General features: G+C 72.9%; 13 protein-coding genes (1 of these 13 cut by a window edge). 6 read left to right on the forward strand and 7 right to left on the reverse strand.

Features of this window, described 5'->3' with window-relative positions; translation table 11 throughout:
- The first annotated feature begins 151 nt into the window (after nucleotides 1-151).
- The 5 genes from QSK37_RS42675 (at nucleotide 152) to QSK37_RS42695 (ending at nucleotide 4,640) form a co-directional block, all read left to right on the forward strand.
- Nucleotides 152-991: a hypothetical protein gene (locus tag QSK37_RS42675; protein ID WP_285633064.1), complete on the forward strand. Its 840-nt coding sequence runs from the start codon at nucleotides 152-154 to the stop codon at nucleotides 989-991.
- A gap of 412 nt (nucleotides 992-1,403) precedes the next feature.
- Nucleotides 1,404-1,979: a hypothetical protein gene (locus QSK37_RS42680; RefSeq protein WP_285633066.1), complete on the forward strand. Its 576-nt coding sequence runs from the start codon at nucleotides 1,404-1,406 to the stop codon at nucleotides 1,977-1,979.
- Nucleotides 1,980-2,039: 60 nt separating this feature from the next.
- On the forward strand, nucleotides 2,040-2,882 hold the full coding sequence (locus tag QSK37_RS42685; RefSeq protein ID WP_285633069.1) for a DUF4097 family beta strand repeat-containing protein: 843 nt from the start codon (nucleotides 2,040-2,042) through the stop codon (nucleotides 2,880-2,882).
- 25 nt (nucleotides 2,883-2,907) lie between these two features.
- Nucleotides 2,908-3,852 (forward strand): ATP-binding cassette domain-containing protein, encoded by a 945-nt coding sequence (locus QSK37_RS42690; RefSeq protein WP_285633072.1) that lies wholly within the window; start codon nucleotides 2,908-2,910, stop codon nucleotides 3,850-3,852.
- Entirely contained in the window at nucleotides 3,849-4,640 is a 792-nt protein-coding gene (locus tag QSK37_RS42695; protein ID WP_285633075.1) for an ABC transporter permease, read from the forward strand. The genes QSK37_RS42690 and QSK37_RS42695 overlap by 4 nt, the downstream gene beginning before the upstream one ends.
- Nucleotides 4,641-4,734: 94 nt before the next feature.
- Here the strand turns inward: QSK37_RS42695 and QSK37_RS42700 are convergent, their stop codons facing one another.
- Nucleotides 4,735-6,792, reverse strand: a complete 2,058-nt coding sequence (locus QSK37_RS42700) for a P-loop NTPase (RefSeq protein ID WP_285633078.1) — start codon at nucleotides 6,790-6,792, stop codon at nucleotides 4,735-4,737.
- A 307-nt stretch (nucleotides 6,793-7,099) separates the two neighbouring features.
- On the opposite strand from QSK37_RS42700, the gene QSK37_RS42705 reads away from it, so the two are divergent.
- The gene (locus QSK37_RS42705) at nucleotides 7,100-9,334 is read left to right on the forward strand and encodes an ATP-binding protein (protein ID WP_285633081.1); all 2,235 of its coding nucleotides are present in this window, start codon (nucleotides 7,100-7,102) and stop codon (nucleotides 9,332-9,334) included.
- 13 nt (nucleotides 9,335-9,347) lie between these two features.
- Here QSK37_RS42705 and QSK37_RS42710 read toward each other — a convergent pair whose 3' ends face one another.
- The 6 genes from QSK37_RS42710 to QSK37_RS42735 all read right to left on the reverse strand — a co-directional run.
- Nucleotides 9,348-10,427, reverse strand: coding sequence for an RICIN domain-containing protein (locus tag QSK37_RS42710; RefSeq protein WP_285633084.1), 1,080 nt, complete (start codon nucleotides 10,425-10,427; stop codon nucleotides 9,348-9,350).
- Nucleotides 10,428-10,520: 93 nt separating this feature from the next.
- Nucleotides 10,521-11,477: a hypothetical protein gene (locus tag QSK37_RS42715; protein ID WP_285633087.1), complete on the reverse strand. Its 957-nt coding sequence runs from the start codon at nucleotides 11,475-11,477 to the stop codon at nucleotides 10,521-10,523.
- A gap of 65 nt (nucleotides 11,478-11,542) precedes the next feature.
- Nucleotides 11,543-14,551: a hypothetical protein gene (locus tag QSK37_RS42720; protein ID WP_285633090.1), complete on the reverse strand. Its 3,009-nt coding sequence runs from the start codon at nucleotides 14,549-14,551 to the stop codon at nucleotides 11,543-11,545.
- A 286-nt stretch (nucleotides 14,552-14,837) separates the two neighbouring features.
- On the reverse strand, nucleotides 14,838-15,497 hold the full coding sequence (locus QSK37_RS42725) for a type VII secretion system-associated protein (RefSeq protein ID WP_285633093.1): 660 nt from the start codon (nucleotides 15,495-15,497) through the stop codon (nucleotides 14,838-14,840).
- Nucleotides 15,494-15,649, reverse strand: a complete 156-nt coding sequence (locus tag QSK37_RS42730; RefSeq protein ID WP_285633096.1) for a hypothetical protein — start codon at nucleotides 15,647-15,649, stop codon at nucleotides 15,494-15,496. The genes QSK37_RS42725 and QSK37_RS42730 overlap by 4 nt, the downstream gene beginning before the upstream one ends.
- Nucleotides 15,650-15,817: 168 nt before the next feature.
- Nucleotides 15,818-57,671: the 3' portion of a scabin-related ADP-ribosyltransferase gene (locus QSK37_RS42735; RefSeq protein ID WP_285633098.1), read on the reverse strand. 34,676 nt of this gene lie beyond the right edge of the window; the window shows 41,854 of its 76,530 coding nt (coding positions 34,677-76,530); its start codon lies off the right edge, out of view; the stop codon is at nucleotides 15,818-15,820.

A 57,671-nucleotide genomic window follows, 5' to 3' on the forward strand; every position in this document is an offset into this window, starting at 1 on the left:
ACGGTCACGCTCCTGTCACTCGGACGGACTTGTCCCAGGACAGGACAGTCTTCAGGCCGCGACCGCCCGGGCGCCAGCCGGGGGCCGGGTGGACGCGCGAACGCGTACGGCATGATGCATCCGGGATGATCGCGTACGGAACGGCACAGGCATGGGTCTGAAGGATCGGGTGGGCGACGTCAGGCGCGCGGCCGGCGCGGGCCTGGACAAGGCGACGAACGTGGGCCGGGAGAAGGCCGCGAGTCTGGACAAAGAGGCGCTCAGCGCCGCCGGACGCGGCGCCGTGGCGACCGCGCGGCAGGCCGACGACTGGGTCCTGAACCAGCTGCAGGCCGTCCGGCCGCCCGCGCTGCCGCTGACCGAGGCGTGGAAGCTGTCCATCGGCGGGATCGTCGCCGCGCACCCGAAGGCGCCCCGGCTGACCGGCCGGCTCCTCGCCCCGCTCGACAGGTTGGGCGCCATCGCGATCGGGCCCGACGAGATCGGGTTCGACGGCGACACGGTCGAGTGGGGCCGGGTCACCGAGGTCCGTACCCGCCCCCTCACGGACCTCGCCGTCGGCGCCGTCTGGGACTTCGCGATCGACGACCTGCGCACCCGCCTGCCACCGGTTCCGGGCCGCAAGTGGGCCGTCACCAAGATCCTCCAGGTCCTGCTCGCCATGACGGTCGACCTCGAGAAGCAGATCGAGGCGGCGGCGGAGGACGACGACGCGCCGCGACTCGTCGCCTGCGAGATCGTGCACCGCGGGCGGATCCAGCGGAACAAGCAGTCGACGACCGGCCTGTTCTCCGCGCTCGCGCTGTGCGCGTTGCCCCAGGTGGGCGAGACGCTGGCGGCCGCCGCCGGTGAGAGGGGCGTCCCGGTCGTGGCCGCCGAGCCGTACGAGCACGTGTCGGCCAACGAGCGCGTACTGAGGATGCGCCGGCGGCGCGAGGTCCTCGCCTCGCAGGCCCACGAGCTGGAGAGCGCCGCCGACGAGGACGACTGACCGGACGCTACACACGACCCGCGCCGCCGAGCCGACGGCCCGGGCCCGGCGGGGTGGTCACCTCGCGGAACGCCGGGCCAGTGAGCAGGGCAGGTACGGGGACTCGGCCCCCGGAACGGAAGCGCGGCCTCGATGACCTTCCACGCCTCGTCGCGGCCGCCCTGCCGAACGAGCTACGGGCGCCGTCCTCGGACACGTCCCCGGGGTCGGGGATCCAGAACTGCGCGTCGCCGTCCGCTGAGCTCGGCGGAGCGCGGTCCATCAGCTCGTCCTCGTCGCCCCCGGGACTCCACTCGCCTGCAGCCGGAGCCGCTGGACTAGAGGGACCTTCCGCTGTGCTTCGGAAGGCATGACGTCACATCCGCAGGCTTCGATGCTTGCGGTGACGTCATGATGATGTCAGTATGGCGTCATGGACCTCACCCCGTACATCACCAACCTTCGCCGGGAGCTCGCGGTCGCCGCCGAAGCCGGAGGCGATGACGTTCGCGCCATGGCCGAACGGCTCGGGACGGCGCTCGAGTCGGCGGCCCGGCTCGCCATGCTCGAGGCTCTCTCGGCCGCCGCGGACGAGATCACCACCGACCTGGCACCGGGTTCGGTCGAGGTTCGCCTGCGTGGACGCGACCCTGACTTCGTCGTGACGCCACCGCCGACCGAAGTGACGTCAGACGAGACGTCACATGGCGCTCTGCGGAACGCGATCGCCGGCGCGATCGAGGTCACGATGGGCGTGCGGCCGCCCGCCTCGTCCGAGCCCGAGGAGAGCGGCGGCACGTCACGCATCACCCTGCGTCTCCCCGAACACCTCAAGCCGCGCATCGACGAGGCCGCGAACCGCATGGGGCTGTCGGTCAACGCCTGGCTCGTCCGCGCCGTGACCGTCGCCCTCGAACTCGGCGACCAGGGCGGCGGCCCGGGCAGCGGTCCGAGCGGCGGCCGAAGCGGCACGCAGCTCGGGCAGCGCTACACCGGCTGGGTTCGCTGACGCGACCCGCCTTCCTCCCATCCCTGAAACACCGGCCGAAGCCACCGAGAGGGCACCGCCATGCCGAAATACGACACTCCCGAGCCCATCACCGCGGTCATCGACATCACGGCGGGCCGGGTGCAGATCAACGCCGGTGACCGCGCCGACACGGTCGTCGACGTACGCCCGAGCGACCCGACCAGGGAGGGCGACGTCACCGCCGCCGAACAGACCCAGGTCGAGTACGCGGGCGGCCAGCTCTCCGTGAGAGGGCCCAAGAACAAGCTTCGCTCGCTCATCGGCCGCCCGCCGTCGCTCGACGTGACGATCGAGCTGCCGGCCGGCTCACGCGTCGACGCCAAGGGCTGGGCGAACTATCGCAGCCAGGGCCGCCTCGGCGACGCCAGCTTCGACACCGCCACCGGCTCCGTCCGCCTCGACCACACCGGCGCGTTGAAGCTGCGCACCGCCGCCGGAGACGTCTCGGTCGCCCGGACGGACGGGTACACCGACGTGAGCACCTCCACCGGCAAGATCTGGATCGGCGAGATCGACGGCGCGGCGGTGGTCAAGACCGCCAACGGCGACATCACCATCGGCGCGGTCACCGCCGACGCGCGGCTGAACACGGCCAACGGCGACATCAACGTCCACCGGGCCCTGGGCTCCGTCAACGCCAAGACCGCGTACGGCAGCGTCCGGGTCGACGAGGTCGTCCACGGCGCGGTCGTGCTGGAGACCAGCTTCGGAGAGCTGGAGCTCGGAGTCCGCGAGGGCACGGCCGCCTGGCTCGACGTCAGCTCGAAGTTCGGCACCGTCCGCAGCGAGCTGGAGGCCGGCGACGGCCCCGGCGAGTCCAACGACACCGTCGAGGTGTACGCGCGCACCGGCTACGGCGACATCGTCATCCGCCGCCCCTGAACCACCACAACCGAAAAGAGGAACCATGACCACCGCCCCAGCGATCATGGCGACCGGGCTGCGCAAGTCGTACGGCGACAACGTCGTGCTCGACGGCGTCGACCTGGAGGTCGCCGAGGGAACGATCTTCTCGCTGCTCGGACCCAACGGCGCCGGCAAGACCACCATGGTGCAGATCCTGTCCACGCTCATCGGCGCCGACGGCGGCGAGGTGCGCGTCGCCGGTCACGATCTGGCCCGCGAGCCCGACGCCGTACGCGCGGCGATCGGCGTCACCGGCCAGTACTCCGCCGTCGACAGGCTCCTCACCGGCGAGGAGAACCTCCTGCTGATGGCGGACCTGCACCACCTGAGGCGCGCGGAGGGCCGCCGCCGCGCCGCCGAGCTGCTCGAACGGTTCGACCTGACCGACGCGGCGGGCAAGACCGCCGCCACCTACTCCGGGGGCATGCAACGCCGGCTCGACCTGGCGATGACCCTGGTCGGCGACCCGCGCATCATCTACCTCGACGAGCCGACCACCGGCCTGGACCCGCGCAGCCGTCGCACCATGTGGCAGATCATCCGTGACCTCGTCGCGGGCGGCGTCACCATCTTCCTCACCACTCAGTATTTGGAAGAGGCCGACGAGCTCGCCGACCGGATCGCCCTGCTCGACCACGGGCGGTTCATCGCCGAGGGCACGGCCGACGAGCTCAAGCGCCGCATCCCCGGCGGCCACATCCGTCTGCGGTTCGCCGACGCCGACGCGCTGCGGTCGGCCACACACGTGCTCGGTGAGGTGTCCACCGACGAGGAGGGGCTCGCCCTTCGCGTGCCGAGCGACGGCGGCGTCCGGTCGATCCGGACCCTGCTCGCCCGGCTCGACGACCAGTCGATCGAGGTCGAGGAGATGTCGGTCCACACCCCCGACCTCGACGACGTCTTCCTGACCCTCACCGGCCAACCCGAGAAGGAGCCCGTTCGATGAGCGCCCTGACCCTCTCCGCGCGTGACTCGGCGACGATGCTGCGCCGCAGCCTCCGGCACATGCTGCGCTACCCGTCGATGACGCTGATGATCGCCGGGATGCCGGTGGTCTTCCTGCTGATATTCGTCTACGTCTTCGGCGGCACGATGGGCAACGGGCTCGGCGGCGCGGCGGGCGGCCGGCACGCGTACGTCAACTACGTGACGCCCGGCATCATCCTGATGACCATCGCGGGCGCCGCCACCGCGACGGCGGTGTCGGTGGCGATGGACATGACCGAGGGGATCGTCGCCCGGTTCCGCACCATGGCGATCTCCCGCGCCTCGGTGCTGACCGGGCACGTCGTCGGCAGCGTGATCCAGAACCTGCTCAGCATGGCGCTCGTCGTGGCCGTCGCGCTGGCGATCGGGTTCCGCCCCACCGCGAGCCCCATGGAGTGGCTCGCCGCGGCCGGCCTGCTCACGCTGCTCGTCCTGGCGCTCACCTGGCTGTCGGTCGGGCTCGGCCTGGTCAGCAAGACCGTCGAGTCCGCGAGCAACGCGCCCATGCCCCTGATGCTCCTGCCGTTCCTCGGCAGCGGGTTCGTGCCCACCGACTCGATGCCGGCCGGGCTGCGCTGGTTCGCCGAGTACCAGCCCTTCACGCCGGTCATCAACGCGCTGCGCGGCCTGCTGCTGGGCTCCCCCATCGGCAACGACGGGATCGTCGCCGTCGCCTGGTGCGTCGGCATCGCGCTGGTCGGCTACCTCTGGTCGAAGAAGCTGTTCAACCGCGACCCGTCACGCTGACGCCCCTCGCGTACGGAGTGAGGCCGGCGCACCGCCGACGCCGACGACGGCGCTCGCGGTGCGCCGACCGCGTCGTCGGTCTTCATCCGCCCGGTCAGGACGCCTCCACGCCGCTCACGCCCAGCAGCTCCCGATGCCACAGCAGCTCACAGACCCGTTCGAGGCCGCGGGTCAGGTGCCGGCGGTAGGTGCTGAACGGCAGGCCCAGCCGGTCCGCGGCGGCCTGCTGCGTCGGAGTGTTCTGCATGAACGTCATCGTGATCGCCCGATACAGCTTCACCTCGCGCGGGTCGGCGGCGAGTTTCTCCACCGCCTCGTGCAGCACTCTGCGCAGCGCCTCGACCGGCTCGCCTCCCGTCTCGGCGACCACCCGGGCCGGGACCAGCGGACTGGCCGCCAGTTCGTCCGGCCGGTTCCACGAGCGCAGCGCGCCACGGACGCCCGCGTCGAACTCGGCCCGCGACAGCACCGCGTACGTGCGCACGGCGCGGTGCCGCGGTGCCCGCCAGGCCGCGGGCGTACGGCGCGGAGTGAGCTGTTCGAGCCAGGTGTCGAGCCGCGTCTCCTGCCAGTTCCGGCAGAACAGCCCGAAGATGCGGTCGCCGACCCCCACCATCAGCGGGTCCTGCTCTCCGAAGAGGGCGAACCGCTGCCAACGCTCCGGGTCCGACACGACCATGCAGGTCCAGGCCACGCCCTCGTCCTGGATCGCCATCGTCACGAGCCGCGCGGCGATGAGGTCCGAGACCGGCGAGGGGAACGCGTCGCGCGCCAGCATGAGCCGCGCGAGCGCGAGGTGTTCGCCCTCGCGCAGCGGGCTCACCCGGCGGACGTACGACCACGCCTCCGCCACGACCGGGTCGACGGCGTTCTCCTCGGCGTCGGGCTCGGTGAGCCGGAGCGTCAGCACGAACCCGGCCGGCTCCCCCGACATCGAACTCCGGTAGACGGAGAACGCCTCGGGCCGCCGTTCGAGCCAGAACTCCACGATGGCGGCGGTCTCGTCGTTGGTGTTCGCGACGGTGATGTCCAGGAGCGCTCTCCGGTCGCCCGCCCGTACGACGTCCTCGCGGAAGTCGTACTCCTCCTGCTCGCCGAACAGGCCCGAGCCGTGCCACAGGAGGTACATCAGCGCCTCCAGCTGGGCGAAGCTCGGCGGGTCCGGCGCGGTCCGTGCCTCACCGACGTAGTGGCGGATGAGCCGGCGGTGCATGTCCTGGTACCGCTCGGGATCACGCCAGGACAGGTCGGCGTCGAGCGCCTCGCGGATGACCTCGTGCGGACGGATGCCCGACGGCACGGACGTCATGAACGACAGGCGCCGCAGCCAGTCGAACAGGGCGCCCGCGTCGACCTCCGGCAGCACGGCGCGCAGCAGTCCCTCGGTGGTGGTCCGCACGTGGGCGCTGACCTCCAGTGCCTGCTGGTGCAGCGGTGAGGGCACCTGACCGACCAGACGTGTGAGCAGCGCGCCGATCAGGTCCGGGGACGGGGTCCACTCGGCGCCCTCGCCACCGGCCCTGTCCCTGGTCAGGTCGTCGCCCGCCGACGCGGCCAGGGACAGGGCCAGCGGGTGGCCTCCGGCGAAGGAGTGCACCGCCGGGTGCCGGGCGGCCGGCACCCCGCGCGCGGTGAGCAGGGCGCTCGCGTCATCACGCGACAGGTCGCCCAGGGTGATCACCTGCAGGACGTCCCGCCAGCCCGGATCCGACAGCCACATGGCCCCCGGCGGTCGCCGGCCCGCGAAGACCACGAGCGAGCCGGCGGGAAGGCGGGGCAGGAACCGGTCCCGCAGCCAGCCTTCGAGCGGCCGGTACGTCTCGAAGTCGTCCACGAACAACGCCGCGGGCTCGTCGGTGAACATCTTGATCGCGTCGGCCTCGAACGCCTCCGGGGACTGCGGCGGCCGGTGCTCGCCGATCTCGACCACGATCCGGCCGGCCACGGCGGCCTCGTAGGCGAACCGCTGCAGCAGGGTCGACTTGCCGACGCCCCCGGGTCCGGTCACGAACTGCACCGCGAAGGAGTCGGCGGCGCGGTCCAGCGCCGCACGGAACAGCGCCAGCTCGGCGGAACGGCCGACAAAGGACCGGTATCGTGCCGACTGGAGCTGCTCACCGAGACTGGCGAACTGCCGGATTTGAGGCTTCATATCGTCGTCGGCCGAGGCGGTCCCGTTCCCCGCGCCGTCCTCCCTCCTTGATCATCCTGTAACGCTAAGGCAACATTGCGTTCGATGTGAGCATTCGAGTGAACAATCGGCTTCGCGTCGCCGCAGCGTGTGAAGTCACAGTCCGCCGGAAACACGACAGAATGATTAGTTTCTGACCTGTCAGGTGAACAGTCAGCCGAGGCACGATGTTGTCGGGTGCCGATCGGTGGCGGCCGACCCTCCCTTTCCCGTTCGGCGCACACGAGACCGACGACGTCATGGCGCCCACACCGTGGAAGGCGAGCCATTGAGCGACCGTGTCATGTTCGGGCTGCTGGGCCCGCTTGAGGCATGGTCCGGCGAGGCCCGGCTCGACCTGGGCCCGCCCAAGCGACGCCTGCTGCTCACCCGCCTCCTGGTCGAGGACGGCCACCCGGTCTCGGCCGACCGCCTGTGTGACGACCTGTGGGAGGGCAGTCCGCCCGCGGGCGCCGTCTCCTCCGTCCACTCCCACATCAGCCGCCTGCGCGCCGTACTGGAGCCGGGCCGTGCGCGGCGGGGGCAGGGCACCGTGCTGGTCAGCGGACCGGCCGGGTACACGCTCAACGCGCCGCCCGAGACCCGCGACTCGACCCGCTTCGAGGAGTCGGTCACCCACGCCCGCGAGCTGCTGTCCCAGGGGCGGCTCGAGGACGCCCGGCACGAGGTCGAGAGCGGCCTGGGCCTGTGGCGGGGCGCCGCCCTGGCCGACGCCGCCAACCACGCCTTCGCCGCCCGTGAGATCTCCCGGCTGGAGGAGATCAGAATGGCCGCCGGTGAGCTGAACGCCACCGTGCTGCTCCAGCAGCGCGAGTACGACCGGGCGGCCCTCATCGCCGAGGAGCTCACCACACGGTCTCCCCTGCGCGAGGCCGCGTGGGCGCTGCTGATGCGCGCCCTCTACCTGGCCGGGCGGCCCGCCGAGGCGCTGCGGCGCTACGAGACGATCCGCACGCTGCTCGCCGACGAGCTCGGCGCCGTGCCGGGCCCCGAGCTGAGCGGCGTCCACGTCGCCGTGCTCCGCCAGGACCTGCCCGCACCGGAGCCCGTACGGCCTCCCGCCCCGCAGGCATCGCCCGGCGCGCGGGCCGCGCCGCCCGCGCGGCCGGCGCGGCCGGCGCGGCCGTCGGTCATCGCCCGCCCGCTCGTCGGCCGGGCCGGGGAAGTGGCCCGTTACGAGGAGCTCCTGGGCGACGCGGCCGAGGGCCGGACCCGCTGGGTGCTGCTGTCCGGAGAGTCCGGCAGCGGGAAGACCCGGCTCGCCGAGGAGTTCGCCTCCCGCGCCGCGGACCTGGCGTTCCGCGTCGTGTGGGTCCGCTGCGGCATCGACACCGCCTCCGATGAGGAGGAAGAGGCCGAGAACGACCGGTTCAATCCGCTCGGGCAACTGCTGTCGGCGCTCTACCCGCAGATCCGCGTGGAGGGCGAGCCGGAGGCGATCGCCCGCGACCTGGCCGAGCGGCTGGCCCGCCAGCCCACCATCTGCCTGATCGAGGACCTGCACCGCGCCGGCCGACGGTTCCGCCGGCTGCTCGGGATGTACGCCACGCTGCTGCGCGACGTGCCGCTGGTCGTGGTCTGCACGACGCAGGACACCGACGATGTCGGCCTGCGCGAGCTGCTCGCACTGCTCGTCCGGCAGAGCCGCGCCACCCTGCTCCCGCTGGGCCCGCTCACCGTCGAGGACGTCCATGAGCTGATGAGGCTCCGCTCCACGCCGTTCGACGAGCTGATGGGCAGCGAGCCGCGGGAGCGCGAGGCGGTGGCACTGCACCGGCGCGGCGAGGGCAATCCGTTCCTCATCACCGAGATCCTCGAACTGCCCGGCGACCAGCGCACCGGGCCCGGCGCGCGGCTCCCCGCCTCCGTCATCCGGGTCCTGCGCGCCCGGATGGACCAGCTCGACCAGCGCGTGCTGAAAATGCTGGAGGCCCTCTCGGTGACCGGAGGCGAGCTCGACCCCGAGCTCCTCGTGGGCATCCGGGCCATCACGCGCGAGGAACTGCTCTCGCTCATCGACGCGGCCGTCATCGCCCGAATGCTGGACTGGGAAGAGGGCGCCGACGGCCGGATGGGCCGTTACCTGATGCCCGAGCTCGCCCGCGAGGTGGTGTTGCACGATCTCACTCCCGCCCGCCGTCAGATGCTGCACGCCGCGGCCGCGCGTGCGCTGGGTGAGCTGCCGCACCGCCACCCCGCGCAGATCTCGCGGCACCTGATGGCCGCCGGTCCGCTCGTCGCCCGCGACGACCTGGTGGCGGCGGCGCTGCGAGCCGGCGAACGCTGCGCGGATGACGAGCAGCACGGCGAGGCGGCGGTCTGGTTCGACCACGCGGCCGCCCTGGCCGACGATCCGGCCGTACAGGCCGAGGCCCGGCGCGCGGCGGAGGCGGCGCGCCGGCGGCTCGCCCAGGCACAGCAGGGCATCGGCCATCCGTGCGACCCCGCCGGCATGCCCGGCGACGACTCCGGGTGGGCGGGCCCCGAGCCCCGGGTGAGCTGATCCGGCGTACGGGTCACTCGCCGCTGGGCCACGACCACTCGTCGCCGCTTCCGCACTTGTGGACCTCGAGCTGCTTGGCGTGCTCGTGGGAGCGGCCGATCGGCCCGAGACACAGCCCGTGGCTCGAGTAGTTGCGGATGCGGTACAGGTGGCCGCGGGTGTGGCTCCGGTACCACAGCTGGTTGTCGCCCTTGGGCCGGCAGTAGTACTCGGTCACCTTGGTGCCCGCCGACACGCCCTTGTAGTAGGGCAGGTCCATGCAGAGGTCGTCCTTGGTGTTGCGGATCAGGAAGAGGGCGGTGCCGCCGGGTCCCTTCATGTCGCGCATCACGCCGAGCGACCAGACCTGGTTGTCGGCGTCGCCGGGGGTGCAGTAGTACTGCATGACCTTGTCGTCGGGTGACCCCTTCCCGTAGCCGGAGATGTCGGCGCACATCTTGCTTCCGGCGTTTCTCAGCAGCACGTTGGAGACGCCCGACCACACGGCCTTCTTCTTGGCGGCCGCCTTCTTGGCGTTCTTGTCGTCCTTGGGCTTGGCCTTCTTCTTCGCCGACGCGGACGGCGTGGGCGTCGGGGTGGGCGTCGGCGACTGGGAGGTGAACGCGCCCGCCGGCGGCTGCGCGTCACCGGGCAGCACGGTGTCGGCCGCGGCGACGGTCGGATGCTTCTTGGGGTGGTGCGAACCGGTGCCGATCAACAGGATCGGCACCGCCAGCACGATCGCGCCGCCGATCGCCACCCCCGCCAGGATCGGCTTCTTCGGCCGGTCCGGCGGCATCCCGTTCCCGTCGCCGTCGCCGTCGGCTCCGGGCGTCGCCACCGCGACGTCGGTCGCCGTGGCGAAGCTCTGGCCGCCCTTGGCCTGCGCGGCGGTCTCGGCCGCCGGCTCCTTCACCTCGGCGGTCGCCCCGGCGCCCGAGGCCGCCTTGGCGCCGGCGTCCTCCTGGTCCTTGCCGGCGGCCTCGCCGCTCTCCGGCTCGGAGTCGGCCGGCGCCAGGTTCCCGGCGCCCTCCATGTCCGTCTCCGGCAGTTCGACCGGCCGGCGGACACCGAGCGACTCCGCGCGGTCGCCAGATCCTGACTTGGAAGCCACGGTCTTCTTTCCTTTTCTAGAGGTCGGTCGCGGGCGCGACCGGCGGTACGGCGTGGGTGCTCAGCGGGGGCCGTCTCCGGGCCGCGGGCCGGATCACCGGTAGGTGCCGGTGGCCCAGACGGGGTGACCGTCGTGGTCGACGATCACCATGTTGTAGTCGGATTGCAGGACCAGCGTCGAGTTGTCGTGACCGAACGATCCCGACGCCCAGACCGCCTTCCGGCCGGCGGCGTAGAGGACCAGATTGCCGTCGGACTGGAATTCGGCGTAGACCCCGCGCTTGTGCGTCCCGCTCGACCAGATGATCTTGTTGCTCTTGTCGCGCAGCACGAGGTCGCCGCCGGACTGCATGGTCAACGCGATGCGGTTCGAACGCACCGTCTTGCCCGGGTAGATGTCGCGCGGCGCGTGGATCCGCAGAGTCGACGGCGCGCTCGCCGACGGCCTCTCGTTGGACCCGGCCTTGGCCAGTGCGTGGACGCCGGCCGAGGGCTTGGGAGAGGGTGAGGCCTTCTTCTTGGCCTTGGCCTTGTCCTTCTTGCTCGCGGTGGGCGTCGGCGTCGGGGTGGGCGTGCTCGTGACGAACGCACCCGGCGGCTGCTGCGCGGCACCGGGCAGCACCGTGTCGGCCGCGGCGGCGGTCGGGTGCTTCTTGGCATGGTGCGAACCCGTTCCGATCAGCAGGATCGGAACCGCCAGCACGACGGCCCCGCCGATCGCCACGGCGGCCAGGACGGGCTTGTTCGGCCGATCGGGCGGCATCGCGTCGCCGGCACCGGCCGTCGGCGGCGGGGCCGCGGCGATGTCCCGCGCCGCCGCGGCTTCGTCGTCCTTCTTCTCCTGGACGGCCTTTTCCTGAACGGCCTTCTCCTGAACGGCGGAGTCCGCGGGAGCGTCGGCGTCATCCGCGGCGGCCGAGGCGGCCTCGCCCTGCTCCGCCTCGGCCGGCGCCGGATCGTCGACGGCGTCCATCTCGGTCTCCGGCAGTTCCACCGGCCGGCGGACGCCGAGCGACTCCGTGCGTTCGCCGGACCCTGGCTCTGCAGACAAGATCATGCTCCTTCGAGATCAGATCGCGGACGGCCGCCTGCGGCTCTCCAGGCGCCGGTGAGATGTCACGCCGCCCCCTCTCCCAGGGGCTCGGCGCAGCGCGCCGGCCAGGCGTCCGCGGAGGCACCGCCGGTCGAGGCCGCCTGCCGGCGCAGGGCCTCGTCGAGCCGTTCGAGCGTCGCCCGGTCGGCGTCGTCCAGCCCGCCGGGCCGCTCGTCCACGGGTCCCCCGCCGGTCACCTCGGTCATCAGGACGACAGGCGCCGGGCCCGCGGACCGTACGTCCAGCACGCGGAAGGCGACGCCGGGCGGGAACACCACCTCGTCGGAGGCCGCACCGGGCGTGGAACCCAGCAGCGGGCGTACCCGGCGGCCGGTGGCGGACCAGATGACATATCCCCCCGCCGCGGCGGACAGCCCGGCGGCGATCCCGATCGGCAGCGCGCTGACCGGTGCCGCCTCCCGCACCACGCTTCCCGGCATGAACCGCTCCAGGCCCCCTTCGGGCAGCCCGCCGCGTACGACGACTCCCCGGTAGGAGGGCAGACGGCACAGGCCCGAGCTCAGGCAGGCGGTGTAGCCGGCGGGCACGCCGCCGTCCCCCTGGCCGAGCTCGTCCTCGCCGCCCGAGAGGTGAATGTGCACCGCGACCAGGTCGGTCCGCGCGGCGTCCACCTGGGCGCCGCGCAACGCGGGCATCCGCGTCATCGCCCGGTTCACCGAGGCGCTGTGCCGTTCCCACACCGGCTGGGCGAGCGTACGGAACTCGGCCCGCTCCGCCTCGGTGCTGCGGCGGACCGCCTTCACCGGGGGCCGGGGCCGGGGCTGCGTTCCCTGAGCCGGGGCAGGCGGCACGACCGGCTTGACCGGCGCCGCCGCGGGCGTCTCGGCGGGCCGGGGCGGCTCCGGCGGGGCGGCCGGGGGCCTGGCGGCCGCGGACTCCGTGGTGATCCTGGGCGCAGCGGATTCCGTCGGCTCCGTGACCTCCATGGGCTCAGCCGGGCGCGCGGGCTCCGCCGGTTTCGCGGGAATCGCGGGTGTCGCGGATGTCGCGGGTGTCGCGGGAGTCGCCGGAGTCGCCGGAGTCGCCGGAGTCGCCGGAGTCGCCGGAGTCGCGGGTTCGGCGGGAGTCGCCGGAGTCAGGGACTGAGGCGTGACCGGGGTCAGCGGGATCGGGTCCAGCCTCGGCGGGAGCGGCTGGACGCCGCGGGGAGTCGGCGGCGTGCCCGGAGGGCGACCGGGACCCTCGGTGGCGGCGGGCGCGGAGTCCGCCGGGTCGCGCCGGGGCGCGGGCTCGGCGCTCTCCCCCGGCGTGGCCGCGTCGCCGGACGCGGGCGTCGCGGGACCGCCGTTCGACGGCGTCACCGGCCCGTCGTTCGTCACCGGAGCGCCGGGCCCGTACGCGGTCGGACCGCCGGTCGCCGGAACCGCCGGACCGCTGTTCATCCGCGGAGCGTCCGGCCGGGGCGGGCCGCCGTTCGCGGGCGGACCGGCCGGCATGGACTCGGTGGCACGGGCGGGTTCGGCGAATCCGGTTCTCGTCTCCGACGAGCGCGGGGCCGGCGCGACGGCGGGTTCCTGCGGACGCCGGGAGCGTGGGATGGCGACGGTCTGCACCGCCGACATCGCGGGCTCCGGCGGCGCCTCGGCCGGCGGGGGCTCCGCCAGCGAGACACCGTGGTCGATCGCCAGCCGCAGCAGGCGGAAGTCCTCGCCCGCGGGCTGGTGCGACGGCAGGTCCCGGTGGATGGTGACGAAGTCGCGGACCCCGGTCCCGATCTCGGACAGCAGACGGGACAGGTCGGTGAAGAGCGCGTCGTCGGCCGGCGCGCCGCGCAGGTTCACCTCGATGGCCAGTTGCCCGGACGACACCGGCCGTTCGGCGATGTCGGCCTGCTCACCGCGCGGCCCGACCGACAGGCCGGCCCTCGTCACGCAGACCTGCCAGTGGTCCGAGAGCGGCACGGGCGCCGGGTCCGTACGGCGGATGCCGGACATCGGGGACCGCCAGCGGACCAGCCGGGGCTCGACGGCGCGGCCGTCCGCGTCGTACGGCCGGCACGCGACCGCCTCGACGAACGGCGCCCAGGTCGGCTCGGCGTCCGCACCGATCAGGACGGGCCGTACGTCGGGTTCGGCGTCGGTGCCGACGACCAGCGGGAGGCCGGTCAGCACCTCGACCTCGGCGCCCAGCATCTCGGCGGTGTCCTGGCCGACGCTCAGCAGGTCCAGCGGACCGCAGGGGGCGAGCCGGACCGTCGCCCGGGTGGGGTCCGGCAGCGCGGCCAGCAGGGCCGCGATGTCCTCGGCCGGGACCTCCGGCTCGTCGCTGGACTCGGGGGCGTCGACGAGGACGGTGGGGTGGTCGCCGTCGACCGGCACGGCGTAGCAGAGGTGGCCGGCGCGGGTGGCGGGCGCCTTCGCCGACCGCACCAGGATCCCGGCCGGAACCTGCTCGACGACGTGACCGGCGGCGGTACGGCCGGGCAGCCGCGCGAGTTCGGGCTGCCAGAGCGGCGCGGGGCTGCGCGGGCCGAGCGACGTCGGCTTCGCGCCGGGCGTGAACGACCGCCAGCCGCGGTCGGGCCCGTCGGCCCCGAGCGCGAACAGCGAGCCCCCGGGCACGATGATCACGCCCGCGTCCGGGGCGATCACGTTGATCCCCCAGGCGTCGGCGATGCGCTGTGCCATGGCGGGCCGGCCGGAGCGCGACGCGCCCGCGCCCGACAGCGCGAGGCGGACGGTCCGCACGCCCCGGTCGCGCAGGGAGTCCAGGACGGCGCCGAGCCGGGTCCAGAGCTCGGCGTCCGCGCCGTCCGCGCCGACCACGACGGTGAACACCTTTTGCCCGTCGTCGCCGCCGCTGAGGAAGCGGGCGAGCTCGGCCACGCCCTCCGGCCGCGGTGACGCGTCCGCGGAAGAGCGCAGCAGGATGAGGTCGTCGTACTCGTCGACCACGACCGCGGGCCGGTCCTTGGCACGGCCGGCGCGGCCGGCGCGGCCCTTCCTGGGCGAGACGGCCGGGTGCTGCCGGTCTCGGTCCCGGCGGGTGGACGCCCTTCTCCAGCGGGTCACGATCACCTCCGGTGACGGCTTCGGTCGTGGCGGGGAAGGTGGCCGGTCACCGGTGCACCTCCTCCACGTGACCGCTGCACGGCGGTCCGAGGTCAACCTCTCGCCCCGTACGGAGGCGGCTACGGCGAAAGGCGGCCCTCAGTAAGACATACGAACCCGACAGTGTTCGGGTTCAAGACCGATCTACTCCGTTTTCGCCCGGATGTCACCGGCCTTGCCCGATTCTGCCCGGATCTTTTCTCATCCGCCGCAGAGGTGTCCCTCAACCGTGCCCGGTTGCCCGAAGTCACCCGCCGACGGCGGAGGGGCGGAGCGAGGTGACGCCGTCCAGTGCGTCACGGAGCACGGTGGTGTCCACGGTCATGCTCACCGGGGCCGAGGGGTTGAGGTAGATGACGTGGCCGGAGGGTACCCGGTCGGCCAGGTCCCGCACGCTCATCAGCTCGTACGCCAGCCGGCCCGCGGCGTGCAGGTAGCCCGGCGAGGTGAAGACGGGGACCACGGGAGTGGTGCCGTCCGGGGCGGTGGCCGACAGCAGGTCGCCCTGCGGCGTGACGAAGACCGCCGCCTCCGGCAGCGCCGCCAGCGCCTCGGTCACGGCCTCGCCGGGACCGTAGCCCGTGGCGGCGAGCTGCACCGCCGCGTCGACCTCATCGGCCGGCTCCGGCCAGCCGAGCGCCGACGGCGACGGCCGGTACTCCTCGTTGTCGCGCCACTCGACGATCTCGCCCTCCGGGCTGGACCGCCACTGCCCGACCAGCGCCCATGACGGCGGGGCGCCCTCTCCGGTCCAGGTGGGGTCGACCATGCCCAGCCAGTGGTCGGGAGCGAGCCGGGCGGCCTCCCGGATCGAGTCCGGGATGGGGGGCATCGCCCTGTCCGCGCCTTCGACCGGCTCGTCCCCATCGTCGATCGGCTCGCGGGCGTCGCCCTGATCGGCAGTCACTGTGCCCTCAATTCATGTCCGGCCGGCTCGGCGGCGGATCGACGCGGGCGGGTGTAACGTTCCAAACCTGCCGCCGCATCGACGCGCGATTCAGCAACAACCATCTTTGTTTCGTATCCAGAACCACTTTTGTCAAATATGACGACGCTCATCTATGGCGATGATACCGACTCCATCGGATGAGCCGGTGACCTCCGCTTTCGCTCAGATGATCACCCAGAAGCTACCAATGGGAGCATTGACCGTCGAGCCCGCGTCAGCCGAATTTTCTCGATCGTCATTGTTATTTCACATGCCGCTAACGCCCGGCTCCGGATACTTCATCCGTTGTCGGTCTCGGCGCCGACGCCCGGCCCACCGGAGATCCAGGTGGTTTCGTCCCCGTCCAGGCCCGGATGCGTCTGCAACACCGGCAGGTGCACGCGGCGGCGGGTCAGCTCGCCGACACGGGAGACGAAGGCGAGGGCGGCTCGGCGGTCCGTGACCGCGCCGACCTGCCGCGGCCACACCACGATGTCGGAGAACCCGTCCAGCCACGCACCGACCAGACCGGCGAACTCCTCACCCTCCATCGGCCGGCCGCCCGCGCCGTGCGCGGCCGCGACGGGCCGCCCCGGCCGGCCGTCGGAGAACCAGTGGAAGACGGCGGCACCGGACCCGGCGGGCAGCGGGCGGGCGACCGGCACGACTCCGCCCTCGGCGCCGGCGTGCCAAGCCGGGTACGACGTCGGCGAACCCCCGCCGGGCGGCACCGTATTCGCCGGATATGACGCCAGGCCCTGGAACCGCCCGTCCCGGTCGCGGACCTGACGCAGCACGATGTCGTCGTGCCAGCCCGGGTGTTCGGCGTCGTGGCGGCGGGGCCGGCCGAACAGGTCGGGCAGCGACTCCTCCAGGCCGCCGGCCAGCCGGTACCCACCCGTGGGGTTCTCCTCCAGCGGGAGCATCCCGTACAGGCCGCGCGGCGCGCGCACCCGCAGGGTGCCGTGGTGTCCGCGCATGACGAGGTCGAGGGTGAACCGGTAGTGCCGGTACCGGCGCGTGGCCTCCTTGTTCCTCTCGTCGGTGCCGCCCAGCTCGCCGGACAGCTCCTCCGAGTGTTCGCGGCCGTACTCGAACCCGCCGATCCCCAGCGACCGGGCGGTGCCCATCTCGCCGCCGGCCTCGGGACCGAGGGAGAGGTCGAACCCGCCGGAGTGCTCGGAGGTGTCCTTGTCCGCCTCCGACTCCTGTGTGTAGTTCCGGCCCTTGAAGTTCGTGCCGTCGACCGGGCCGATGACCTCGGCCGCGACGATCTCCGCACCGACGATCGTCTTCCGGCCGCCGACCGGAACCTCGTACACGTCGCGCAGCACGTCCTTGATATCCGGCCGGATGGTGTTCCGCGCGGTGAAGTGCAGGTACCGCAGCCCCGCCCAGGTGGTGAAGTCGAGTCCCGGGACCCGCCAGGCGCCCGGGGCGTTCAGGTCCTTCGGACGGCCGTACGGGGAGGAGGGCAGCCCGGCCCACCGCTCCACCGCGTCCGCGAACGGCACTCCCCATGGGTGCAGGTTCTCGATGAGCGTGTCGACCGCCGCCTGGTCGCGCCCGTCCCAGAGCGGACGGCCGTCCCAGACCGGGTTCCTCCCGAGGACGGGCTCGAGTCCACCGGGAGGCGCGTCGAGGAGCGCGATGTGGTCCGGCACCAGCAGGCGGACGCGACCCGTCACGCCGCCGGGGCCCGGTTCGTCGACGTGGTGCCGGAGGAAGATCCCGTGGGCGTACCAGAGCCGGCCGGGCCACCGGGCGTGCGTGAGCCGGCCCAGGCCCACGAAGGCGAGCCGCATGCCACGGGCCGGTACGTTGAGGACCTCCGGCAGCTCACCGCTCAGCCCGAGCTCGATCCGGAACGCCAGCCGGTGCCGGTACTCCTGAGACCCCTCCCGCGTGCCGGCGCGATAGATCTCCAGCGTCTTCTCGGACTTCTCGGCGCCCCGCGCGGAGGACCGGTGGAACTCCCCGCTCGCCTCGATCCCTCCGTGGTCGCCCTCGTGTCCTTCCTTCCCGGCGCGGGTCCGCAGGTTGGCGCCGGCCCCGTACCCGAAGCCCGACGACTTCGTCCTGGTCTTCTTCTCCTGCCCCTCGTCCCGCAGTGTCAGCTTCACCTCGGGCCGCGGCAGTTGCTCGTCGGCGACGGCGACACTGGCGGTGACCCGGACGAACACGTAGCGGACGGCGCCGAACGCGCGCGGCAGCGGGATCCAGCGGACCACCCCCGAACCGGTGAGCGCGACGAACTGGTTGCGCAACGCGTCGGAGGAGTATGCCGCCTCCAGTTCCCGCTTCAGCAGGTTCGGGCGGTCCTGCGGCGGTCCCGGACGCAGCACCCCCTCGTCGCGCAGCCACGCCTCGATCCGGGGCAGCACGTTCTCGGCGTCCATCGTCTCCGGATACGACATCTCCGGCAGCAGGGCGGGCGGCACGTGCCGCGTCGGGGGCCGTGGGACGGGCGGCGTCGCCCCGGGCGCGGTCAGCCCGAGGTCGAAGATCCGCCGCTCGGGGATGACGACGTCGAGCGCGTCCGTCGCGTGCAGGTAACGCGACCGCCAGCTGATCGACTTGCCCTTCCAGCGGATCAGGGTCACCTCGAAGACCGGATCCATCCGGTAGGTGTGGGTTCGCCCGCCGTAGGTGGCCCGGGTGATGTCCACCGGGCCCTTCTCCCGTGCGCGCTCGCGCTTCCACTCCCAGCGCGCCTCGGCATGCCCGGTGAGCTGGATCCGCCCGCCCCGCCCGGTGTTCTCCGCGCTCTCCGGCGAGTGGTCGCTCCACCCTCCGTCCTCCGGGCTCAGCGAATGGGGGTCCTCGGCCTCGCCGCCCAGACGGAACTGCGGTCCGGCGGAGAACGTCGGCCCGGCCTCCCACTTGTGCTTGGTCTCGTCCTTGTAGGCGGCGTTGCCCTGGGCGTACTGCTCGATCTCGGTGTCGTCGCCGGAGTAGAGGTGGCGTGGCCGGTAACCGCGCAACCGGATGCGCAACGCCTGTTTGCGGCCGTCCTTGCCGCGCGGCAGAGCGACGTACCGCCCGGTCCGGCTCGTCAGGGACGCGAAGTGGGCGGTGAGCCCGCTCGGACGAGTCGCGTTCTTGATCGCCTCCGGCCATGCGCCGGAGTCGTCCAGCCAGGCGTCGGTGAGGTCGTTCGCCTCGGCGTACATGCGCGCGGCCAGCCGCCACAGCTCGGGCAGGACGAAGAACGCCGGGTACAGGCCCGAGACCCCGCGCGTGAGGCCGGCGTCCGGACGCCGCGGCCACCGCCAGGACTCGGAGGTCCGCCGTGCCCCCGCGATCTGCTCCGGCGTGGGCGGTATCGCGAGCCGGTGCTCCTCGGGGAGGACGATCCGGGCGGTGACGTCCCCGCGCTCGTCGATCCACCAGACGTCGGCCTGCCCGCCGGGCGACCGCACCGACAACCCGTAGATCACGTTGTACGGGTGCTCGTGCACCTGGCCGGTCGTCTCCGTACGGCGGTAGGACTTGACGCCCCCGGTGAGCTGGCGCTTGGGAGAGTAGGAGTACCCGCCGTGCACGCCGGCGGCGCCGAGCGCGAACCGCAGCCAGTTGAACGCCGTGACCCGTGCCCCGATCCCGGCCCCCAGCCGGATTCCCAGCTCGGTCGCCCGGTGCCCGTTCGACGACGCGGCCGCCAGCGCCCGCAGGTTGACGGTCAGGGAGTAGGGGGCGCCGGCGCGGTTCAGCCGCTCCATCAGGTACGCGCGGGCGGCCAGCCGGTACTCCCGGCCGCCGACCCGGATGGTGCGTTCGATCCCGGCCATCGTGGTCGACAGGTCCGCCTCCAGGGCGGGCCTGCTGTACCAGGCGGCCAGTTGGAGGTCCGCCTCCGACCAGTCGGCCTTCGCACCCTTCGAGACGGCGTTGTGTCTCCGCAGCATGACCGCCCGGAGCTGTTCGTGCACGAGTTCCGCACCGGGCAGCGTGGCTCCAGTGCCGAACCCGAGGCCCCGGCGCGCGGCGAGGGCGAGCGGCTCTCCGTGGGCGGCGTCCACCGACATCGCGCGGTCGAGGCGCGCCGGGCGGCGGTACGCCTCCTTGGGCACCACGCCGCGCGGGGTCCGCAGCAGCGCGTACACCCGGAGCTGCGCGGCCCCGTCCTCCGCCGGCCGCGCGGAGCCGGTCAACCGGCGTTCGAAGTCGGCCGCCTCGCTCTTGGGCACCCCGACCTCCGACTCGACCACGGTGGAGACGTCCGGGATGTCGTGCGTGGTCGAGCGGATCTCCACGTTCACGCGCAGCCCCGACCGGTAACGGGCCTGCGTCATCTTCCGGTTGAGGACGGTGTGGCCGAGGGTCTGCTCGGCCATCCCGTGCCCCGCGGCACGCGAGAACGCGAGCGTGAGCGCCGGCCCGTGCACGAATCCCGTGCCGGAATCGTCGTGGTGCTCGGAGGCGGTGAGTCCGGCCACGTTGAGGCCGAAGCCCAGGGAGGTCCCGCTGTCCTTGCCGCGTCCCGGCTTGTCCGTCAGGCCGCTGCCGGTGTCCTCGCGTACGGTCACCTCGCCGTCGCCGAAGTACTGGAGGGTCTCGAGGTCCGCCCGGACCAGGAAGTGTCCCTCGAAGGACTTCAGGCGCCCCGTCGGCACCCGCACCTTCTTCGTCGGAACGCCGCTGCCGAGCAGCAGGCGATCGCGGTTGCGCGCCGACTTCTCGGTCAGGTGCTCCATGACCTCGCCCATCGCGGTCAGCACGGACTCGGCCGGCAGGCCGGCGCCGAGCAGACGCCCCTGCAACTCCGCCACCACCGGGATCAGGTCGACCGCGTTGAGGGACTCCGCGGACTGTGAGGGCCGCCGTCCCGTCCGCCCCCCGCCGACGGTCCGCACCGTCGTCTCCGGCCGCGGCGCGCCCGGCGCGGTGAGCTCGTCCGGCAGGTCGAGGTCGAACCGGGCCGGGAGCACGGCGTCGTTCGGGCGCTCCCTTCCGTCCACGAACACGCGCACCGCCATGCCGCCGCGGAAGCGCGCGTACCCACCCACGAAGAGCTTGCGCCCCGCGATGACCTGAACCTCCCACTCCTCCTCCCGCTTGTCCGCCGAGCTCATGCCCAGCGACGGCAGACCGGGGATGAGCGTCGAGGCCGCCCGCAGACCGAGCGAGAAGAACGTGAGCAGTGTGCCGTCGAAACCGGCCGAGACCTCCCGCGCCCTCTTGCCCCCGGCCGCCAGCGACGCGAACGACACGTTGTACTCGCGGACCGTGCCGGGCTGCTGCGTGCCCACCCGCACGTCCCGTGGTACGGGCCGGAGCCACACGAGACGGCCACCGGCGGTGAACAGGCGTCCCCGCTGGAAGAGCTCGTCCCACTCGGCCGGGTCGTCGCTCCGGAGCATCGCCCGCAGCTCGCGCTGGATGCCGCCGCTCAGCTCCGGGCCGTCGTCCGTGTGCCGGGAACCGCTCGCGACATGGTGTGCCCAGAGCTGGACCTGGTCCTCGGTCCACGAGTCCACGCCATGCACCGACGCCTCGCCGAGCGCGTCGAAGTCCAGGTACCACGGGCTCCGCCGTTCGGCCCGTTCCGGCTCCTTGCCCTTGGCCGGTTCCGATTCGGGGGAACGCGTGCCCTCCGGGCCTGGGGCGGTCGTCAGGGCACCGCCCTCCTCGTCCGCCCACCGCACCTGCTTCTTCGCCGGCACGGCGAGAGCCGCGGGCCCGTTGCGGAGCTCCGGTCCGGGCAGGACCGGCTGCTCGTCCCCGGCGGGCACGGCCTCGCTGAGGACGATGCGCACGCCCAGGCGCCGGGCGGCCGCGTCCAGGGCCGCGGTGATCTCCGCCCACGTCTCCGCGGTCGCCGGCTCGGTCTCCATCGCCAGCCGGAACCGCTGGACGCGGTCGAGACCCAGCGACGCGACGGGGAGCCGATCGTTCTGGAGAACCGCCTGCGCCCGCTGCCCGGCCGTCAGCCGGACGCCGACGCGCTCGAGGTCCTTGATCCGCGCCTGTGCCGCCTCGTCGGCGAGCGGCGCGGACACGGGCAGGTCGTCCTCTGTCAGACCGGCGAAGAACCGGTCGGCCGGGGTGGCGCCCTCAGCCGGGGACTCGTCGCCCTCCGGCAGGAGCGACCCGTTCGCGTTGAGGGCCCGCGCCAGCGCGCCGCCGAACGTCTCGCCCTCACGCGGCAGGACCGACAACTCGACGAGCACGCCGGCCGGCTGCGACGACGTCGCAGGGCGGGGCGACACAGAGGACCAGCCGGTCTCGCCCCCCTCCGGATCGGCGTACGTGTGGGCGCTCGCCTTCCCCGTCGCCGGGTCCAGGGCGAAGGCGGTCTCCCACTCGGGCACGTGGGCGCGGCGACCGGTCAGCTCGCTGACGCGGGTGGCGAGCGCGAGCGTGGCGGCACGGTCGACGGCGGACTCGGTCTGGCAGGACCACACCACGATGTCGGTGAATCCGCCCAACCGGCTCTCGATGAGCTCGACGAGTTCGTCGGCCTCCATCGAGCGGGTGCCCTCGTCGCGGGTGGCGGCGGTGAACCGGCCGGCCGTGCCGTGCGAGAACCAGTGGAAGGTCTTCTCGCCGAACGGCATCTTCCGCTTGACCGGCGCCATCTCGCCCGTGGCGTCGGCATGCCACGCCGTGTAGGTGGTCAGAGACGACACGTGGGGCAGCGCGGAAGCGCGCGCGGCCAGGTCCTTCGGCCCGTATGAGGCGAGCCCCTGGAACCGCCCGTTCTCGTCCCGGACCTCGTGCAGCACGATGTCGGCGTGCCATCCCGGCGTGCTCGGCTCAGGGGCGAGCCGAGGAGCGGCCGATGAGGGAGGCACGGCCGGCGGGTCGGGGTGGACCGGCTCGTCGGTGGACGTGGTCCGCACGGGTTCGGGCGGCGGCGGGCCGTCCGGAGCCGGGATGTTCTGCTCGCCGGCGGGCGTGGCCCGGTGGGGCCGCCAGTGGACCGCCGGGCTCGGGTACATCGTGCCGGGTTCGTCGTCGAGGCGCGTGCCGCGCAGCTGGGGGATGATCTGCCTGGTCAGCACCTCATCCAGGGACGCGCCGTACGCGATCGGCTCGCCGCCGTCGGCCGGCACGAGGAGCCAACGGCCGGTGGTGAGGTCGTGGTCCTGCCGGATGTCATCGGTGGTGATCAGCAGGTCGCGTCCGGTTCGCCGCGCGATGCCGGCGGCGAACGCCACGTCGAGGCCGCCCATGACCAGCACGACGGGTCGGTCGCCGAGGTCGTCGAAGCCGGCGAGGCGTGCTGCGAAATCGGCCTCGCCCAGATACTCCGTGACGAATGCCGGGCGGCCCGTGGTCTCGTCGTGGCGCATCGCGCTCAGGACCACCTGCCGGCCGGCCGGGTCGTAGTGTCCGGCGAGCATGGCCCAGTCGCCGTACCGGGGCATGCCGAGAGCCGCGCGCAGCCGGTTCAGCTCCTCGGCGGCGGCCGGGCTGCCGTGCGGCGGAGCGGCGGCCGGGACGTGCGGGAGGTAGCGGCGACCGTCCAGGCCCGGGATCCCCTCCGAGCCGAACAGCATCCGCTGGGCCAGCGCGGTCTCCGGGTCCAGCAGGAGTTCGATCGTGTGGTCCATGGCGTACCAGAGCTGGGACTCGCCGGCCCCGTAGGAGATGTCGCGGCGTTCGTTGGCTCCGCTGATCCGCGGTCCGGCCAGTACACCGGCGTCCACGCGCAGGTAGTGCACGTGACGCCGGAAGACGATCGGCCGGACGAGCCGTTCGCCGGCGGTGCCGCCCTGGTCGTGGCTCTGCCCGAGGGAGACGGAGGGCTCGACGGGCACCACCGGGTTCCCGCCCGGCGGGGCCAGCGCCGGGCCACTGTCCAGCGACGCGTTGAGCGTCGTGCCGGCGGCGTCCATCAGGTCGTTCTCGGCCATGTGGAGCGACTCGGAGGTCAGCCGGCCGTCGACCCAGCCGAGGGGCTCCGGGTCGTAGAAGCGGGTCTGGATGAACGCCTCGCCGCGCGCGTCCGTGGCCGGTCCGTCCTCGCGCACGAGTGAGGGGAACGTGTGGCCGCCGTCGAGTGTCAGGTGGAAGCTCGTGATGAACTGGTGCCGGCTCAGCAGCCCCGCGTAGGCCTCCCACGGGATGCCGGTGGCGGTCATCAGGCTCCGCACCACGGCGGGCACGGAGCGGTCGGCGTCCGTGCCGGAGAAGACCGCGATCGACAGGTCGAACAGGACGCGCAGCGCGAACGGGTCGATCCCGGCCGGGACGACGCCCCGGCGCAGGATGTCCCCCCGCCCGACCGGGAAGAGCGTCCGTCCGGCGTCGGTCAGCACCTGCTCGGGCGTTGCCGCTGGGGCCAGCCGTCGCACCCGCTCGGCCACCGGCGCGAGGTCCCGCGGCCGGCCGGGCACCATCGACGCTGGGAACTGAGCCCGTTCGACGATGTCCACCGAGTCGGTGGCGGCGACCGGCACGGGCTTGTTGGGATCGACGATGAGCGCGAGCCCGTGGTCCGCCAGGCCGAACGTGAGCACCTGGAGCGTCTTGGACGCGGTGTAGCTGCGGTAGACGGTCGCGGTGATCCGCAGCCGGCCGGTGTAGGCGTGCGTGTCGCCGAGGATCGTCAGTACGTCGCGGGTACGGAAGATCTCGCCCTTCGCGGTCGTCATCTGCTCGTAGTGGTCGCCCTCGGCCGTGCCTTCGAGGTACGTGCCGCTGACCGTCTCGCTGACGGCGGGCATCCGGGCCGTGCCGGCGTTCGCGCCCACGCTGTGCGCCGAGGTCGTCCCGCGTCTGGTGACCCGGCGTTGGGTGTTGAGCCGGTACAGGGCGAAGTTGCGGGCGCGGGTGTCCTCGTAGGTGTAGTCCGCCGGCTTGTCTTCTTCTGGGGAGTCGTCTTTTCGTTCTTCCACACGCAGGACGAGCGTGACCTGTTCGCTGGCGCCGGCCAGCGAACGGGCCAGGTGGAGGATCAGACCGGGGCCCATGAGGGTGTCGCGGTGCCCGATCAGGGCGTTGTGCTCCAAGATCGTGTGCAGCGTGGTCGGCATTCCCGAGCGCACCGTCTTGAGCTTGCCGCCCACGATGTGCCACTGCCGGTACAGCAGTTGTTCGTCGACGTTCCGAAGGACGCCCCGCACCATGGCCAGCACGGGGTTGAGCCCGCCGGGCGTGTACCGCAGCTCCGGCCACTCCAGGCGGTCCGAGGTGGTCACCAGCGGCAGCCGGTCCAGGCGCAGGTGCTCCGCGACGCCGGCGGGACGCTCGACGTGCGGCTGGGGCGCCGGCCGCAACACGAGGAGGCCGCCGACGACGAGCACCTGCATCCGGTCGTGCGACACCGACCAGGTGCCGAGGGCGTTGGCGCTCCAGCTCTTCACCGTGACGTCCCAGAGCATCGTCCCGCGGTGCGGGCGGTACTCGCGGTTCTCCTGGGTGAGCCAGCGGCCGGACAGCACCTCGTACGAGTCGAACTTCGTGTCGGTGACGTTGCGGAACGTCCAGCTCCCGTACGGTCCTCCGTCTTCCAGCTCACCGCCCAGGTCGGCACTGCCCGACACGGTGTGGGCGGTGGACCGGCGGCCGACGAAGATCATCGCCGGCTCGGAGTCGGTGATGTCGGTCTCCCACATCTCGGCTCCGCCGACCTGGGGGCGCAGCCGGAGCGCCTGTCCGCGCAGTGATATCACCGCGTGCCGGTCGCCGACGTCGTCGCCGTGCACGACCCCGGACGCCTGGACGACCGGGCCGCCCCACATCATCCGGCCGATGATCTGGTCCTCATTGACCGTGACGTCGAGTGTGTCGCTGTAGGTCTCGGGCGGGATCCCGGCGGCCTCGAGCAGTTTTGCGGCCACCTGCCACAGGTCCTCGATGCCGAGGACCTCCAGCGGCTGGTCGTCGGGGCGCAGCCGTTCGGGCTGTCCGGCGGCCCAGGCCCACAGGTCCTCGAACGTCATCGGCGCGACGGGCGGCCGCCGTACGAGGGCCCGGCCCAGGTCGGCGCTCGGCGAGCGGGGGATGGAGTGGCCGACGGTCAGCGGGCTGAGGCCCTCCGCGACCGCATAGCGGATGAGGCCGGCCCAGTCGTCGTGGCGGCGGATCGTACGCGTCGGAAGGCCGAGCTCGGACGTGTTCGTGAGGAGGCCGGCGGCCTGTCGGACGGCGCCACCGGCGAGCCCGCCGACCGTGCCGCCCGAGGCGACGTCCGGCTCGAAGGTCAGCTCGACGTCGACGTGGTACCGGGTGCCGAACAGGAAGACACGGGCCGGCCCCTCGTAGACGAAACCCAGCGAGGACCACGCGCCGGAGCGCGCGGTCAGCATCGCCGTCCGGGAACGGCTGTAGTTGAACTGCGCCGGCAAGTTCAGCCTGCGCAGGACGCTGTGCAGCGGGCCCAGGCGCAGGTGGCCTCCGCCGCGGTAGCCGAGCTTGTCCGCCACCTGCTCGCTCGCGCCCAGGTCGCTGTAGGAGATCGGGTAGTGGTCGATGCGGTACCAGGCCAGCCGGCCGCCGGTCCAGTCCTCGCCCTGCCGCGACCGCACCCATACCTTCAGCCGCAGCCGGCCGCCCACCGCCTGGTAGAGCCGGGTGAACGACATCCGATGGCTGATGAGCCGGCTGGAGTACGCCAGGGCGGTGGTCACCGAGAAGCGCTGGCCGATGGCGCGTTCGAGCCGATGCCGCTGCCGCCGCGTCAGGGCCGGGGCGAGGGTCGCCAGGCGCGGGTCGCCGAACGCCTGGTCGATCAGGTCCATCGCCCGGGGTACCACCTGTTCGAACCCGCCGAGCATGTCGGGGACGGACGGCCCGCGGCTGCGGCCCTTCAGGATGCCGAGCGGCGGCATGCGGTCGATGAGGTTCTCACCGTCGGCCGGCACGATCATCCGGCCGTCGGCCCCGAGCCGGTACAGGGCCAGACCTTCGAGCACGTCGTTCAGCTCGCGCTCGAACCGGTCCGCCTCCCGCTCCGGCACCTCCACGTAGGTGGTCATCGCGAACCGTACGGGCCGCTCGGCCTCCGGCCGTGAGGACCTGACGTCGACGTCGAGAGTCGTCGTGAGCCGGTAGACCCTTCGCATGGAGGGGTAGGCGCCGTAGCGCCAGTCGCCGGCGCCCATCGACGCCGCGAGGCTCCGGGTGACCGAGCCGGAGGCTCCGACGGAACCCGTCGGACCGATCTGCACCGGTACGCCCCGGATGGTGAAGGTCGGCGGTGACGCGTTGAGGGCCAGGCCCGACGCCACGCCGCCGTTCATCGAGCTCGACTCGCCCGACCAGAACAGGTGCCGCGCGTCCTGCTGGCCGTAAGTTTCGACGGAGTCGACCTGCTGGAACGCCGTCATCCGGCCTCGCAGGCGGAAGGCCGCCCAGTCCTCGGTGTCCTGGTTCAACCGGAACTCATCCGACAGGTAGCCGTGGCCCAGGACGTCCTTGTGCACCCGGAACAGCGCGGACTCGGTGAACAGGTCCGACACCGCCTCCTTGAAGGCGGCGCCGGCGTCGGGGAAGCGGCGCGTGATCCGCCGGCCGGCGGCCTCCGGCCCAAGGTCCACGACCATCGACTCGATGATCGTGCCCGCCCGCCAGAGCACGCTGTGGAACTCCTCGGCCATCGCCTCGGTGTGCTCGTCGGGCAGCGCACGCTCCGGGCCGAACGGCGTAGGCGCTGCCCCGTCCACCGGCGGCGACTCGTCCTCGGCGAAGGCCAGGAGCACGTCGGCCGGGCGCACGACGGTCTGCTCACCGTCCGCACCGGCGAACGTCACGGACCAGTGGCTACCGGCCGCCGGGTCGTCATGGTTCGCGGGCACCTCGAAGTAGGCGTACTGGCTGTGCCAGATCTGCTGGACCGTCTGGATGACCGCGCCCTCGTACGCGCCAAAGCCCCGCGAGCCCTGCCCCGTGACCGTGGGCATGACGCCGATGTTCGGCAGGATCTTCCAGCCCGTCGCGATGGAGATCGGACCGTCGCCCAGCGACTCGGGCGCGATCGAGCGGTTGTCGGTGAAGTCGGTGAACGTGGACGGCGTGAGAACCTGCGGCAGGTCCAGCGCCTGGGACGGGTGCGCGCCGATCTGGACCGACTGCACCTCCTCCGGACGGCGGTAGCGCGCGCCGCGCTCGCCGGTCAGGGGCCCGAGGACCAGCCGTACCGTGACCGGACCGTTCGGCGTCCGCACCCGCATCCCGGTCGGTGCGGCCAGCCGGCGGCCCGCCTCCTGGCTGCCCAGGCGCGCGAACGCGGCGACGACACCGTCCTCGACCGGCCGCCGCAGGTTCGCGGGCAGCGGCTCCGCGATCGACGCGGCCAGCCGCCTGTCCTCGCCCAACCGCACGTCACCGACCCGGGAGACGTGTCCCCATTCGCCCCATGGCAGGGATCGGCGGAGCCCACGGCCGGCGTTCTCCTCCGCCGCGTACCGGATCCGTCCGGGCAGCCGCCGGGCGGGCCGTCGGGGCGCGGCCTCGGTGCCCGTTTCGGCGTGAGCCGCGGGGTCGGCGGGCGGTGCCGGGTCCGGCGTCCTCGCGAGCGCGGCCTCGGACCGGATCGCCAGCAGTTCGTGCACGGCCACCGGGCCGATGTCCTGTTCCCGGCTTCCCAACCTCCGGCGGAGTGCCTCGGCGACGTCCGCGTCCAGGGAGGAGTCGGCCAGGCCGGTCCTGATCTGCTCTTCGAGGCTGTGTACGGCAGCGGTGTGGATCTCGTCGATCCGCCGCTCCACCTCCCGCAGGGCGTCGCGGAGCCGCTCGACGCGGGCGCGCTGGTTCGGCCGCCACGGAGCGTCGGCGAGCGCGCGCAGCGCTTCCAGCCGCTGGTCGAGCGCGGCGCGGAGGGGGGCGGCCGCCTCCGCGCCGAGCACCGAGAACGACGGCTCGGCCTGGGCCGCGGCCAGGAGAGCCTCGCTCAGCACGGCCATGGCCTCCGAAAGCGACACCCCGGCGGCGGTCTCCCAGGCCGTACGGAGCCCGGCGACCGTCAGCGGCGCCGAGCCGAACTCCTCCAGCACCAGGGCGGCGACCATCCGCACGTCGTCGAGTGCCGGGTACTCATCCGGCGCGTAGCCGCCGAACGAGTGAACCAGCTCGCGCAGGTCGCCGAGCCTTACCTCGTCCCCGGGCTCCCGGCCGGGCCGTCCCAGGACGGTGGAGAGCGTCGTCGCGTCCGACCGCATGGCGTCGGCGAGCCGCCGGGCGTTCCTCAGCTGGTCGAAGGTGAAACCGGACCCGTGCACGTCGAACGCGAGCCTGGCCGCCGAGAGGAGCCCGGGCAGATCCGCGGGCAGCACCGCGCTCATCGCGTCGGTGACCAGGCCCGGCGCCCAGCCGCGGTTCACCCGGTGGGCGAGGGCGGCCCAGTCCGGCCGGGCGTCCGGCTCCTGCTCCGTCCCGGCCAGCCGCCGCAGCTCGCCCATCGCGGCGGCGTGCGCCGGGGTGAACCCGTAGGTCGCCGGAAGCCGAAACTCGGTGCGGGCCCCGGCGTGTGCCTCGGCGACCTCCCCGCGTGGCGGTGGGGCGAGCGGTCCCTCGGTCGCGCGCGTGCCCGGGGCGGCGGGCCCGGGATGTGTCGCCTCCTCGTCCGCCGGACCAACGATCGTCTCCGCCGCGGGGTCGGCGGAGTGCTCTCGCGCCCCTGCTCCCGCCGCCGTCGTCTCGGGCGCGAGATCGACGCCTGAGCGGGGCAACGGGTGGTCGAGCAGGACCGCCGTCGCGTCGGCGACGGCCTCCAGAATCCGCAGGTAGCGGGCGGGCAGAGGCTGCACCGGGTCGAACGCGCCGCCGGCCATGATCCCGTCGGCCTTGACCGCCGACGAGGCCGCCCTGCCCCGGAGCAGCGACCGCCGATCCGGGTACTCGTCGAGCAGGCCGAAGTAGTGCAGCAGCTCGTGCACCAGGGCGTAGATGTAGTCGTCCAGCCCCCAGTGCCGGGTGTCCAGCTCGGAGTCGGGGCCGTGCTCCGTCGTGCCCGGCCGTATCTCCACGGCCTTGCGATACTCCGGGGCGTGGACCAGTTTCACCGCCAGGTGCAACTGATCCTTGTGGACCGGCAGTTCGTAGCCGCGGTTGACGTAGGCGTCGAGCGCCTCGTTCAGCCGGGTCTCCAGGGCCTGGACGTCCTCCCAGGCGACCCCGGGCATCGGCCTCACCGGAAGCACGGCGACCTGGTAGCGGACCCACTGGTCGTCGGTCACCTGGATCCGCTGCACGTTGAAGCGGATGTCGGCGTCCCAGCGCTCGTCCTCGGGACTCCTCGCGGTGGTGAAGCCGACCTTGGGCTCGGAACGCTGCGTCACCACCGGCACCACGGGCGCGTCCGCCCGGCGATCGAACCACTGCTCCTTCGTCACCGGCGTGGCGACCAGCCGGCCCGGCTCGGCCACCGGGACCGGAGCGTCATCGGGGCCGGCCGGCCACAGTGCCGGCGCCGCGACCTCCCGGGGAGTGAATGGGGCCTGGGCGTACCGGTCCTCGCCCGCCGGCGCCCCGACGGTCAGCCCCGCCGCTCGCTCGCGGGCGATGATCTGTGCGATCGCCCGGCCGCGTATCCGCAGCGGCTGCCTGGCCAGGTGGCCGGGTAGGCCGTCGTGGATCCGCACCAGCGTCTCGGAGTCCAGCGAGACCGGTTGCCCGTCACGGATCAGCCGGCGAAGCCCCTCCTTCGCCTCGAACATCAGCATCCGGTGGTCGAACGAGGACGGGTCCAGGCTTCCACCGGGATCACCGGCCGGCTCCGGCTCGGGGTGCTCCGCCGCGGCGTCGTGACGGCTGATGGTTCCGTCGGGGTGGTGGACGCGGACTCCGGTGGGCCGGCCGGAGGCGTCCGGGAGGAGGTTGACGGCGCCGGGCGTGGGGGCGACCGCGCCGGTTCCCTCGACGATGGTCAGGCCGAAGTCCCGTGCCACGTCGCCCAGCCCCGCCGACTCCGGCGCCCGCGTCTCGTCGGCGCAGCGGAGGAGCAGGAGGGTGGTGAAGCCCTGCTGGACGATCTCGCGGGCCGTGGTCCGGGCGAGGTCGGGCAGGTCGCGGAGCTTGGCCCCGTGTCCGGCGAGGATGTAGACGCGGCTGCGGTCGCCGAGCGGCACCTCCACCGGCGCGCTGACCTCCTGGCCCGGCGTCCCCGACCAGGAGCGGAACTCCGCGTCCTGCAGGTCACCGTAGAACGGTGACCGCAGACGCCAGTCCGCGTCGTTGAAGAACGCCCGCCCGACGACGCGCCCGTCCGACGAGCGAACGTCGTGCCAACGCGGCGGGTCCAGGGCGGCCTTTTCCGCCGTGAAGGTCAGACCTCGGTGAACGGGCCCGGCGTCGTTGACGTACTGGGGATCCGGGTACCGGCGCTCCGAGTGCCGGCGCAGTTCCTTGATCAGCAGGTCGGCACGCCTGATCAGGTCGTCGAGGTGACGGCTCGCGCGCCTGGCCGAGTCACGCTCGATGATCAGGGCGTCCCGGATGGCATCGATCGCGTGCCGCAGGTCACGTGCGGTCTGGCGCTCGGAGTCCTCGATGAAGTCGCTCAGCGCGACGACGGCGTCCGCCTGGAGGTTGGACGTCACGTTCCCACGGAAGATGGGGTCGCGGACCACGTCCGGGAAGTGCCGGGCCACCGAGCTCAGCAGGTTGGTCACGTCAGTGGCCAGGTCGTCGCGGGGCGGCTCGTACCCGCTGACCGTATCCACGGCCCGGCTCAGCCTGGCGTTGTACGCCCGGCCCTCCTCGGTGCCGTTGTTGTGCGCCACCCGCTCGGCCTGCGCGTGCGTGAGTCGCGCGATCTCGGCGAACTCCTCGGCCGTCTCCTCCGACGTGCGCAGGCTCTGCCGCTGCGAGCCGACGTCGCGGATCTCGGTCACGATCAGCCCGCGGTCTAGCCGGCGCATGTTGGTCCGGATGTTCATCGCGTCGTTCTGGTCCACGTAGACCCTGGGCCGCCCGAGGGGAAGCATCATGTTGTCGACGTAGTCGCCGAGGGTCATGGCCTCGTTTCTCAGCGGGTACTGGAACAGGGAGAGCGCCTGCGGGCCGAACCGACGCCAGCGCCGGTGCCGGTTCGGGTGCTGCTCGTAGTTCCTGATCGCGCGGGCGAGCCGCTCTCGGAGATCGGCGCGCAGTTTCTCCCTGATCTCGGCGTCATGGCCCTGCAGGAACCTCTGGGCCTCCGGCGGCATCGACTCGCGAACGGCGGCGAACGAGGTGCGCAGCACCCCGTGGACGAGGTTCTTCGCCAGGTGTTCGTCCGCGCGGACGAACACGCGGGCGGCGGCGTACGTGTGCGTGTTCATGAACGTCATCGACGCGCGCACGTCGGCGACGCCCGGCACGTACTCCATCGCCGGACCGGCGAACCGGCCCACGCGCCGGCCCACCCGGTCGTCCAGGTACGTCAGCACCACTTCGTCGCCGAACCGCAGACCGGCCTGGAAGTAGTCCTTGACGTCGTCGGCCTCGGCGAACCGCTCGATGGCCCGCAGGAAGGCCAGCGTGGACGTCAGGTACGTGCCCTCGGTGATGTGCGTGTACACCGAGTCGTCGAACCCCGGCGGCAGGAGGACGGACAGGTCGTCGGCCTTCGGCCCGAACTGGTAGTTGGGATCGTCGCCGAACAGTTCCCGCAGCGAGGTGCCGCGGAAGCCGGGCCCGGCCTCGCCGTCGCGCAGCCGCACCGCGTTGTTCAGCCGCCTCCGCGCGTCCCGGATTCCGGCGCGCACCACTGCCGGGTCGTAGTGGTGGTTCTCCCCGGTCGGCCGTACCCGCTCCGGCCTGCTGACGACCTCGACGATGTTGACGCCCTTGCGCTTGACCTTTCCGCGCCGCGACGCCACCGCCGCCTGTTTCGTCGCGAAGTAACGGCCACCGGCGACCCAGAGGTGCGTCGTGTCGGTCTCCACGACCACGCCGGTCGCCCGGTTGAAGACGAGGACCTCGTCCGTCCCACGGAACGTGGTGAGGCCATGACCGTGGACGACGTGATTCATCTCGTGTTCGCGTCCCTGCGCGGCGAAACCGGGCTCCTCCGGCGCGAGCCGCAGCGCGTCCACGTCGTACGGCGCCTCCGCGAGGGAGTCCGGCACGACCGCGTGGCCGGTCGCGTCCGCCAGGATGACGTGCACGTCCCCGCCCGGCACCGGCGCGCCGTCCTCGACGGCGTACACCCGCGCTCCGAGCCCGGCCTGCGTCTCCACCCACAACAGGTGGCCGCCCTCGTTCCGCAGCGCGTAGGCGTGTCCCGGACCCTGCTGCATCGAGACGAGCAGGAACGCCGTCGTACCCGGTCCCAGGCGCTTCACCAGGGGCGCGACGCTCTCCGCCGGGCCGTGCAGCGGAAGCCAGTCGCCGCCCAGGGCGGCCGCCAGCGCCCGCTCCGGCCGCCGGTCCCCGACCGTGAAGTCGTCCTGGAACACCGCCGGGCCGCCGTACAGCTCGCGTCTCAACGCCTCCAGCCGGTAGACGCAGTCCGCGGCCGTCCCGTCGTACGGCGGCAGCACCTCGGCCAGCCGCCGCTCGAGCGCGGCGGCCGTGATGATCTGGTCGCCGACCGCCCAGTGGCCGCCGAGGCCCACCGCGTCCGCGACCCGCCGCAGGTCGACCATTGACAGGTGCGCCGGGTTCGCCTCTTCGGGCAGGAGGTCGCTCATCAGGCCGGCCTTGAGCGCCTTGAGGAACAGCGGCACGTCGCTCGCGGGCAGGCCCAGCTCCCGGTACGCCAGCATCAGCCGTGCGGTCGGCTCGATCCGCGGATCGCTCGTCAGGGCGCCGGCACCGAGGTCGAGCCGGTCGAGCCGTGCCTCCACGCGCGACGCGAGGTCCGCGGTCCGTACGGGGCTCTTGCCCTTGCCCGGCACGACGGTGTGCTCGTCCGCCCACTCGTCGAACCGCGCGTGGAACCGGTCGGCGGCGGTGCGCACTCTCGGGCCCGCGCCGGAGGCGGTGACGTCGCGGCTCGCTCCGGTGCCGCTGGGGCCGGCCTCGACCGGATTCCGCACCTGCTCCGGGACGAGGTTCCGGCCTCCCCGCAGCCGGGGCGCCCGGCCGAAGACGATCTGGTGCACGAGGTCGGTGACCAGGCCGGCCGGATCGGTGGGGCCGCCCTGGGGCAGGTCGGCCAGCGCCTCGCGGATCTGTCCCCGGTCGATCCGGCCGAGGAGCCAGCGTCCGCCGAAGCGGGCGAGCCGGGAGTTGACCTCGGTGAAGAGGTAGTCCGAGATCCGGGTCCGGGCTCGTACGCCCGTGCCGGACGAAGCGGCCGGGACCGGCCCCGTGGATTCGCCCAGTTGCGCCTGGTACTCCTGGACCATCCGTTCCAGGTCGCCGACGGTGCTGACGTTGGCGTCGAGCCGGTGCTGCGGGAACAGGTGCGTCGCCGTCCCGGTGCGGTGCCTCGTCAGCTCCCGGTCCCGGGCGGCGAGCCGCTGCTGCACCTGGGTCCTGAGGTCGCGGACGATGTCGGGGTCGAGCCGGGACGTGAGGCTCTCCAGGTCCGCCCGCACGTTCGCGTACCGCCGGTTCACCCAGGCGATCTGACGGTCGTACTGCGCGCGGGCCACGGCGGCGGAGGTCGGCTGGACCGGCTGGAAGGTCCGCCACGGGATCGGGGGCGCGTCCGTGCGGGTGCTCCGGGTCCCCATGTAGTGGCCGGGCATGCGGACGAAGCTGAGCTGGGCCGGCCCCTCCGGGCCGACCGTGGTGACGTACCGGTCCTGGATCAGCGTGATCCGCAGGCCCAGCTCGTACGCCGCCAGGTGCGCGACGACGTCGCCCGCCTCGTCGTCCCACCCGCCCATGTCACGGATCTGCCGCACCAGATCGTCCTGCTGGCGCGCGACCGACGGCCCGCCCTCGGCCACGTGGAAGAAGCCTGCGTACCGCGACGGCAGGCCCTGGGCCGCGACGGCGAAGTCGGCCTCCAGCCGGTCCGCGAGCCAGTTCCGCAGCGCCTGCACCGCACGGAGGCGGTTCCCTCGCGCGCTGACTCCGGGGATGTGCTGCTCCAGGTACGCCCCGGCGATCTCGATCAGGCTCTGGTAGAAGCAGTTCCCGTCGCCGGGCACTTCGAGGAGCCGGAGCTGCCGGGCCCGGAGCGTCGCCTGCAGCCGTGCCGGGTCGAACGCCCGGCGTTCGACCTCCGAGGCGAGCCTCGCCTCCTTCGCCACCGTGGTCGCGCTGGAGGAGGTGTCCTTCGCGGGCGCCTTCCCCTTCGGCGCGGTGGCCGTGAGCGGCCGGGCGATCAGGTAGTGGTGCCCGGCCCCGGACGGGAGTTCGCCGCCGCCCTGGTCCGGGAGGACCTGGGTCGTGCCGTCGGGCTTCAGGCTGCGGTAGCGGCTGCCGGACAACACCACCGCGCCATCGATGGTCTCCGGACCGGAGTAGTAGACCAGCGTGCCCTCGGGCAGGCCCGCCGGCAGTGCGTCGGTCAGCTCGACGGTACGGCCGGTGACGCCGGCCAGGAGCGTGCGGACCGTCTCCTCGTGCTCGTCCAGCACGTGGTCCTCGGTGAGGAAGGCGATCGCCCGGTCCAGCTCCTCCCGCACGACGACGTCTTCGGTCAGTCCACGCTCCGGCCCGTGGCGGAGCAGCCAGGACGTCAGCGTGTACTCGCCCACCGCGCCCAGGTCCGTCCAGGTGCCGCGGGTCATCCCGGCGGCGGTGACCCGGTGCTGCCCGTCCTCGCTGACGTACACGTGCGGGTCGGCCGGCAGCGGGTCGTCCACGAGCGCGGGCCGCGTCCGTACCGGCGGGAGGCCGTGCGACGAACCGGAGCCCTTGCCGATCCGCCTCCCGCCGGCCGGGTCGGTCGATACCGTGCCGTGCTCCGGTGCGGGCGTGGTCCGCGCCCGGGCGAGCACGATGGTGTGCGGCCGGCCGTTGAGTTCGCGCAGGGCCTGGGACGCCGAGATCTCCCGCGTGCGGCTCGTGCCGGTGAGCAGGACGCGGTACCCGGTGCCGGTGGCCACGGCGGCCCCGCTGCGACCCTGGCCGGTGAACCACACCCACGTGCCGGACGGCAGGTCGTCCGGCAGCCGGTCGACCTGCTCGACGTCGCGGTCGGCGTGTTCGCCGAACGCCCGGCGGACCCGCTGTGCCATGGTCTGGCCGGTGTCTCCGGACAGGAACCGGACGGCGTCGCCCAAGCCGGTCCGGCGGACATCGCCCGCGGTGACACCCTGCGCCCGCGCCCCTCGGGTCAGCCAGTGGACCGGCGCGAAGTCCGCCAGGGCGCCCAGCCGGGTCCAGCCCGGGACGTTCAGGCCGCCGGGTCCGACGCCGTGCTGCCCGTGGTCGTTGCGGTAGACGTGCGCGTCGGCGAGCCGGTCGGCGCGCATCGCGGTGGCCAGGCTCACGATGCGCGGTCCCGGCGCGGCCGTCAGGGTGACCAGGCGCTCGTTCTGGTAGGCGATCCGGTTCTCGAACTCGGCCACGAACCGGGGCAGGTGAGACCCCGAACGTACGGCGGCCTCCCGCGCGTCGGGCCGGACCAGGCCGTGGTCGAGGTGGTGTTCGATGTCGGCGAGCGCCAGGTGGCGCACCGGTCCGAAGTACCGTTCCGACGCCGCCGGCCCGCTCAGTTCGGCGGGCGGGTCCAGCAGCACGCCGTCGCCGCCCACGTCCAGCGAGTACAGGCGCTGGGCATCTCGCGGCGGCTCCGCCGGCAGCCGGGACTCGGCCTCGAACCACTGGATCCGGCCGCGGTGGTTGACCACGGTGAACCGCCCGCCGGCGCCGGCCGCGTCCTGGGTGACGACGAGGGACACCGCGCCGGAACCGGCGGCCTCCAGCGTCCGGTGCAGCCCGTCGATGGCCTGCTGCGTCGTCGGTTCGCTCCGCTGCCGGTACGCATGGCCCACCCGGCGCTCGTCCAGCACCGACTCCGAGGCCGTCAGCCGCTCGCTCTCCGCCTGTACGGTCTGGTCCGTCCACCGCGCCCGCGCGGTGGACCCCGGCCGGGTGGCGCGCAGCTCGTCGAGCAGGCTCTCCGCCGCACGGGCCGCGCGACGCGCCTCGTCGAGACTCCGGGCGAGCAGCGCCATCGGCTCGTCGTGGTCGCCGAGCGCCTGCCGCAGCCGGAGCGCGTCGCCCTCCAGCGGCCTCATCCGGCCCAGGATGGAGGTCATCTCGGCCGGGTCGTGGCTCGGCTCCAGGGTGAGGCGGATCCGTCGGCCGTCAAGCTCGTCCAGCTGGTCCTGGACGAGCTTGAGGTCCTTCTGCGCCTGCTCGACCTGTCGCGTCAGCCCGGCGTGCTCGGCCTCGAGCCGGGTGACGATCGACCGCCATCCGGCGGCGGCCTCCATGGCCCGTCCGAACAGGCCGGGCAGCGCCCGGTGCACCTCCACCAGAGCCCGGCCGCGCTCCTCGATCGCGGTGAGGACGGCCTGTTCGAAGGTCTGCTGGTGCGTCCAGGAGGTGCGGTAGAACCGGGCCAGCTCCAGCGGGCCGAAGCCGTGGGCCACGGCGAGGCGGCGCGTCTCGTCGGTCCAGAGCCCGGCGCGCGACGCCTGGTCCGCGGTCAGCGTGGCGTCGCTGAACGTCGCCGGGTCGAACGCGTGGATCCGCCCGCCCGGATCCACCCAGTGCGAGCGCGTGGTCCCGTCCGCCTGCGCGACGTCCACCCGCACGTGGGCCCGCAGCTCGGCCGCGAGGTCGCGGGCCAGGTGCACGGGGTCCGTGGCGAGCAGCGCCGCCTCCGGCGGCAGCTCGGCCGGAGCGCCCGATGCGTTGTCGGGGCGCTGGTCGTGGAGCCGGTTCACCTCGTTGACGATCGCGGTGATCTCGTCCTCGACGGAGTGGGCGAGACCGTCGAACAGCCGGCTGTCGTCCCGCGTGAGGAGGTCCTCGTAGCGCTGGAGAGCGGCCGGGGTCCGGAAGCCCGGGTCCTCCTGCCGCACCGCGGTCAGGTCGGCCCGCATGGTCCGCGCCGCCCACCGGAGCATCGACCGGTACTCCAGCGTCCGCGCGTTCTGGCCGAAGGTGAGCACCAGCGGGCCGTTCGCGCCGCCCTGCTCGCGGATGTGGTCCACGATCGGGTGGTGGGCACGGACGGCCGTGTAGTTCTGGGCCGCCGCGTCGACCAGGAGCGAGGGCAGGTCGAAGGCCGGCGCGGTGGCCAGCCGGTTCCAGGCCGCCGGGTCCACCCGGTTCCGCAGCGCGGCCTCGGCCGCCTTCCGGTTCTTGGCGATGTCGGCGAGCAGCTCCTGGTACTGCGCCTCGAACAGCTCCACGTACACGTCGCCGGAGATCGGGTCGGTGCGGACCGGAGCGCCGACCTTCTTGGGGGCGCGGAACAGGTGGTGCTCGGTCTTCTGTGCCTCCACCCACCACTGGCCGCGCAGGCGCAGCAGGAGGAGCGAGCCCAGCTCTTTGGCGTGGCCCTCCCGGCGGTAGTTCTCGGTGCCGGCGCTGTTCTGGCTCGCGGACGTGACCCGGCTGCCGCTGTCGCTGAACGTGTAGCCGTGGTCCGGACGCTGCGGCGGCGCCCCCTCGGGCTGGGGCGGCTGCGGGTTGATCACGTCGCTGCCGTTGATGGCGTAGTCGCCGACACCCCGGGCCAGGTCGGTGCTGTTGTTCGCGGTGGTGCCGCTCTGGTGCTTGATGTAGCGGCCGGTGCCGGTGCCGCCGTCGGACATCCGCATGAGCACCTGGGCGTCGTACACCTCGCCCTGCACCGACAGGTTCGCCCGCTCGGAGCTGTCGCCACCGATGATCATGCCCTCGGGGAGGGCGTACCGGTTGCCGCCGATCGTGTCCCGCACGTGGTTGGTCAGGTGCGACCGCGACAGCAGCGTCGGCAGCGACAGGCTGGACCGCAGGTTCGGGTCGCCCTTCTTCGTGCCGAGCGCGCCCTGCACCCAGCCCGGCCCGAGCAGCCCGTCGAGGAGCTTGCGGGCCGCCGGGTACAGCCCGTCCAGGACGACGCCGATGAAGGCCGCGTTGCCCGGCATCTTCGGCAGCGGGAGCAGGTCGCGCAGCTGCTCGGGACCGCGCAGGTTGCCCGCCTCGGCGAGGGCGTGCGGGATCTGGAGGTTCAGCGTGCCCGGCACGGTGATCTCGGAGGTCGCGCTGTGCCGGGTCCACCGGTCGAACCCCCTCAGGAGCAGGTTGTTGAGCGGCCGGCCGCCCATCTTGAGCCGCCGCACCCGCACCGTCATCTGGTGCCGGTACCGCACGGCGTAGTGGTTGGCCCAGTCGTAGACGGTCTGCTCGCTGACCGCGCTCTCGGCGCGGGTCGTGCCGCGGTGGTGGCCCACGGACGTCTTGAGGTCCACCGGGCCGCTGGCCTTGCTGTTGCCGGCGCTGAGCTTGGCCGGCATCCACGCCTGTGAGCCGTCACGGGACTTGGACTTGGCCGTGCCGATGTAACCGTGCAGGTAGTTCTCCAGGCCGGTGTTCCACTTGTAGTCGACGATCTCCGGCTCGGCGATCAGCACGTCCTTCAGGTTCACCTCGACCGGGTCGGTCAGCAGCCAGCCGACCGGGTTGACCAGGTAGAGGGAGAAGCCGTCCTTGCCGAGGAAGTCCTCCCACATGGCCAGCTCACGGCCCCGGGCGAAGATCGACTGCAGGGCGTCGACGCTGCCCTGCATCCGGCCGATCCGCCGGCCCTTGCCGTCCCAGATCTCCGCGCCGGCCGCCAGCATGCCGGGCGCCACCTGCTCGATCCGCTCCCGTACCAGCTGGTACAGGGACCGATAACCCTGGTAGTCGGCGTCGTAAAGGCCCGAGTGGCCGAGGAACCGGCCGCTCGGGTCCTTACGCGTCAGGTACTCCGGCAGCTCCATGAGGTGGTACGGGCGGCGCGGGTTGCCCAGCGACTTGCCGAAGGCGGCGTTGAACCGCTCGCGGAGTGCCAGGGACTCGATCGGCCGTCCGCCCGTCTGGTGCAGTTCGGCGAGCGCGCCGATCGCGGCGCTGCGGGCTCCCCGCGTCTCGGGCGGCAGCTCGGGGACCTCGTCGTGCCAGCGCATCAGGACCTGGGCGACCGTGTCGCCGCTCAGCCAGGTGGTGCCCTCGCGCCACTGGGCCAGCACCTCCTCCAGCCGCGCGTCGGTGAGCGCCGGCCCCTGGCCCGAGGAGTAGGCGACGACGTCGTCGGGCATCCGCGGGCGCACGTACGGGTCGTACGGGTCGCGCAGGTCCTGGCCGAAGGTCGTGTTGAACCGCTCTCTGACCCGCGGGTCCAGGATCGGCGTCGCCCCGGTGCGGTGCAGGCGCGCCATCGTGCGGACCAGCTTTCCGCGCCGGACGCGCGCCTCCTTGGGCAGCACCCGCACGTCGTTGTGCCAGCGCGTGAGGATCTTCGCCGCCAGGTCGCCGCTCAGCTTCAGCTGACCGGTGTGCCAGCGGAGCATGGCGTCCTTGAGCTGCCGGTCGGAGATCGTGAGGTGCCCGGCGGCGTACTGGGCGAGCGCCTCCGGCTCCGACAGCAGGAACGTCATGGTCCGCGGCGCCATGCTCTCGGTGTGGGACTTCGGGGTGCCGCTGGGCCACAGCTTGGAGTGGTTCTCCAGGCGGCTGCGGACCGTGAAGTCGACCGTGGTCTGGAAGATGTAGACCCGGTTGAAGTCGAGCTGGATCGGCTCCTTACCGCCGGTGGCGCCCATGGTGGTCGAGCGGTTGTGCTGCCAGTGCCGGTTGACGTCCGTCTCGCCGACGAGCGTGGCCGGCCCGACGTCCCCGCCGCCGGCGAGGTCGAGCTGGTCCCAGGTCCAGCCCGTCGCGCTCGTCTGGGTGACGCGGCTCTCGGACAGGAACAGCCGGATGATGCCGAGGACGAACTTGTCCTTGGTGGCCCCGGTGAACTTCGTGCGACCCATGGCGCCGCTGATGTCGATCGCGCCGAACTTGTCGCGGAACACGCCGGACTCGAACGGCCGGTCGGTCGTGTACTCGCCCTGGAGGATCTCCTTCAGGTGCGCCCGCATCTCGATGGTGCCCGCGAAGGTGTCCCGCATCGACGAGGCCTTGCCGGCCGGGTCGACGAGATGCCCGAGCGCCTGCACCGCGTCGCGGGTGCCGGTGGTGTCGAGGAAGTACACCACCGCCTGGTCGAGCACCTCGGCCGGCGTCGGACCGGTCGTCGTCGGGCCGTCCTCGGTGCCGATCGGCAGCAGATACGCCAGCGCGGTCTGGTCCTTCACCGACCACGTCGGCGAGTCGCGCCGTCCCGCGCGGATCCGGCCCTGGGTGCCCGAGTGCTGGTACTCGACCTTGACCTCGTAGTCGCTGGTCAGCTCGAACTCGTCGACGATGCCGGGGTACTCCAGCAGCTCGGGACGGTTGTTGAGGTAGTTGACCGCGTCGGAGGCGCCCACGATCCGCTGCCACTCCATGCCCATCATGGAGTTCTTCAGCGCCAGGTAGAGCGCCTTCACCTTGATGCCGAACGCGAGCTTGCGGGTGTGGCCGACGGAGGTGCCGGCGCTGTCCATGCCCATCGCCAGGTTGACGGTGTGGAACTGGTTGGTGCTGCGGAGGAACCGCGGCGGGTGCACGGCGCTCTTCTTCGCCCGGATGGTGACCTTGGCCGAGTCGACGTCCAGGTCCACTCCCATGCCGCCGCGCCGCCTGCGCAGCGTGAACGTCATGCCGTCCTGATGGATCTGGTCGTAGTGGGAGTCCAGGCCCCGGCTGGAGACCATCTTCTCGAACAGCTCGAGGTTGTCGATCAGGCCGTCGGTCTTGTTGCCGTGCGCGTACCAGGCGTACTCGCCGAACGGGTCCTCGCTGTCGGCGGGGAGGAACCCGGTCCTTCGCAGCTCGGTCTCCAGCAGGCGCTGCACCCGCTCGACGGTACTGTCGGCGACCATCGGCAGGCCCATGCCGATGCCCTTGCCGTCCGCGACGTACTGCGGCACGGGCTTGGTGGCGGGGTCGCCGGGGCGCGCCCCGAGGTTGCGGATGGCGTCCTTCTGGAACGGCACCTCGCCGCCCTGCGCCGGCGGGTTCTTCAGCGCCGTGCGGTCGACCGGGAAACCGTGCTCGTACGCGGCGGCCTCCGGCATCCGGAGCAGCGCCCGGCCGGTGACCGCCGACGTCGTCCTCGGTGCCCGCGTGTTCGCCTTGCCGCGGACGCTGACCGTCGCCTGGTGCGAGAACCACGCGTCGTACGCGACGGTGTGCGAGGTGTCGCGCGGCACCACCACGTTGAGACCCACCCGGCCCGTCGAGAGCCCCTCGACGTTCGAAGAGGTGTAGCCGAGGGACGCGATCAGGCCGAGCTGCAGGTCGGGCAGGCCGGGGGTCGGCATCAGGTCGAACTCGATGCTCGGGAACGTGAGGGTGCTGCTGTTGGTGATGCTGTGGCCGCCGCTCGATCCGTCGATGGCCGTCCGCACGTTCTCGATGTGCGACTTGTCGCTGGTGGCGCCCACGCGGGTGGCGGTCAGGCGCTTGGACTTGACCGCGACCGTCGCGACCTGCCGCCCGTACTTGTTGTGCAGCGTGAACCGGTAGCCGCGGTCGGTGTTGACCGCGGCGTCCAGGTGCATGTTCAGGTTCCACAGCTTCTGCAGCAGCTCGCCACGGGTGAGGCTGCCCATCGGCAGCTTCAGCCCCTTGGCCCGCAGGGCGGACACGATCTCGTCGAACAGCCGGGGAAGGTTGGTCAGGCCGGAGGCGAAGAAGAACTTGGGCAGCTTCGTGGTCTTGACCGCGTCGCCGGTGGCCGTGACCTGGTCCCCGTCCGGGTGCTCGAGGTAGTGCCCGGTGATCCACAGCAGCAGGCGTTCGTCGGTCGGGCCGGTCAGCCGGTGCGCCGGGGTGTTCCGCCAGCTCTGGGTCGGGCTCTTGCGGACCTTGAACGACCAGTTCGCGGTGTAGGCGACCAGGGTCGCCTCGGCCCGGTTGTCCTCGACGTGACCGCCTTCGGCGTCGGCGATGTGGGTGTTGGACCGGTTCGACTGGTTGGCGGTGCCGGAGATCCCGCCGCCGACCTTGACCACCTGCAGGATGCCGGGTGTCGCGCCGATGCCGAAGGTCAGCGAGAGGGCGCCGCGCGTGGCGCCCGTCTGCCCGGACTCGGTCTGGGTGTGCGCGCCGGTCGCGAACACCGAGTTGATGGTGTCGACCGCGTGGTGCTCACCCTCCACCTTCGGCAGGGTCGACGGCACGAGCGTCGACCCGGCGGGGTTGTTCAGGCTGTGCGGGTCGGTCGGGTCGAGGGTGAACAGCAGCTCGCCGTCGCCGATCGGCACCATCAGGCCGCTCGTGCCGTTGTCGTCGTCCGCCTTGAGCAGGTACGGGTAGTTGGCCAGCAGCCGCTGGGGCAGCAGGCTGAGTTCCTTCTCGGTGTACTTCACCCCGGCCAGGCCGAGCCGCCGCCGGACCTCTCTCATGAGCTCCGGCTGCTGTGGCAGACCGGCGCGCGGGACGCCGATCGACCGGATGGCCGGGTGGGCATCGATCGGCGTCATCGGCGGCGCCGTCGGCTGCGGCTGCGGCTCCGGCTCCGGCGGTTGCGGCACCGGCGGCGCGGAGCGGCCTTCCCGCCGCTCGGGCGCGGTGGACGAGGAGCCTGGATCCGGGTCGGGGCTGGGCTCCGCGCCCGGGTCTCGACCGCCGGCCTTCCCGCCGTACAGCGCCATGATGATCGGGTCGCCCTGCGCGTCGCCCGGGGTGTAGAGGCGGAACCACTCCTCCTTGGGCGGCGCGCCCTCGACCGGCCCACCGGGGCGGCGGGAGGTGACCTCACCGGTGTCCGGGTCGAACGTCGCCTCATGCGGGGTGGCCAGCACCGGCTCGTCCATCGCGCGCGACAGCGGCTCGGCCAGCTTGGCGCCGCCGGAGATCGCCAGGAACGGGCGCAGGTCGGGTGCGCGGCTCATGATGGCCGAGGCCATCGCCTCCACCGTGATCTCCCGGTCGCCCGCCATCAGGCGGCCGCCCCGCATGTCACCGAAGACGAGCACCGTCCCCGCGGGAAGGACGTCGTCGAGCCGGCTCAGCATCCTCGCCGCGTCGGCCGGCGCGGGCATGTCCGCGCCGGGCAGCCAGACCGCGAGCGGGCGGCCGTTGACCACGCCCACCTGGGTCTGCTGGAGCACGTCCTCGATCGGCATCGCGGGCGGCGGCGCGGTGTCGCCGGTGTCGGTCTCCGTGACCGGCTCCAGCGCCGGCTCGACGGCGAGCTCCGTCTCCTCCTCGGGCTCGATCACGGTCGGCTCGTCGGCGAAGCGGACCTTCTTCGGCGGCGTCATCAGGGCGCGCGCGAGGTCCATGCCGGCTTCGGTTCCGGCGCGGGCGATCTCGGCGCCGACCAGCGTCCGCCATTCCCGCGGCGCCCGCTCGCGGGGTGCCTGTCCGGCGGGCGGCCGGGTGATCGCCTCGCGGATGACCCGGTCCGTCTCGGCCCCGATCTGCCGGAGCCGCTCGTCGGACAGCATGCCCAGTGTCGTACGGGCCTGGTCGGCGTCGCGCCGGGCGGCGTTCGCCAGCCGGTCGACCAGCTTCACCGCGTCGCCCGACTCCGGCAGGCGGGGCAGGCCGAGGAGGTCGGCCGCGAGGTCGTAGGCGCCCCGGTGTCCGGTCCAGGGGATCTCGGCCGCCGCGATCAGCCACACCATCGTCTGCTGCCGCGCCGCCCCCCGCATGACGGTGGGCGCCGGGTGGGTGCCGGTCAGCTCCCGTACCAGCTCTCCGGCGTCGTCGAGGAGCCGCAGGTACTGCTCCTCGGAGTCGTCCCGCACCTGCTCCAGCGTGGTCCGGGCCATCTGCAGCCGGTCGTCGTCCATGCGGGCGCGCGGCACCCCGGGTTCCCTGAGGTGCGGCGCCAGCTGCCGCGCGAGGTTCCGGCCGGCCGGCAGCCCCGACCGCGCGATCTCCGCCGCCACGAGCAGCCCCGCCCGGTCCAGGCGCGAGCCCGAATCGCCGTGGTCCTCGGCGGACGGCGTCCGCCCGGTGATCTCGTGGAGCACCTCACCGGCCCGGCGCATGACCCGGGTACGCCGGTTGTCCGGCAGCTCGCCGAGCGTCGTACGGGCACGGTCGAGATCGAGGGGAGACTCCTCCGGCGGGCGAAGGGTGAGCCGGGGCCCGGAGGCGCGCTCCACCAGCAACCGCCGCGCGAGCGCCTCACCGGCCGCCCGGCCCGACCGCGCGATCTCCGCCGCCACCAGCAGCCCCGCCCGATCGGCACCCGACACCTCACCACCCGGATCGTGCGCCGACGGCACCCGGCCGCCCAGATCACCCACGATCACGCCGGACTCGGCCATCACCTCCGCACGACGCTCCTCCGCCAACCCGCCCAACGTCGTACGGGCACGCTCGACGGCGAGCGAGGAGTCGGGTGGCGGACGGAGCGTCAGCCGCGGCCCCAACGCGGACTCCGCCAGCAACCGCCGCGCCAGCGCCTCACCGGCCGCCCGGCCCGACCGCGCGATCTCCGCCGCCACCAGCAGCCCCGCCCGGTCGACCCCCGACACCTCACCACCCGGATCGTGCGCCGACGGCACCCGACCGCCCAGATCACCCACGATCACGCCGGACTCGGCCATCACCTCCGCACGACGCTCCTCCGCCAACCCGCCCAACGTCGTACGGGCACGGCCGAGGTCGAGCGGGGACGCGGGCGGGCGCAGCGTGAGGCGCGGGCCGGGCGCGGGCCTGGTCAGCAACCGCCGGGCCAGGGCCTCGGCGCTCGCCCGGTCGGCCCGGGCGAGCTCCGCCGCGACCAGCAGCCGCGCGCGGTCGATCCGGGTCACGCGGCCGCCGGGGTCCTGCTTCGAGGGCATCTCGCCGGTCAGGTCGGCCACGATCGCCTGCGACTCGCTCAGGACCTCGGCGCGGTGCTCCTCGGGCAGGTCGCCGAGGGTCGCCCGGGCGCGGTCGAGGGCGGTCATGGCCCCGAGCCGGCGTGGAGGCGGCGTGGCGACGGTTCTCCGCGGCTTCGGCGTGGTGGACGTGGTCTCCCGGCTCACCTCGGGTTCGGGCGGCGTCGTCGCCGGAGGCGCCGCCTCCTCCCGCTCCACGGTGACGGGCTCGACGGCGGGCGTCTCCGTGCCGGTCCCGGTCTCGGGCGTCGGGTGGACCGGCGGCTCCAGCATCGTGACGGTGCCGTCGCCGGAGCGGGTCTCCAGCGGTCCGCCGCCCGTGGTCGTCGTGTGCTCGCCCGCGCCTTGCTCCTCCGCGAGGTCGCGCAAGGTGGTGATCTTGGACTTCGGAGTCACCTTCGGGGGCTTGGGCTTCGGCGTTCCCAGCTCGGCCCGCTTCTTCGCGGACTCCTCGCGGATGTCGTCGCTCAGGCCCTTGATGCCCTCGCCCTTGCCGTCGCCCGCGCCGAGCGCCTGGCCGGGCCGGTCGAACGGAGCGCGCTTCGGCTCGGACTCACGCCGCGTCGGCGGATCGTTGATCGTCATCGGCGTGCCGCCGAAGCCCTTGCGCGGCTGCCGGGACGGCCGGCCGGACAACGCCTCCTCCACGGACTCCGACGTCGCGGGGTCGTGAATGGTCGCCGGCCGGTCATACCCCGGACCACGCCGAGCCTGCGACGGCGCGGGCGTCGTCTCCTCGCCGCCGGCCGACTCCTCCGGATCGACTCGGACGGCACCGCCGAGACGGTCGCCCAGCCTCATCCCCGGGTGGTCGAACGGCGTCTCCTCCACGGACTCCGACGTCGCGGGGTCGTGGATGGTCGCCGGCCGGTCATACCCCGGACCACGCCGGACCTGCGACGGCGTGGCCGTCGTCTCCTCGCCGCCGGCCGACTCCTCCGGGCTGACCTGTACCTCGTCGCCGGGCTCCTCGCCCAGCCTCATCCCCGGACGGTCGAACGCCGACCCCGCCACCGGCTCCGTCACCGGCCCCTGCGTCACCGGGTCGTCGATCGTCGCGGGACGGTCGTATCCCGGGCCGCGAGGCCGGGTGGCCGGAGGCGTCACCTCGCCGGCGGCCGAGTCCTCCGCGCTGATCCGGACCTCATCGCCGGGCTCCTCACCGAGCCTCATCCCCGGACGGTCGAACGCCGACCCCGCCACCGGCTCCGCCGCCGGCGTCTGCGTCACCGGGTCGTCGACCGTCGCCGGGCGGTCGTACCCCGGACCGCGCCGGACCTGCGACGGCGCGGGCCGGTTCCGGCCCTCGCCGTCGGCCTGCGTCAGGGTGTCCTCGTGGTCCTTCGCCCAGGCGGCCCGCTCCGTCTCGCCGAAGCCCGCGATCGGCCGGCCCGTGCCCTCCCCCAGCCGTTGCCCTCCGGCGGGGAACGGATACCGGGCGTCCGGATCGTCCCGGCTCACGTTGCCCCAGGGCAGCGTCTCGACGAAGTCGGTGTCGCCGCTCTCCGGGTCCCTGACCGGGAAGTCGTCGGTGTTCCCGGGCCGGGCGCCGACGCGGCTCCCGCGCGGCCAGGGTGTCATGGCCGGCCGCACGGCGTCGCGCGGGAGGTTCTCGCTCATGGGCAGGAACCGCAGGCTGCTGAAGTTCAGCGGCAGGTCGGCGTCGTCGCCGGTCTGCGGGTCGAGGAAGTAGACCTTGCCCTTGAGGTTGACGGCGCCGACGATGTGCTCGACGTCCGTGCCATACGTGCCGATGAGGACCATGCCGTGTGCGCCCGGCCTCCCCTCGAGCGCGTCCTCGATGGCCTTGTAGCCGGCGACGTCGATCGGGTCGCCCCGGTCGAGGTTCGCCAGGTGCTCGTACGGCGAGACGACGTCCGGCGGCACCTGGTAGTAGGCCTGCCGCGCCGGATCCTGCTCCGGGAACAGCCGCATCTCTTCCAGGGTGAGGTGCAGGCCGATGCCCGTGAGCAGGCAGTTCGTGAAGAAGTCAGCGCCCTTGGCGTACAGCGGATTGATCTTGGGCAGCCAGGGGACCTCCCGCCGGATCCCCTCGGAGCCAAGCCTGGTCTGCGACCAGCCGCTCATGTGCGGCACGGTCAGCCGGACGAGCAGGTCGGGGTCGGTGGTGAGGGCGCGCGGGGCGAAGGTCGCGCCGGCCCACTCGTACAGGGCGGCCGCCTCGGTCTCCAGCACCTCCTCGGGCACCGCGTGCGCCGGGTGGTCGCCGAGCCCGACGTGGCGCCACGCCGCGAGGGTCTCGTACAGAGCGGCGACGTTGTCGGCGATCACCGCGCGGAGGAACAGGGCGCGCTGGTCCGGGTCGAGGTCGAGGAGCCGGTAGACCCGGAAGATCCACTCGCTGTGCTGGTTCAGCCGGCGGCCGGGCCGGTAGCCGCGGTCGATCTGGTGGTCGAGCCAGTCGTTCTCCCGCAGCGGGAACGGGCGCTGGTGGTGGTCCCAGCCCAGCACGTCGCGATGGTCTCTGATCACCGAGCGGAAGTCGGTCATCAGGTCGTGCAGCGACCACCCCGCGTCGTCGGCGAGGCGGCGTTCCAGCTCGGCCGCCGGCCTCCCGCCCTTGAAGCTACGGGCGACCGTCTCGGGATCCATCCAGCCGCTGAGCCGGGCGAACAGGCTGCGGTTCGCCTCGCGGACGGCGCCGATCAGGCGCGGATCGCCGGCCAGCGCCGTGGAGAGGGCGCGCTCGTGATCGTTCCGGCGGAAGTCCCAGATCTTCGCGTCGTACTCGGCCTGGTAGCGGGCGGACGTGCCGTTCTCCACCGCACCCAGGAACTGCCGGAACCTCGCGTAGAGCTCGTTCTCCGCGGTGGTCCGGTAGAGCGGATTCGCGTCGAAGCGGTCCCCGGCCGGGCCGAAGACCTCCTTCATGATCTGGAAGGTCTCCAGGTCGTTGTCGCGCAGCTCCTCCGCGCCGTTGAACCGGCGCAGGCCGGTGTTCGGGTCGAGGCCGGCGTTCGCCTTGAAGAAGGCCACCGCCGCCTGCGGGAAGTACTCCTCCACCATCGTGGCCCCGTAGTTGACCTTCCCCGGCCGTGCCGGGTCGTACAGGTCGCGGTCCGGCCACATGGCACTGGGGTCGTTCCACTTGCGGGCGAAGAGGTCCTGGACGCGGGCCTTGACGCCCGGTTCCAGCCCGTGGGCCCAGATGAGGTGCGCGAACTCGTGCGGGAGGGTGCCGTAGCCGTCGGGCGAGGTGAGGCCGATGTAGGCCCACTCGCCGATGAGGCCCTCCTCGTTCGCGGCGGCGATGGGGCCGCCCTGAACCCCCCGGCTGAGCTCTGCCGGCGCACCGGCGTTCACCTTGCCGGCCATGTGGCGCCAGGGTCCGTAGCGGGTGAGCGGCTCGTTACGCGGGAGGACGAACATGCGCACGTCCGCGGTCAGCATCTTCTCGGCCGCTTCCGGCATGTTCTTCAGCATCCGGGCCATGACCTCGTGCGCCCGGAACCGGGTCGTCGCCGGCTGTTCCGCCTCCGGCGGCACGTGGAGCATCAGCCGCGCGGCCGCGTCCGTGAACTCCTCCGGGTCCGCCATCGACTCGCGCAACCGGCGGACGAACTCGGGGCTCCTCGCCAGGGTCTCCCGCTGGAGCTGCGACATCGCCTCCAGTTCGTTCCGCCGCTCCGCGGGCTTCAGGCCGGCCAGCCGGTCCGCCTCGTCGGTGAACGACGCCGGCCAGTCCGACAGCTTCGGGAACCGGTAGTCCAGGTTCGCCCTGGCCACCGCCTCCTCCGGCACCGACCCCGACGCGGCCAGCGGATCCGGCGAGGAGAACAGATGAGTCAGCGCCTCCCGCTGCTCGGCCGAGTAGTGGTCGAGCAGATCCTGCGCGTGCTCGTCGGGGAACTTGCCCTCGTAGGCCACGTTCTGGCGCAGCTCGTCCTCGCTGAACGGGGCGAAGTGCCGGTAGCGGCGCCAGTCGTCCACGTACTTCAGGGCCGGGTCGTCGTGCCTGAGCTCCTTCAACGCGACTTCGTAGCCGCGCATCACCTCGTGGAAGCGGTGGTGTCGCTGCGACCGCATCGTCGCGAACAGGGCCGCGCGGAGAAGCCCGTGGTCAAGGTCCTCCACGCCTCGCCAGCGCGTGATCCGCTTGAGGTTGAAGGCGATCTTGTAGGCCGAGCCCGACGTGCCGGTGTCCACCAGGCCGCCGTTCGCCTTCGAACTCTGCGCGAAGGCGCTCGTGGCGATCGGCAGCTCCTCGTTGTGGCTGGCCGGGATCCACGGCAGGTCCTCGCCCTCGCCGATCAGCGCCCTCTCGACCTCGCTGAGCGGGGGCCGGACCTGCGACGCCTTCAGTGGCGTGCGGAGGACCTTCTGCTCCTCCTCGATCGCCGCCTCCTTCTCGGCCGGCGACAGGTCCGAAGCGTTGATCTCCCTGAGCCGCTCCTCGTAGTGGTCGCGGGCCCGGGTGTTCGCGCGCTGCGTGCGCTCGGCCTCGATCTCCGGAGCCATGAGCTCGCTCCCCTTCAGGAGCGCGGGGAGCATGCCGCTGGCCACTCCGTTGAACAGGAAGGTGACCCGCTCACGGAGGTTGCCGGAGTCGACGACCCGTTGCAGCGCCTCGATGGACTTCCCGACCCGGCCGGCGTCCCACTCCTTGTCCGTGCCGTACATCGGGCGCCGCTCGTCCGACGTGCGCTCCCAGAGGGTCCGGACGAGCCGGCCGATGTACTCGTTGACCCGCGGGTCCTCGGCCAGGTAGTCGGCGAGCCGCTCCTCGTACCGGAGAGACTCGTCCAGGTACCGGATGCGGACCAGGTCCTCGGGCGAGGCGTCCTTGGGCACGAAGGTCGCCGCGTCGGACCTCGGTGGCGTGCCGGGGGCCGCATGGAGGCGTGCGGGCTCCGTGGTCGAGGGGTCGAAGTAGGGGTTGTGGATGTATTCGCCGGTGGGCGAGCCGTCGCGCAACGGCTGTACGCCGCGGATGAACCGCACGTGGATGCCGCCGGGGAAGGCGACCTCCTCCTGGTCGGGGAACGGCGACGCGATGCCGAGCGTCGCGTTGACGTCGATCCCACCAGGCAGGTCCACGTCGTAGCGGTATCGGTACCTGTCGAAGAGCAATCCGGCCGTGGCCGGGTCGTTCAACGCCGAGTCACGCAGGTAGTTCCGGCTCCGCGACGTGCTCAGGTACCCGGTGTCCTCGGGACTGTTGTACACGTGATCGATCAGGTGCCCCAGTCGAGCGCCCTTGGGGAACAGGCCGCCGCCGGGGCGAAGGACCGTCTCCGGCCTCTCCTTGCTGAACTTGTACAGGGGGGAGCCGTCGCTGCGCCACATCATCGCGTGCGGCAGGCCGGAGGCGAACACCTTGGGCCACGCGGCGGTGACGATCGGATCGAGGGCAGGACGGCCGCTGACGGGATACCGGATCCGGCGGTTGCGCGGCGCCCCGGCGCCCTCTGGCGCACTCGGATCCTTGTAGGTCTCCGGCCGGGAGGAGGCCACCACGGCCGAGCGCCCCGGCAGATACCAGTTCCACGCGGGGCCCTCGTCGTAGAGCCGCCCCTCGCCGTCGCTGACCCGGCCCGCCCTAGGAGCCTCCGCGTCGTACTGTCCGCGTAGCCCGCCCAGCGCCGGGCTCTCCGCGACGAACACCCGCAGCTCCGGATCCTCCGACCCCTGCCCCCACACCGTCCACCACTCGTCACGGATCACGATGGGGAACTCCGCGACGGTCTCGGCGTATTCGGCCTCGAAGCGGGATGTGCCGGCCGCGTCGTTCGACAGCGTGCTGGGGGCCGAGTAGAGGCGTGCCGGGTCCTTGCCGGCGTCACGCGTGGGCCGGTGGAAGTCGCGTCCGTAGTGGCGCCGCAGCTCGTCCAGGTCGTAGAACCTGCTGTTCTCCGCGATCGGCCGGACGCCCGGCGGGAAGGCGACCTCCCTCTCGTTGTGGAGCATCCGCACGAGGTACCTGTCGCCGTTCTGGAACACGTCCCACTGGATGTTCGCGGCCATCGGCGACACGGACTCGCCCCGCCAGGGGTTGTCGGCGTAGGTGTACGGCCGCTCCGCCGTCGCCGGCCTCTCGCTGCCCGGCAGGCCCAGCAGGGCGGCGAACGGGACGATCGTCTGCGCGTGGGCGAAGCGCAGTGCGGCGCCCACGTCGCTGGTCCCCACCCGCCTGGCCTCGATCTGCGCGAAGAAGTCGTCGAGCAGGACGTTCGCCAGCTTGTACGTGATGTCGCTGTCCGCGAAGCCCGGCCCTCTCCGGTAGAAGGTGGTCGCGTCACTCAGGTAGGCCAACCAGGACGCGTCGTGCGGAGCGACGTACCGCTCCAGGTGCCAGGCGCCCTCGTCGCTCATCCCCGGAGCGATGCTGTAGAGCTCGTACACCGCCTGGGCCGCGTCGAGACCGGTGCCGATCGAGGAGAACTCCTCGGCGAAGATCCGATCCACGAAGTCGGGGGTGAAGATCTTCAGCAGCACGCCGCGAGCCGCGTCACGGATGGCCGGCTGGTCCCTGACCTCCTGAAGCCGGGCCGCGAGGCGCTCGTCGCTGGCGAGGAAGGTCCGGTAGTCGGCACTCCCCGCGGACTTCTGGAAGTGGAGCAGGTCGCGGTCGGTCCTGGCCGGGCCGACGAGTGGCCGCAGGGCCGGGTCGTCGGCGGTGAGCGCGCCGGTGAAGACGTCGCCGCTCTCGATCGTCCGGCCCTTGCCCGAGTTGACGACCTCGATCCGCCCGGACCCCTCGGCGATCTTCGTGAACAGTCCGGGAAGGCGCTGGCGCATCCGCGCCGCCGCGTCCCGCAGTTCCTGCCTGCCTCGGCCGCTGAGGTTGCCGTACCCGATGTTCTCCATCGCGTGGAGCAGCGACCGTACCTTCGGGCCGAACTCCTCGCCGTCCCGGGTGAGGGCGCCTTCGCCGGCGGCCAGGTCCCACAGCCGCAGGATCTGGTCCCCGTCCCTGCTGCTCGCCGCGGCGCGCGAGCCATGGCGGAAGACGCTCTGGGTGAACACCGGCGTGAAACCCGGTGGCGGCTGCTCGTACGTCCGCGGATCCTGTTGCGGCTCGTACGGGGTCTTGGTGCCGTAGCCGCGCCTCACCACGCCGCTGCCGGGGTCGGTCTCCAGGGGCGTCGACTCGACGGCGTCTCTTCCCACGCCCCGCTGCCGCGGCGGCGCGCCCGCCATCAGGCGGACGATGGCGTCGGCCAGACCGCCAGGAGCGGCAGAGCCGCCGGGGGGCAGGTCGCGCAGCGCCTCCTCGATCTGTCCCCGGTCGACCTGGCCGACCAGCCAGTGCCCGCCGAGGTCGCGCAGCCGCGAGTTGACCTCCGTGAGGAGGTAGTCCGTCGCCCGGGCCCGCACGCCCTGGGCCGGCGGCGCCGTGGCCGACGAGCCCGCCGGTGTTCCTCCGTGTCGTTGGAGGAGGTCCTCCAGGTCCCTGACCGCGCTGCTCATGATGTCGAGCCGCCGCTGTGCCCGCGCGTACACCGGGACGTCGCGGGGCAGGCGTCCCGCGTCGAACCCCTGGCGGAACCGGGCGATCAGCGAGGCGACCTGGCGGTTGAGCGCGCCGCGTTCCGGCCCCGGACGGCCGTTCGCGATCCGCCTGAGGGCGCTCACCGCGCGTGCCTGCCGCCGGTCCAGCCAGCCGACCTGGCGCGCGAACTGCGGGCCCGCCGTTCTGGCGGATGTCGGTGGCAACGGGGTGAACCGGTGCCACGGGACCGCCGGCGGGTTCGGCAGCGTGCTCTCCGCGCCCATGAAGTGATCGGGCCGGCGGATGAAGCTGATCTCCGCGACTCCCTGCGGGCCCAGCGTCTGGACGTACCGGTCCTGGATCAGCGTGATCCGCAGGCCGAGTTCGTAGGCCGCCAGGTGCGCGACGAGGTCGCCCGCCTGGTCGTCCCACTCGCCCATGTCCCGGATCTGCCGCACCAGATCGTCCTGCTGACGCTGGATGGACCGCCGGTCGACGGTGTGGAAGAAGGCGGCGTATCGCGACGGCAGGCCCTGGTTCGCCGCCGCGAAGTCGGCCACGAGCCGGTCCGCCAGCCAGTTCCGCAGCGCCTGGACCTCCTCCAGGCGGGTCCGGGCGCGCGCCAACTCCGGGATGTGCCGGGCCAGGTACGGGCGGGCGATGACGATCAGGCTGGAGTAGAAGCAGTTCCCGTCGCCGAGGACGTTGACCGCCCGCAGGTTGCGGGCGCGGAGCACGTCGTTCAGCCGCCGCTCGTCGAAGCCCGGCGCGGTTCCGGCCGTGCTCGCCGTCTTCTCGCCGAGTGCCGCGCTCTCGGCCGGGCGGGCGATCACGAAGGTGTGCCGTCCGTCGGCGACGTCCGCCAGCGCGCCGCGCCCCACCGACACACTGGTCGCGCCGCCCGCCGCCAGGTGGCGGAAGCGGCCTTCGGCCAGGGCCACCGCGGCGCCCGTCCCCGTGGGACCGGTGAAGTGGACGAGCGTCCCGGCGGGCAGCGTGTCGGGAAGCGTCGTGGTCAGCTCGACGGGCCGTCCGGTGAATCGCGCCAGCAGCGACCGGACCGTCTCGGCGTTCTCCTTCAGCACGGCGGTCTCGGTGAGGAAGCCGACCGCGGTGTCCATCTCGTCCCGCAGGAGGTCGGCCAGGGGCCGGGCCCGCTCCGCACCGCCGTGGACCAGCCACGAGACGGAGGCGTACGAGGCGAGTGCCCCCTGGTCGGTCCAGCCGTGCTCGGTGAGGCCGGGCGCGGCGACGCGGTACCGGCCGTCGGCGGCGACGTACAGGTGGGCGTCGGCCGGCAGCGGGCTGTCCACGGTGACGCGCAGCGACCGCGAACGGGCCACGTCCTTGCTCACGCTCTTGCCGGACCGGGTCTCGTTGCCGGACCGCGTCGGCCGGGTGGTGCCGGTGATCTTGCTCGTGAGGGCCTTCGGCGTGACCGGCCCCGCCTCGCGGACCGCGACCGGCCGGCCGACGACGATCGCGTGGGGTTCGGTGTTGAGCGCCCGCGTCATCGTCCCGACCGGCACCAGGCGGGTCGTGCTCCGCCCGGTGAGGAGGACGCGATGGCCGTCGGCGGTGACCAGCGCCGTCCCGGTGCCCTGCGGCCCGGAGAACCAGATCCAGGTGTTCTCCGGCAGGTCGTCCGGCAGCCGGTCGACCTGCTCCGCCGCCCGGTCCGCCCGGCCGCCGAACATCTCCCGTACGCGCTCGGCCCGTGCCGGACCCGCGGTGGACAGGTACCGCGCCGCCGCGCCCAGGGCGCCGGCCCGCGCGATGTCCTGGACACTCGGCACCTGGTCCCGCCCGCTCCGCATGAGCCAGAACAGCGGCCGGAAGTCGGCCACCGGGCCCACCCGCGTCCAGCCCGGCGTGGTCAGCCCGTCCGGACCGACGGTGTGCTGTCCCTCTTCGTTGCGGTAGAGGTGCGCGTCGTGGGGGACGCCGTCGCGCGCCGCCGTCAGCAGGCTCACGAGACGCCGCTCCGGCGCGCCCGCCAGCCGGTTGAGCTGGTCGTCCCGTGCGGCGAGCCCGTCCTCGAACGCGTCCAGCGCCTGTTCGAGCGTGGTCGGCCCACGCCCGGTCGTCAGCCGTTCCCGTACCGACGCCCGCGCGGACGGGGCGACCATGTGGGCGGGCACCTGCGGTTCGAGCGCGATGAGCGCCAGGTCGCGGATCGGGGCGAACGACCGTGCCGCGGATGTCGAGTCGCGCAGTTCGGCGGGTGGGGCGATGAGCCGGCCGGCGCCGTCCAGGTCCAGGGAGTACAGGCGCGTGGCCTGCCGGGGCGGCTCCACCGGCAGGCCGGAGTCCGCCTCGAACCAGCGCATCCGAGCCTGGTCGTTGACCACGATGAACCGCCCGCCGGTGCCCGCGCCGTCGGCGGTCACGACGAGCGCGAGCGCGCCTCGCCCGGCGGTGAGAAGCGTGGCGTGCAGGCCGTCGATCGCGGCCGGCAGGTCCGTCACGTCGCGCGGCCGGTACGCGAGGCGCATGCGCCGCTCGTCCAGCTCCAGCTCCGAGTCGCGCAGCAGCTCGTCGGCGGCCGTGATCTCCTCCGCGGTGTGGGCCGCCCGCTGGGTGAGCGGCCGGCCCTGTCCGATGGCGCGCAGGTCGGCGAGCAGTCCCTCGACCGCCGCGAGCTGCCGGCGCGTGTACTCGAACTCCCGGCTGATCGGCTCCTGCCGCTCCGTCAGGTCGCGCACCCGCGCCTGCGGCGCCGCCAGGCTGTTCTCGAGCGGGGTGATCTGCCCGCGCAACCGTGTCAGCTCCGCCTGGGCGGCCTCCTCGATCCGCCGGTCCGCCTCGCTCGGCGGCCCCTGCCGGGCCTGCCGTTCGCGCCGCTCGGTCAGGAGCTGCTGTTCCCGCTCCCGCAACGGCCGGAGCCGGGCCTGAAGGTCGTCGACCTCCGCCTGCGCCGTGGCGATCGCGCGGGCGAGCCGGGCGTCCTCGTCGCCGATACGGCGGACGATCGGCACCCACGCCTCCGCCGCCTCGGCGGCCCGGTGGAACAGCCCCGGGAGCGCAGCGTTCTCCGTCCTCATGTTCTCCAGCCGGACGGCGGCCTCGGCGAGCACGGACTGCTCGAAGGTCCGCTGGTGCGACCAGGAGGTCCGGTAGAACTCCGCGAGCCGGGCCGCGTCGAACCCGTGGGCGGCGGCGGTGGCGCGCGTGCTGTCGTGCCAGAGACCGGCGCGCGTCGCGTCGTCGGCGGACAGCGCGGTGCGCGCGCCGGACGAGGGGTCGAAGACGTGGATCCGGCCGCTGGGGTCCACCCAGCGCGAGCGCGTCGTCCCGTCCGCCTCCTCGACGTCCACCCGTACGTGGGAGACGAGCTCGTGCGCGATGTCGCGGGCGAGGTCGACCGGGTCCACGCCGAGCAGCGCCACCTCCGGCGGGAGCGCCGCCGGGGCGCCGACCGTGTTGTCCGGGCGGAGGGCGTGGACGTCGTTGACCTCGTTGATGATCCTGGTGATCTCGTCGTCCAGGGCACGGGTCAGGTCTGCGACCCGTGTGCCGGCCGGCAGGGTCCCGCCGCGCTCCCGGCTCTCGAGCAGCGCCAGCGCGCGCTCGGGATCGCCGGCGGTGCCTCGCAGCGCCAGGCGCCGGGCGTCGATCGCGCGCCGCGCGGCGCCGTCGGCGTCCGCCCCGGCCCGGGCCGCCGCGCCCAGGGTGTCGGTGGACCACTGGCGGATCGCCCGGTAGGTCGCGATCCGTGCGCTCTGCCCGTGCGTGAGCACCAGCGGGCCGCCCGCCCGGCCGTCCTCCCGCAGGTGATGCACCAGGTGGTGGTGGGCGCGCCCGGCCGTGTAGTGCAGCGCCGCCGCGCGGGTCAGCAGCGGCGTCAGGGCGACCGTCGGCGCGCCGCGCAGCCCCGCCCACGCCTGCGGGTCGACCCGCTCCTCCAGCTTCCGCCGCGCCGCCTCCTCGTTCTTGGCCTTGTCGGCGAGGAAGGTCCGGTACTGCGCCTCGAACATCAGCACGTACACGTCGCCGGTGAACGGGTCGCTGTGGACCTCCGCGCCGACCGGCTTCGGGTCGTGGAAGAACGTGCGCGACGTCTTCTGCGCGCCCAGCCGGAACTGGCCGCGCATCCGGATCAGCAGCGTCGCGCCCTGCTCCTTGGCGTGCTGCTCACGCCGGTAGTTCTCGGTCCCGGCACTGTTCTGGTTGGCCGACGTGTTGCGGCTGCCCGGGTCGGTCAGCGACCAGTTGTGGTCCGGGCGCTGCGGCGGAGCGCCCTCGGGCGCCGCGGGCTGCGGATTGAGCTTGTCGGTGGCGGTGGCGGAGTACTCGCCGATGGTCCGGACGTGGTCGGAACTGCTGGTCGCGGTGGTGCCGCTCTGGTGCTTGATGTAGCGGCCGGTGCCGGTGCCGTCGACCATGCGGCCGATGACCTGCGCGTCGAACAGGTCGCCCTCGAGCCACATCTTGGCGCGGTCACCGGACTCGCCGGCGACGAACAGGTCCTCCGGGAACTCGTAGCGAGCGCCGCCCGTCGCCTCCCAGATGTGGTTCGCCAGGTGCGACCGCGACAGCAGCACGGGCAGCGACAGGCTCTTCAGCACGTCGGTGTCGGCGGCCCTGGCACCGAGGACCTTCTCGTACCAGCTCGGGCCGAACAGCTCGGTGAGCATCCCGTCCCCGATGCGGCGGATGCCGTTCACGATCACGCCGGAGACGAACGCGTTGCGCGGCAGGGCCGGCAGCGGGAGCAGGTCGCGTATAGGGCTCGGGCCGAAGATCGGGCCCGCCTCGGCCAGGGCGTGCGGGATCTGCACATCTAGCGCGCCGTCGAAGGTGCCGCGCGCGGTCCGGCGGAAGCCCGTCCACTTCTTGAACCCGCGCAGCAGCAGGTTGTTCAGCGGGCGGCCGGACATCTTGACGTGCCGGACGTCCACCGTGAGCCGGTGCCGGAGCCGTACGGCGTAGTGGTTCGCCCAGTCGTAGACGGTCTGCTCGCTGACGGCGTTCTCCGCGTGGGTCAGCGCGCGGTGGTGTCCCTCGGAC

Source organism: Actinoallomurus iriomotensis, assembly GCF_030269445.1.
Taxonomy (GTDB): domain Bacteria; phylum Actinomycetota; class Actinomycetes; order Streptosporangiales; family Streptosporangiaceae; genus Actinoallomurus; species Actinoallomurus iriomotensis.

Bases quoted from the DNA above. Each gene is read 5' to 3' on its own strand.
- QSK37_RS42675 (WP_285633064.1), top strand. From the start codon at position 152: ATGGGTCTGAAGGATCGGGTGGGCGACGTCAGGCGCGCGGCCGGCGCG.
- QSK37_RS42680 (WP_285633066.1), top strand. From the start codon at position 1,404: ATGGACCTCACCCCGTACATCACCAACCTTCGCCGGGAGCTCGCGGTC.
- QSK37_RS42685 (WP_285633069.1), top strand. From the start codon at position 2,040: ATGCCGAAATACGACACTCCCGAGCCCATCACCGCGGTCATCGACATC.
- QSK37_RS42690 (WP_285633072.1), top strand. From the start codon at position 2,908: ATGACCACCGCCCCAGCGATCATGGCGACCGGGCTGCGCAAGTCGTAC.
- QSK37_RS42695 (WP_285633075.1), top strand. From the start codon at position 3,849: ATGAGCGCCCTGACCCTCTCCGCGCGTGACTCGGCGACGATGCTGCGC.
- QSK37_RS42700 (WP_285633078.1), bottom strand. From the start codon at position 6,792: ATGAAGCCTCAAATCCGGCAGTTCGCCAGTCTCGGTGAGCAGCTCCAG.
- QSK37_RS42730 (WP_285633096.1), bottom strand. From the start codon at position 15,649: ATGAGCGTCGTCATATTTGACAAAAGTGGTTCTGGATACGAAACAAAG.